53 protein-coding genes (2 of these 53 running past the window's edge) are annotated in these 57671 nt (G+C 37.9%); 2 read left to right on the top strand and 51 right to left on the bottom strand.

The window, feature by feature from the left end:
- The 4 genes in view from H8S17_RS16810 to H8S17_RS01145 are tightly spaced (at most 10 nt apart) and all read right to left on the bottom strand, a layout consistent with a single transcriptional unit that may run on beyond the window.
- Positions 1-1446, bottom strand: the 5' portion of a protein-coding gene (locus H8S17_RS16810; RefSeq protein WP_186865877.1) for a ComEC/Rec2 family competence protein. It extends 147 nt beyond the left edge of the window; 1446 of the gene's 1593 nt are visible here — the first part of the coding sequence; the start codon lies at positions 1444-1446; its stop codon lies off the left edge, out of view.
- 10 nt (positions 1447-1456) lie between these two features.
- Positions 1457-2491, bottom strand: a complete 1035-nt coding sequence (locus tag H8S17_RS01155; protein ID WP_186865876.1) for a DUF6077 domain-containing protein — start codon at positions 2489-2491, stop codon at positions 1457-1459.
- Between the two features lie 4 nt (positions 2492-2495).
- Complete coding sequence (locus H8S17_RS01150) at positions 2496-3020, bottom strand: GtrA family protein (RefSeq protein WP_186865875.1); 525 nt, start codon at positions 3018-3020, stop codon at positions 2496-2498.
- The gene (locus H8S17_RS01145; protein WP_330595585.1) at positions 2983-3966 is read right to left on the bottom strand and encodes a glycosyltransferase family 2 protein; all 984 of its coding nucleotides are present in this window, start codon (positions 3964-3966) and stop codon (positions 2983-2985) included. Before H8S17_RS01145 ends, H8S17_RS01150 begins: the two co-directional genes overlap by 38 nt.
- A 246-nt stretch (positions 3967-4212) precedes the next feature.
- Here H8S17_RS01145 and H8S17_RS01140 point away from each other — a divergent pair, with 246 nt between their 5' ends.
- Positions 4213-4386: a hypothetical protein gene (locus H8S17_RS01140; RefSeq protein WP_186865873.1), complete on the top strand. Its 174-nt coding sequence runs from the start codon at positions 4213-4215 to the stop codon at positions 4384-4386.
- Here the strand turns inward: H8S17_RS01140 and H8S17_RS01135 are convergent.
- Together H8S17_RS01135 and H8S17_RS01130 are read right to left on the bottom strand one after the other, a co-directional pair.
- On the bottom strand, positions 4359-5051 hold the full coding sequence (locus H8S17_RS01135; protein ID WP_334298752.1) for a response regulator: 693 nt from the start codon (positions 5049-5051) through the stop codon (positions 4359-4361). The genes H8S17_RS01140 and H8S17_RS01135 overlap by 28 nt on opposite strands.
- Positions 4991-5374 carry a hypothetical protein gene (locus H8S17_RS01130; protein WP_186865872.1) on the bottom strand — a complete coding sequence of 128 codons (384 nt, stop codon included), beginning with the start codon at positions 5372-5374 and terminating at the stop codon, positions 4991-4993. The genes H8S17_RS01135 and H8S17_RS01130 overlap by 61 nt, the downstream gene beginning before the upstream one ends.
- A gap of 357 nt (positions 5375-5731) precedes the next feature.
- Between H8S17_RS01130 and H8S17_RS01125 the strand changes: the two genes are divergently transcribed.
- Positions 5732-5878, top strand: a complete 147-nt coding sequence (locus H8S17_RS01125) for a hypothetical protein (RefSeq protein WP_178051141.1) — start codon at positions 5732-5734, stop codon at positions 5876-5878.
- Between the two features lie 113 nt (positions 5879-5991).
- On the opposite strand, the gene H8S17_RS01120 is transcribed toward H8S17_RS01125, so the two are convergent.
- From H8S17_RS01120 to rfbD, 45 genes are all read right to left on the bottom strand, one after another.
- Entirely contained in the window at positions 5992-8868 is a 2877-nt protein-coding gene (locus tag H8S17_RS01120) for a DUF5722 domain-containing protein (protein ID WP_186865871.1), read from the bottom strand.
- Between the two features lie 63 nt (positions 8869-8931).
- Positions 8932-9855 carry a nucleotidyltransferase family protein gene (locus H8S17_RS01115; protein WP_186865870.1) on the bottom strand — a complete coding sequence of 308 codons (924 nt, stop codon included), beginning with the start codon at positions 9853-9855 and terminating at the stop codon, positions 8932-8934.
- Positions 9856-10029: 174 nt separating this feature from the next.
- Positions 10030-10938 carry a hypothetical protein gene (locus tag H8S17_RS01110; protein WP_186865869.1) on the bottom strand — a complete coding sequence of 303 codons (909 nt, stop codon included), beginning with the start codon at positions 10936-10938 and terminating at the stop codon, positions 10030-10032.
- 174 nt (positions 10939-11112) lie between these two features.
- Positions 11113-11985, bottom strand: a complete 873-nt coding sequence (locus tag H8S17_RS01105) for a hypothetical protein (RefSeq protein ID WP_186865868.1) — start codon at positions 11983-11985, stop codon at positions 11113-11115.
- Between the two features lie 187 nt (positions 11986-12172).
- On the bottom strand, positions 12173-12481 hold the full coding sequence (locus H8S17_RS01100; RefSeq protein WP_186865867.1) for a hypothetical protein: 309 nt from the start codon (positions 12479-12481) through the stop codon (positions 12173-12175).
- Positions 12482-12492: 11 nt separating this feature from the next.
- Positions 12493-13467, bottom strand: coding sequence for an LTA synthase family protein (locus H8S17_RS01095; protein ID WP_186865866.1), 975 nt, complete (start codon positions 13465-13467; stop codon positions 12493-12495).
- Complete coding sequence (locus H8S17_RS01090) at positions 13445-14158, bottom strand: hypothetical protein (protein ID WP_186865865.1); 714 nt, start codon at positions 14156-14158, stop codon at positions 13445-13447. The genes H8S17_RS01095 and H8S17_RS01090 overlap by 23 nt, the downstream gene beginning before the upstream one ends.
- 228 nt (positions 14159-14386) lie before the next feature.
- Entirely contained in the window at positions 14387-15301 is a 915-nt protein-coding gene (locus H8S17_RS01085) for a GNAT family N-acetyltransferase (RefSeq protein WP_186865864.1), read from the bottom strand.
- Between the two features lie 8 nt (positions 15302-15309).
- Positions 15310-15726, bottom strand: a complete 417-nt coding sequence (locus H8S17_RS01080; protein ID WP_186865863.1) for a MaoC family dehydratase — start codon at positions 15724-15726, stop codon at positions 15310-15312.
- 3 nt (positions 15727-15729) lie between these two features.
- Positions 15730-16683 (bottom strand): glycosyltransferase family 2 protein, encoded by a 954-nt coding sequence (locus tag H8S17_RS01075; RefSeq protein ID WP_186865862.1) that lies wholly within the window; start codon positions 16681-16683, stop codon positions 15730-15732.
- 23 nt (positions 16684-16706) lie between these two features.
- Complete coding sequence (gene rffA, locus H8S17_RS01070; protein WP_186865861.1) at positions 16707-17837, bottom strand: dTDP-4-amino-4,6-dideoxygalactose transaminase; 1131 nt, start codon at positions 17835-17837, stop codon at positions 16707-16709.
- Between the two features lie 22 nt (positions 17838-17859).
- Positions 17860-19470 carry a hypothetical protein gene (locus H8S17_RS01065; RefSeq protein WP_186865860.1) on the bottom strand — a complete coding sequence of 537 codons (1611 nt, stop codon included), beginning with the start codon at positions 19468-19470 and terminating at the stop codon, positions 17860-17862.
- Positions 19470-20582, bottom strand: coding sequence for an acyltransferase family protein (locus H8S17_RS01060; protein WP_186865859.1), 1113 nt, complete (start codon positions 20580-20582; stop codon positions 19470-19472). The genes H8S17_RS01065 and H8S17_RS01060 overlap by 1 nt, the downstream gene beginning before the upstream one ends.
- A 7-nt stretch (positions 20583-20589) precedes the next feature.
- Positions 20590-21639 (bottom strand): glycosyltransferase family 2 protein, encoded by a 1050-nt coding sequence (locus H8S17_RS01055; RefSeq protein WP_186865858.1) that lies wholly within the window; start codon positions 21637-21639, stop codon positions 20590-20592.
- Positions 21629-22618, bottom strand: coding sequence for a glycosyltransferase family 2 protein (locus H8S17_RS01050; RefSeq protein WP_186865857.1), 990 nt, complete (start codon positions 22616-22618; stop codon positions 21629-21631). Before H8S17_RS01050 ends, H8S17_RS01055 begins: the two co-directional genes overlap by 11 nt.
- Before the next feature lie 12 nt (positions 22619-22630).
- Complete coding sequence (locus H8S17_RS01045; protein WP_186865856.1) at positions 22631-23941, bottom strand: class I SAM-dependent methyltransferase; 1311 nt, start codon at positions 23939-23941, stop codon at positions 22631-22633.
- Positions 23941-25209: an ABC transporter ATP-binding protein gene (locus H8S17_RS01040; RefSeq protein WP_243237927.1), complete on the bottom strand. Its 1269-nt coding sequence runs from the start codon at positions 25207-25209 to the stop codon at positions 23941-23943. The genes H8S17_RS01045 and H8S17_RS01040 overlap by 1 nt, the downstream gene beginning before the upstream one ends.
- Positions 25210-25214: 5 nt before the next feature.
- Complete coding sequence (locus tag H8S17_RS01035; protein WP_330595584.1) at positions 25215-26000, bottom strand: ABC transporter permease; 786 nt, start codon at positions 25998-26000, stop codon at positions 25215-25217.
- Positions 26001-26185: 185 nt separating this feature from the next.
- The gene (locus H8S17_RS01030; protein ID WP_186865855.1) at positions 26186-27118 is read right to left on the bottom strand and encodes a glycosyltransferase; all 933 of its coding nucleotides are present in this window, start codon (positions 27116-27118) and stop codon (positions 26186-26188) included.
- 1 nt (position 27119) lies between these two features.
- Positions 27120-27935, bottom strand: coding sequence for a glycosyltransferase family 2 protein (locus H8S17_RS01025; RefSeq protein WP_186865854.1), 816 nt, complete (start codon positions 27933-27935; stop codon positions 27120-27122).
- A 19-nt stretch (positions 27936-27954) separates the two neighbouring features.
- The gene (locus tag H8S17_RS01020) at positions 27955-29115 is read right to left on the bottom strand and encodes a glycosyltransferase family 4 protein (protein WP_186865853.1); all 1161 of its coding nucleotides are present in this window, start codon (positions 29113-29115) and stop codon (positions 27955-27957) included.
- A gap of 1 nt (position 29116) precedes the next feature.
- The gene (locus H8S17_RS01015) at positions 29117-30007 is read right to left on the bottom strand and encodes an NAD-dependent epimerase/dehydratase family protein (RefSeq protein WP_186865852.1); all 891 of its coding nucleotides are present in this window, start codon (positions 30005-30007) and stop codon (positions 29117-29119) included.
- A gap of 21 nt (positions 30008-30028) precedes the next feature.
- Entirely contained in the window at positions 30029-31732 is a 1704-nt protein-coding gene (locus H8S17_RS01010; RefSeq protein WP_330595583.1) for an AAA family ATPase, read from the bottom strand.
- A gap of 13 nt (positions 31733-31745) precedes the next feature.
- On the bottom strand, positions 31746-32366 hold the full coding sequence (locus H8S17_RS01005; RefSeq protein ID WP_178050391.1) for a sugar transferase: 621 nt from the start codon (positions 32364-32366) through the stop codon (positions 31746-31748).
- A gap of 256 nt (positions 32367-32622) precedes the next feature.
- Complete coding sequence (locus H8S17_RS01000) at positions 32623-34557, bottom strand: hypothetical protein (protein WP_186865851.1); 1935 nt, start codon at positions 34555-34557, stop codon at positions 32623-32625.
- Positions 34535-36517 carry a hypothetical protein gene (locus H8S17_RS00995; protein WP_186865850.1) on the bottom strand — a complete coding sequence of 661 codons (1983 nt, stop codon included), beginning with the start codon at positions 36515-36517 and terminating at the stop codon, positions 34535-34537. Before H8S17_RS00995 ends, H8S17_RS01000 begins: the two co-directional genes overlap by 23 nt.
- Positions 36518-36555: 38 nt before the next feature.
- Complete coding sequence (locus H8S17_RS00990) at positions 36556-38772, bottom strand: right-handed parallel beta-helix repeat-containing protein (protein ID WP_186865849.1); 2217 nt, start codon at positions 38770-38772, stop codon at positions 36556-36558.
- Positions 38773-38796: 24 nt separating this feature from the next.
- Positions 38797-40047 (bottom strand): polysaccharide pyruvyl transferase family protein, encoded by a 1251-nt coding sequence (locus tag H8S17_RS00985; RefSeq protein ID WP_178051498.1) that lies wholly within the window; start codon positions 40045-40047, stop codon positions 38797-38799.
- A gap of 2 nt (positions 40048-40049) precedes the next feature.
- Positions 40050-41117: an NAD-dependent epimerase/dehydratase family protein gene (locus H8S17_RS00980; protein WP_186865848.1), complete on the bottom strand. Its 1068-nt coding sequence runs from the start codon at positions 41115-41117 to the stop codon at positions 40050-40052.
- Positions 41118-41130: 13 nt separating this feature from the next.
- Complete coding sequence (locus tag H8S17_RS00975; protein ID WP_186865847.1) at positions 41131-41907, bottom strand: IspD/TarI family cytidylyltransferase; 777 nt, start codon at positions 41905-41907, stop codon at positions 41131-41133.
- A 2-nt stretch (positions 41908-41909) separates the two neighbouring features.
- Entirely contained in the window at positions 41910-43688 is a 1779-nt protein-coding gene (locus tag H8S17_RS00970; protein WP_207723340.1) for a CDP-glycerol glycerophosphotransferase family protein, read from the bottom strand.
- 12 nt (positions 43689-43700) lie between these two features.
- On the bottom strand, positions 43701-44453 hold the full coding sequence (locus H8S17_RS00965; RefSeq protein WP_178051501.1) for an ABC transporter ATP-binding protein: 753 nt from the start codon (positions 44451-44453) through the stop codon (positions 43701-43703).
- A 12-nt stretch (positions 44454-44465) separates the two neighbouring features.
- A complete protein-coding gene (locus H8S17_RS00960) occupies positions 44466-45239 on the bottom strand; it encodes an ABC transporter permease (protein WP_178051502.1) in 774 nt (257 codons plus the stop codon).
- 5 nt (positions 45240-45244) lie between these two features.
- A complete protein-coding gene (locus H8S17_RS00955; protein ID WP_186865846.1) occupies positions 45245-46522 on the bottom strand; it encodes a CDP-glycerol glycerophosphotransferase family protein in 1278 nt (425 codons plus the stop codon).
- A gap of 12 nt (positions 46523-46534) precedes the next feature.
- Complete coding sequence (locus H8S17_RS00950) at positions 46535-47320, bottom strand: LicD family protein (protein ID WP_186865845.1); 786 nt, start codon at positions 47318-47320, stop codon at positions 46535-46537.
- Positions 47321-47393: 73 nt separating this feature from the next.
- Positions 47394-48209, bottom strand: coding sequence for a glycosyltransferase (locus tag H8S17_RS00945; protein ID WP_186866182.1), 816 nt, complete (start codon positions 48207-48209; stop codon positions 47394-47396).
- Positions 48210-48220: 11 nt separating this feature from the next.
- The gene (locus H8S17_RS00940; RefSeq protein ID WP_243237926.1) at positions 48221-49597 is read right to left on the bottom strand and encodes an exopolysaccharide biosynthesis polyprenyl glycosylphosphotransferase; all 1377 of its coding nucleotides are present in this window, start codon (positions 49595-49597) and stop codon (positions 48221-48223) included.
- Positions 49598-49606: 9 nt separating this feature from the next.
- Positions 49607-51496 carry a hypothetical protein gene (locus H8S17_RS00935; protein ID WP_186865844.1) on the bottom strand — a complete coding sequence of 630 codons (1890 nt, stop codon included), beginning with the start codon at positions 51494-51496 and terminating at the stop codon, positions 49607-49609.
- 14 nt (positions 51497-51510) lie between these two features.
- On the bottom strand, positions 51511-52776 hold the full coding sequence (locus tag H8S17_RS00930) for an ABC transporter ATP-binding protein (protein WP_178051507.1): 1266 nt from the start codon (positions 52774-52776) through the stop codon (positions 51511-51513).
- A 34-nt stretch (positions 52777-52810) separates the two neighbouring features.
- Positions 52811-53647: an ABC transporter permease gene (locus tag H8S17_RS00925; protein WP_186865843.1), complete on the bottom strand. Its 837-nt coding sequence runs from the start codon at positions 53645-53647 to the stop codon at positions 52811-52813.
- Positions 53648-53658: 11 nt separating this feature from the next.
- Positions 53659-54237, bottom strand: a complete 579-nt coding sequence (rfbC, locus tag H8S17_RS00920) for a dTDP-4-dehydrorhamnose 3,5-epimerase (RefSeq protein WP_186865842.1) — start codon at positions 54235-54237, stop codon at positions 53659-53661.
- Positions 54238-54261: 24 nt separating this feature from the next.
- A complete protein-coding gene (gene rfbA, locus H8S17_RS00915; RefSeq protein ID WP_186865841.1) occupies positions 54262-55140 on the bottom strand; it encodes a glucose-1-phosphate thymidylyltransferase RfbA in 879 nt (292 codons plus the stop codon).
- A gap of 79 nt (positions 55141-55219) precedes the next feature.
- The gene (rfbB, locus tag H8S17_RS00910) at positions 55220-56302 is read right to left on the bottom strand and encodes a dTDP-glucose 4,6-dehydratase (RefSeq protein ID WP_178052238.1); all 1083 of its coding nucleotides are present in this window, start codon (positions 56300-56302) and stop codon (positions 55220-55222) included.
- Positions 56303-56408: 106 nt separating this feature from the next.
- On the bottom strand, positions 56409-57233 hold the full coding sequence (locus tag H8S17_RS00905; protein WP_186865840.1) for a glycosyltransferase: 825 nt from the start codon (positions 57231-57233) through the stop codon (positions 56409-56411).
- Positions 57234-57248: 15 nt separating this feature from the next.
- A protein-coding gene (gene rfbD, locus H8S17_RS00900) for a dTDP-4-dehydrorhamnose reductase (protein WP_186865839.1) crosses the window boundary here: on the bottom strand, positions 57249-57671 show its 3' portion. 444 nt of this gene lie beyond the right edge of the window; the window shows 423 of its 867 coding nt (coding positions 445-867); the start codon falls outside the window, past its right edge; the stop codon is at positions 57249-57251.

Raw genomic sequence — 57671 nt, 5'->3', positions numbered from 1 at the left:
TGCCCCGATCGACTGATAAAAATCATCCTTTAAGCCGCCATTTCCATGGTGTCCCATCTGGATATAATCTGCTTTTAGTTCATCTTTATATTTTTTCAGAAGATACTTGCTCATGGATTTTCCGACATCTGCACAAAAGAGCATGGATTCTTCTTTTGCTGTGATCTTAAACATCATAGAGCCATCATTTAAAAGATCGTTCGATAACTCATCTACATAATCATCATATGCATTAAAGATATCAAACGTAAGCCCTGCCACTTCAAAGGTATCTCCTGCATGTACATACGAAAGCTGTTTAATATCTAACTGCAGCCATTGTTCATACACTTCTGTTTCATCCCATGGTGCATTTTCAAGGCATAATTCCGGTGAAGCCATATCGACTGCATAGACTTTATCTATTTTTAATTTTTTCGGATCTTTATAGATTTCCGTAAAAGCTCCTGCATGATCTCTGTGCGGGTGTGTGATGATCCATGCATCTACATGATTGCCAAGTGCTTTTAATAATGCCCTGACATAATCAGCATCCGTCGTCCAGCCACCGTCTACAACGATCAGATGTCCTGCATTATCCTGCATCGTATAAAACATCAGCTGGTTGCCTTCCGGTGAACCATACTGGCTGATCAGCCATTCCCCGTCATAGGCCTGTTTTGTGAGATTCCTGCGGTATACATAATAAGCGGCATTTGCACCTATTTTTTCATAACCTAAAGTACCTAAGGTATCCACTAATGCATCATCTGCCGGATATGCCAGATAGTTGCAGTCTTCCATTGCCGCATACCACGAAATTGCTTCCCAGTTCTTCGTATCCCTGCTCATCAGTCTGAAAAGAGCTGCTGCATTTTCACTTTCTGCCTTATTTCCTTTGATAACCTCGTTGCCATAAGGCATTAAGATATCTGCATCATACTGCCGGATCGTTGTGATCAGATCATTGACAGTGACCAGCTTTTTGTGGCTGATCCCATTCTGTGTGGCATCTGCTTCTATGATGTCACAGATATCGATACTGTCCTGTGGCAGCTTATAATGATTCTGTTTTCTGTCAAAAATATTTCCGTTATAGACATTTGTTCCAGTCAGCACGACCACGACTAACATCATAAACAATAACAGATACCGTCTGCTTTTTTTCTCTGTCTGCATCAGGATCAGCACCGCCGTATAAGCAGTCACGATTGTTGTCGGGAGCAGCCAGAACATTCTCCAGTACACTTCCTGACCGATACACACATTCATAATGATCTTTGCCGTAACCGGGCAGAAACAGACAATAAAAAATAATAATGTATATCCCAAAAACAGATATTTTTTGTCTTTATCTTTTTTGTATACGATAAGATAGATCAGGCTGGCAAAAAACAAAGCCATCTGCATCCCTGTTCCATTATAGGAATCGTACATAGACATAACAATTTGTATGATCTCTTTCACTATATACCCCCTACCGAATCATCAGATATATTCCTGCACAAAGCAGATTAGGCACACAGCAGAGTCCTGTATATACCAGGATCCGAAAACTTCTGTTTTTAAAGGCAAATAAAATGCCAAGCAGTCCGAGCATGACCGCTCCTAACATGATCCCCATGGAAGATACCATACAGCAGGCGCACATCAAAAGAAATAAAAGTACCCAGTCTGCCCGTTTTCCTTCCATCAGAAAGAGCCTGACCGCAAGATACAAGATCAATGGCAGTAATATACCGGCTAAGACCGCTTTCCCCTGCCAGAGCCGGATCAAAAGAAACAAACCGCTTGTCCGTTCACTATATGCCGCAAAAACATGAAGTCCCGCTAACACTGTCAGAAAATATCCTGTTTTTTCTATATCATTTGCAAATAGCGCCCGTCCGATCAAGGCATAGACAGCATATGCCAATACTAAAAATACGATCATAAATACCATATGCGCCATAATTGCCGGATGCGTATCTGTGATACGGCTCAATACTGCATTCCACGCATGAAATGGGGATAGCAGATATCGCGGCGGCAGTTTGCTATACGCTGTTCCGGTATACGGATTGTAAGCAAATATCGTATTCGTTGCAACTGAAGTCGTTGCCGATGCCACAAAAAATGCATCGTCTGCATTCGAATACTGATAACGGATATATACGGCGATCTGTCCCATAAGTAACAGCAGTACCGCCCAGATACAAGGCGTAAACTTCCGTATCCCACCGATGGTATCATTTATCACAAGTACGATCCGTTTCCGGTTTAAGATCAGAGAAATAACCGCAGCCACACCTAAAATGCCCAGATACAGTCCGGTCAGAAGTGTCAGTGACTGGCGCATAAATATCAGCGGCAAGGCCATGATCTCAAATATTCCAAACATGATGATATATCCGGCTGCCATCTGTAATAACAGATTCTCTTTTTCTTCTTCGATAAATCTTGTATAAAGAAGTCCTAATAAAAACGGCAGCAGTCCTAAAAAGACTGCGATCAATATCAGACTTTTTACCATAATCTTACCTTTCGCTTTTAAATGCCCAGAATTTGTTGATCAGAAAGTTGAGCGGTACACTGACAAGCAGATTGATGATCGGTGCCACAAATTCTGAAATTCCTAACATTTTCACCCATAATACCATTAAAAAGCTGTTCAAAAACAATCCTGTAAAGGAGTATGACACATAAGTCTTTAACAGTGCCTTTAATACAGAACGGTTTTCTCCCTCTCCTACTGCAAATACAAATTTATTGTTCCAGAAAAACGACCACAGTACGCTTAACACAAATCCAATACCGGTAGCGATCAGATAATCGTACGCTTTCCACAGATGATTTTTTTGCAAAAAAAGCAATGCACCCGCATAGATCACATAATTGACTACAGTATTGCTGACACCGACCAGCCCGAATTTCACAAACTGCATAAATCCATCTATGACATCTTCTGTCAATTCTTTATGCAAAGCAGTATACAAAAGCCGTAAACATCCTACGACGATCTTCTCAATCAGTTTCCACAGACATGATCCTATTTTCTTCATCGATACCCTTTTTCCTCTTATGTGTATTACTCTCTTTTGTAATGTAGATCGGACGATCTTTTACTTCTAAATATGTCTTTGCGAGATATGAACCCAATATGCCGATGCACAAAAGCTGTATACCGCCTAAAAACATCGTGATACATACCATGGACGGCCAGCCAAAAGCCGAACCGCCATATAAAAGCTGGCGTACGATAATGAAAATGATCGCTACTGCGGCAACAAAACACATCAGCACGCCTAACAACGCTGCGATCGATAATGGCATCGTAGAAAATGCCACAATTCCATCGATCGAATATAAAAACAGTTTCCAGAATGACCATTTCGTTTCTCCTGCAACCCGTTCCACATTTTCAAATTCCAGCCACTTAGTCCGAAATCCTACCCAGCCGAACAATCCTTTCGAAAAACGGTTATATTCTTTCATTTCTAAGATCGCATCTACAAACTGCCGGTTCATCAAACGGAAATCTCTTGCTCCGTCCACAATATCTGCCTGTGAGATCTTCCGCATCAGCCGGTAAAACATTCTTGCAAAGAATGAGCGGATCGGCGGCTCTCCTTTTCGGTCTACCCTTCTGCTTGCCACGCAGTCATATCCTTCTTCTGTGATTGCCTGATACATCTTAGGCAGCAGGGAAGGTGGGTCTTGCAGATCTGCATCCATGATCGCAGTCAGTTCCCCGGTTGCATGTTCTAATCCTGCGTAAATAGCAGCTTCTTTTCCGAAGTTTCTTGAAAATGATACATATTTTATACGTTTATCTTGTTCTGCCAGTTTCTTTATGATTTTTAATGTACCGTCTTTTGAGCCGTCATTCACAAATAGTAATTCCAACTCTACCCCCGGCATAGATGGCATAACTTTACAGATCTCCTCATAGAAGAAATGCAATGCCGCTTCCTCATTATAGCACGGAACAATTACTGTCAGTTTCATCTGTATCTCCATTTCGTAGTAACATAGATTAACCCTTATAAATCATTTTATTATACCGTCAAATCTCCTATATGTCAAATAAGCACCCTTGCAACAGCAAGGATGCTTATGGCTCTGTTAAGAATCTGTATAGTTTTTATTTACTGGTGTAAGATTTATATGAAAATCTCTTTTGTCTTCTCCACCTATCCCCAAAAACCGTTATATTAGTAAACAACATTTTTAAAATAAAAGGGGGATTCCACTATGAATTTAAGCAGTACACTCGACTATGTCATTGCCATTTCAGGCTTTTTAATCATCATAACAAGTTTTGCATGGAACATCTATGATGTCTTTCTGCGTAAATCCATTCATCATCTTGCAGAGATCAGACACGAGGAGCATATTGCTCAGTCTTCCGATTCTGCCATCCGGTAACCAACTCCGGATTCCGTAAAAATGTATTTTGGTTCCGCCGGATCATCACCGATCTTCCGGCGGATATTTGTCATATTCACCCGGAGGATCTTATTATTTTCCGATACATACGGTCCCCAGATCTTTTCTAACAGCATCTGATATGTAACAACTTTACCGGAGTTCATTGTCAGATATTCCATGATACGGTATTCTACCGGTGTCAGGTGTATCTGTTTTCCATCTACTATGACTAATCTCCGTTCATAATCAACTTTCAGGCCATCATATTCATATACATTCTTAGAACCGTATTTCCTGCGGTAACGCAGTGCACAGCGAATCCTTGCCATCAGTTCTTCGGAACCAAATGGTTTGGTGATATAATCATCAGCACCTGCATCTAATGCACTTACCTTATCTTTTTCTTTTCCTTTTGATGATACTACGATCATCGGGCAGTCAGAAACCGACCGGACTTTCTTAATAATATCCATTCCATCCATATCCGGCAGGATCAGATCTAATAATACCAGATCCGGACAGCCGTTTGTGATCTGTGTGATCCCATCTTTTCCGCTTTGTGCCGCAAAAAATTTATATCCCTTTTGAATAAACATTCTCTTTAAATAATACTGTACCTCTTTTTCCTCATCGATTGATAAAATTCTGAATTTTGTTCCAATTTCCATTCTCTTAAACCTCCTGTTTTGTAATATTTTCCATTTGCAAAACGGGATTTCTTTTTACCATCGATCCAGTGGATAAAGACGACTACCCGAAAAAAAGAGATTCGTTTTTCACTAAAATAAAACAGGCACTCCCAAAATGCCATAAATAAAAACAGGACTATGATACTTATGGCAGATATAAGCGTTGCCGTACATACCGTTTCGGCTGCTTTCGGATTGACCCTGCGGACCACTGCATCTGCCTGAAAATCATCTATCTTCTGAAGACTGCAGACCGGCAGCAGCCAGTCATCCCCGGTATCTTCTGTCTGTGTCATACCTTCCTGCTGCATACTGTGCAGACAAGGTTTAAATGAAACCGTATCGATGTTCTTTATCGTCCCTAAAATGCCTATCAGAAAAAAGAATGCGATCATTGCACATATGATTTTTCTATAACGATTTCTTTGCACCTTACGTTTCACCACCTTTTCTGATTTTTCCTAGAGACATTATAACAGATAATTTCTATATCAACACTCTCTTTTTATATTTTTCATATTTTTTAGCACTTTCTTAACTATGCTGTGCAAAGAGATTTCCCTGAAAGCATAAATATTCCGCTAAAAAAACAGCACTTTTTCAATATTCTTTTTCTCAACTGCTATATTCTATGCAGAAGGGAGGCACATATTATGGAATTCATCGTAAAATTTTTGCTGATCATCTTTATTGCAGTTGTCGGCGGTCTTCCATGTCTGTATATGGCTATCAGTATGCCGGCTGTTCTCATTTGGAAAGTTTACCGTAAAGTGAAATATCATATTTCCATCTGGGACTGATCAAACAGACATCTCAGATTCCCGAGGTGTACCTTATATCTGTGTTATGGCATGGTTATAAGGATAAAGCGCAGAAGCATTTTGCTTCTGCGCCCTTTTTATTTTGTAACAATTCAGTTTTCTGTTCCGGCTTCGGTCGGCTGAATTTCTGTACCGATGCTCTCTGTCCCTGTTTCCGTCGGCTGAGTTTCTGTTCCGGTGCTCTCTGTCCCTGTTTCCGTCGGCTGAGTTTCTGTTCCAGTGCTCTCTGTTCCTGTTTCCGTCGGCTGAGTTTCTGTTCCGGTGCTCTCTGTTCCTGTTTCCGTCGGCTGAGTTTCTGTTCCGGTACTCTCTGTTCCTGTTTCCGTCGGCTGAGTTTCTGTTCCGGTACTCTCTGTTCCTGTTTCCGTCGGCTGACTCTCCGTTTGCTGTACTTCTGTCGTTGTTTCTGTAGATGCCGGTTCCGTTGATTCCGTTGTTTCAGAAGTTTCCGTAGTCGGAGTCACATCACTGGCCGTGGTAGTATTAGCAGTATCATTTGGCTGGAAAGTGATTGACAGCACATTCGAATAATCACTGCATCTTCCATCTGGATAAACTGCACGTACCCTGAACTGATAAGTTTCTCCTGTCGCAAATGGGTATTTCTTTTGGTCAGTATCTTTACATTTCTTCATTGTATAAGTAAGTGCTGCCAGCGTTTTCTGCCATACAAATGATCCATCCGATCCGCTCTTTGTATAGATACGGTAATCTGTCAGATTCTGCCACTGTGTCCAGTTCAGTAGAATCTTATCACCTACGATCGTCGCTGTCAGATTGATACGTGCTAATTTATTTGTCGGCTCTGAAAACTTACCATATCCATTTACGCCATTCGTTGTAACAAACGCCCTTACTTTATAATAGTAAGTAGTTCCTGATAATGTCTGTGCATCTTTGTAAGTTGTCTTGCTGCTTCCTGCTGTACCGATCAGACTGTATTCTCCATCAAGTGCTGTTGCACGGTAGATTTCATAACCGGCAACTCCGGTTAATTTTTTCCATGCAACTGTGATCTCATTACCATTCACGCTGCATTTATCTGTATTGACTGTCACCTGTCCACATGTAACCGTAACGGACACTGCATCTGAAAGTGATCCGTACAGGCGAGTCCTCTTATTCGCATCCGAAGAATCCGGTGCATCTTTATACATCCGGATCTGATACTGATACGTGCTGCCTGTCGTCAGATTCTTATCCGTATACGTTACTGTTGAATTACCGGCAATCGTATCTAACAGACTTCCATCACGATAGATCTCATATCCATCTCCTGCACTCTGTTTTTCCCAGCTGATCTTCACAGATGTTGTTGACATAGACTCCACATCTGTAATAACCGCTTTTGTCCGCTTTGACTCCATTCTGGTAAACTTACTGCGTTTCAATCCACTGATCTTCGTCCATTTTTTCAGATTTGTATATTTCACAAGCGGATCGGTAAATTTGAACGAATCCTTTGTATCAATATACTGGAATACATTCCAGATCAGACGTTTTACATGCCAATTGTCACATAAGCCCCAATAATAACCAACCTTTGTTTCTTCCGGATGATCAAATTCACGGCCATAGATAAATGCCTCGACCATACTGTTTGCTTCACAAAGATAATAAGCATATGCATAGGCTGCCGCCTGCACAGCTTCTCCTTTTGTCGTATTAAAGGACTGCTCGGAAAACATGACAGTACATTTTTTACCAAAATTTTTCTTTGCATACTTCGTCAGCACATTCAGATTTTTAAAGTTGATGATCTTCGCACTTGTAGAATTTGTTGCCCAGGAATCATCCCAGAATACCGGATCTGCCATTCCCTGCGGATATGCATGAAAAGCGATCTGGAAATCAATTTTTCCCTGCTCTTTTAATTTTGCATAGAACTTATCCACAACCGCCTTCGATGTAAAATAGCGGTTTCCGCTTCCATCCACATCCCTGTTCCAGTTGTTATCCAGACTGATATAGACTTTGGCATTTTTACTCACACTTCTGACTGCATTGTAACAGATCCGAAAAGCACGCGCATAATTTTTCATATAAATATTTAAGCTCTTATTACCACCAAAATTCCAAATGCACGCACTATTGACCTCATTTCCTAAGATCCATCCACAGACTAGATTATCCTTCGTTCCGTATCTGCCTGCCAAATAGGTCATGACTGCTTCAAATGTCCGGCAGCCTGCTTTTGAAGTTGTATTAAACGACGAAAACTTCGTATAGGAATATCCTCCATACTGCATGGACTTCGTTCCCGAAGATGCTGCATCCTTTGGCAGGAGCAGAATTACCGTCACACGGACTCCTGCTGCATTGTAAGCCTTGACCTGTTCATCGTTCCGCTGTAACTGGTCGGCATCCAGATAATAGGTCTTTCCTCTATACTTATATGCGACCTTGTTGACTGCATTGTCATTTAACAATGAATTTAATGTCCAGTTGACAACCGCATGTTTTGTTCCTACTTCTAAAGCATCCGATAACTCTTCTACCTGAAGTCCTTTTTTAGAAGTGGCTGTCGGTCCTTTCCCTTTATAACCGGCAAGCACTTCCGGATTCGTGATATATCTCGCATCACTGACTACCTGATATTTACTTCCAGACTTATATGCCACAACAAATTTCTGATATAACATGGAACTTTTATAGTTGATCTTAAATTTAATCGTTCCTTTTTTTGTTTTGGCAGATGCAAGCGGTGTTGCACTTTTCTTACCACTTTCTGAATTATATGCATTCAGCTTAAGAAGATATAACTTCTTCCCCATTGCACTTGTCTTTTTCTTTACCTTTGCTTTGACTGTCAGTTTTTTCCCACTGGAATTTAACTTACAGGAAGTCATGGTAACATTCTGTTCTGCTGCCTCTGCCTGTAATGGTACAGCAAATATCACAGCCATCGAAAGTATCATTCCGATCGCTGCAATTGCAAGTCTTATCCTATGCGCAATTCTTTTCTGCATGATTTATCCTCTCTTACTTTGTTACCGGATGATCATTTTAGCAGCATCCGTTTTACCTTTGTACTACTCAAATAACTTTTTCTGATAAATCCCCTGCTCAACAAGTCCATGAATGGCATCCATGACACTCTGCTTATCTTCCTGATATGTAACACCAAACCACTTGTCCTGTGTTTCTAATACTTTTACGGCTGCCTTCTTTTCCTGTAAAAGTTTATCAATGATCTTCGGCAACAGGTATTCTGCTTTCAGGTCCCCCGGCTTGATCCCTGCTAAAAACCGCTGAAATCCACTCTCTAATTCTTCGAAAAAGTCCGGATATAATCCCCACATATTCATCGATACATGTTTATCTTCCTGAATTTCGAAAATATCTCCGGATTCTGTCTGACCACACAATCTGCCATCCCGATACTGGATCTCATAAGTTTCCGTTACCTTTATCAGATTTTCTTCTGCATCGACTTCACAAAGACCTCTTGTTACTCCCCCATTTTCACTCAAGGTATTCTTTAAAATAAAGCCTGCCATACAGATATCATATCCGTCTGTCTTTTTTCCTGCATCCGCTACCAGATAATCGTGCAGCTTGACAAATGCTTCTTTGCCATAATAATCATCTGCATTGATAACGGCAAATGGATGCTCTACTAACTCTTTTGCAGCTAGTACAGCCTGTCCTGTGCCCCATGGCTTTGTACGCTCCGCTGGTCTTTCATAGCCTTCCGGCAGATCATCTAACTCCTGAAAAGCGTACTTAACCGGAATGACTTTCTCGATCCGGTTGCCGATGATCTCCTTAAAATCTTTCTCCAGATCATGGCGGATAATAAATACGACCTCATCAAATCCGGCTTCGATTGCATCATAGATGGAATAATCCATAATAATCTCACCGCTCGGTCCAACCGGTGTAAGCTGTTTGATACCACCGCCAAACCGGCTGCCAATGCCTGCCGCCATAATTACTAATGTTGTTTTCACCATAGAATCTCCTATTCCTTTGTAGATATTTTATAACCGTTTCGTACATACATGTACTATTATAATGATTTATTATAACAGATTTTCAGCAGGTTGGAAGGTATAAAATTATAACATTATTTTTAATTTTTAAATGCAAATGGGGTTTTTTTTATGCTGTTGTATGCAATTTGTATTTTATATTCTGACTGGTTCTTTGCTATATTTGTCAAAATACTCTTTTGCTGTTTGTTCGGATATATTTAATTTCGTCCGCAGACGGTGAAATATCTGCTCCTTAGAAAGACCACATTCTAAGCCCATACTGACAATTTCGGATGCGATCCCTTTTTCAATGCCTAACCGTGTTCCTTCCTCAATTCCCTCTGCCAACCAGATCTCACGTTCACTTTTCAAATGCTTTTCTTCATCATATTCAAAGATACTCATCTCTATCGCCTCCGCCCGGTTTTTTCTCAAAAAATCTGCTAAGATTCCCTGCCTGATACAGCTATCTACCGCTGATTCCACTGCTTCTGCCAGCGGCATTTCTTTTGCATATTCTCTGACTACCTCTACATATTGTGCGTATTCATTTAGTGTCTGACATGCTTCTAACAATTTTTGATTGTGACCATAGTTGATATTGTAGACAGTTACAGTCAGTTCTAATTCCACTTCCTCTAACTGTTTCTCATAAGCATCCGATAACCGCAGGGTCTGTTTCTCCGGCTGTTCATCTGTTCCGTTATAAAATACTACAAACTTCGGTGTCGGCAGTTTAATCTGTCTTGAACTGTATATATCCTGATCTTTCATCTGTCCCTGTAACACCTTACTTACATAGATCAGATCCCGAAGCGGCATATTCTGATTCACTGTTGACTGATGTTCATAAATACTTAATGTAAAGTCAAATACAAACGAAACATCATTCTTGTAATTCATATACACCGCATCCTGAAGTGTCGTGATCATAAGTCCATCCACATCCTCATATGCTGTTCCATTCACTGCATTATACAGGCTAAGCAGTTTTTCCCTGTCTTGAAACAGCATCCGGAATACGGTATCTTTGTAGTTACGATTCACCTTGTTCTCTGTCATCTGTTGTCCTCCTTATGTTGCAGGAGCATTCTTTAAACCCCTGCTTTTTTCTGTTATTGGATTAAAAGCATGAGTTTTCTGAATTTTTAGATATTAAGAGATTGTTGATATGATTTTAGAAAATATGCTTTGCCTAATTGTAGCATAAAGGATTGTTGTATGCAATTTATATTTTTATATTCTGACCGGCTCTTTGCTATATTTGTCAAAATATTCTTTTGCTGTTTGTTCGGATATATTTAATTTCGTCTGCAGACGGTGAAGTATCTGCTCCTTAGAAAGACCACATTCTAAACCCATACTGACAATTTCGGATGCGATTCCCTCTGCCAACCAGATCTCACGTTCACTTTTCAAATGCTTTTCTTCATCATATTCAAAGATACTCATCTCTATCGCCTCCGCCCGGTTTTTTCTCAAAAAATCTGCTAAAATCCCCTGCCTGATACAGCTATCTACCGCTGATTCCACTGCTTCTGCCAGTGGCATCTCTTTTACATATTCTCTGACTGCCGCTACATATTGTGCATACTCTTTTAGTGTCTGACATGCTTCTAACAATTTTTGATTATGACCATAGTTGATATTGTAGACAGTTACAGTCAGTTCTAATTCCACTTCCTCTAACTGTTTCTTGTAAGCATCCGATAACCGCAAGGTCTGTTTCTCCGGCTGTTCATCTGTTCCGTTATAAAATACTACAAACTTCGGTGTCGGCAGTTTAATCTGTCTTGAACTGTATATATCCTGATCTTTCATCTGTCCCTGTAACACCTTACTTACATAGATCAGATCCCGAAGCGGCATATTCTGATTCACCGTCGACTGATGTTCATAAATACTTAATGTAAAATCAAATACGAATGAAACATCATTCTTGTAATTCATATACACCGCATCCTGAAGTGTCGTGATCACAAGTCCATCCACATCCTCATATACAGTTCCATTCACCGCATTATACAGGCTAAGCAGATTTTCCCTGTCTTGAAACAGCATCCGGAATACGGTATCTTTGTAGTTACGATTCACCTTGTTCTCTGCCATCTGTTGTCCTCCTTATGTTGCAGGAGTATCCCTAAAACTCCTGCCTTTTTTCTGTTATTGGATTAAAAGCATGAGTTTTCTGAAGTTTTAGATATTAAGAGATTATTGATATGATTTTAGAAAATATGCTTTGCCTGATTGTAGCATAAAGGATTGTTGTATGCAATTTAATTTTATCCTAAATCTGTTACTCATATAATTCCGCTAGACGTTTTCCCTTATCAAACAGGTTATTATATTCAAAAATCTGATAGTCATCTAACAATTTCTGACATGGATTGTCCTCACCTATCAAATGCCGCTGATTTTCTTTATCCAGATATCCAAAATAATTAACTGCAGGAACTTCTTTTTCAAGTTCTAATAAATATCGATTATACACTGGCATATCCATTCCTATTGCCTCTAATAGATAACTGCCAAGATAATTTGTACTTGTATATGCTTTTTCTTCTATATCCAATGGATAATTAGACCAGAGCATATATGGAGTCATATATTTGTTCATTAAAAATCAGAGAAATTCTCATTCGTGATTTCAGTTCCGTATGCCATCTCATAAAATCCATCTTCTAATTTCGGCTGGTGATCTCCAAAAAGCAGGATCACTGTCTTTTCATCCACTTTGGAAAAGTAATCCAGTAAATATTTCAATGCCACATCAGATTCTTTCATAAGGCTTAAATACTGCTCCGTCTGTGGATATATACCGGGGCAGTCTGTTAATGACACGGTACTTTCGTATTTATCATAGTCATAGCCGCCATGATTCTGCATCGTCACATTGAAAATGAATAATTTTTCTCCTGGTTCTTTTTCTTCATACATTTTAATCAGACTTTTATAATCTGATTTGTCAGATGCATATTTTCTTATTTTTTTGATCTTCACATCATCTTTGCCATAATATGCATCAAATCCATATATATCATATACATTCACACGATTATAATTATCTTTACGATATGGGTGAAATGCTATTGTACGATACCCTTGCTGTTTAAACTGAGAAACAATCGAAGAATCACCTTTATTCACATACATTTGATATGCTACTGCACCAGAAGGAATACTGACAACGGAATTTCCTGTAAGAAACTCAAATTCAGAATTTGCTGTACCGCCTCCATATACAGATACATATACATACCCTCTTTTAATATTACCTGATTCATTATAAAAATTTTCTAACACATCATCGGATGTATTAAAATCCCCCAATACCGACAGATCTGAAAAAGATTCATTCATAACTACAATAACATTTTCCGGAAGTCCGACTGCCTTATCTTCTTTTTGAGGAACACTTTCTGCCATCTGCCTGACATACTCTAGCGAATATCCCTCCGGCTCTTTCACTTTTAAATAGCAGATACTCTGCATTGTACATGCCATATATCCATTCGTCTGATATGTCAGATTGAAACGGAAAAAATCAAGCCCTGCTGAACCTGCCTTTTCAAACAGATTTCCTGCAAACATCCCCCTGTATCGAACAATATATACAGACACATGTAAATACTCCATATGTTATACGGTATTTCCAATTTAAAAATCGAAATTCCATATTAAGTATCCACAGATTGCAAAGAAGCATTAACAGCCCCATTAAAACCATATTAACAGTCAATATATATTCATACTCGCCTGCTACGGATGCTGCTGTCTTAAATGATTTCAGATCCATGAGCATGATCGGCTGTTCACGAAACTGTACGACAAATGCATTCGCCACAGCAAACAGATATGTAAACGAATTTAAAAATATTACAGTAAATCGTACTCTGTTTGTCAATGCAAATACTACCGCATATAAGAGATACCAGATCATAAGATTCAGCAATACCAACCCAACCTTATTATGCAGGATTGTAAAAAAATTACCAGCAACCATCTCAAACATAAAAAAACTGATTACCGGCATAATACACAATGTCAAAACTGCTAAAATTTCTGAAGCTTTCTGATATTTGATCTTTCCTGACCACATAATTACCGTACAGATCAGACCAGCTAATAAAACATAGGCACATAATGGTGCTGCCTGATACACTGAAATAGTCCTACCTGTATAATCTTCCGTAACAAGCATCTGTGATTTTATTGCAATCAGTAACAGAAGAAGTCCCCCAGCGGTAACACAGGAGACTTCTGATTTTCTTTTGTGAAACATGAGCGTACCTCTTACTTTTCTACAAATTTCTCCATTATTGCATTTCATATACATTCTGATATTTGCATATTTTGGGGTAGAAAAGAATATTCCTACCTTTTCAGACTCAACGTCGCATACAGATGTAAATCTTTTGACCATAGACGGTGTAAAACCACTCTTTAGGGAAAATCATACTTTTATCCAGCTTAGTTCTTTCTTGCTCATTTCCAATATAACTTATGGTAGTTATTCACTTAATATATGAAAATTATAAATCGAATAAAACGGCTTTAAACCTATTGAATTCCAAACACCCTGTACGATAAAATTATCAAATTGCGTACTGGTGATAAAACTCTTTCCATTCTCATTTGCATAATTCACAATATACGAAATCATGGCACGGTATGCACCTAATTTTCGATGTTTATTTTCTACAGCAGATAATACTCCTTCTACAGCGTGCTCTTTTTCTGCTATTGTCACAAAACCAATAGGACTTCCTTCATATTCGGCAATAATCACATTTTTATCATTACATTCATTTAAACTGCTTTCAATCCAATTTTCATATATTTTACCAGCTTTCTCCTCTGTAACATAGGATAAATGATACTGTCCCTGATAAGATTCAAATGATTTATATGTCATATCCATTAAAGTATTTTTATGTTTTTCAATATAGCTTGAATTTCCAAAGAATACTTTTAATCCATCTTTGAGCTGATTACTTACACTTTTTCCAGAAATAATCTCCTCTACAGTACCACCACAGAAAATCCCACCTTGAAAAACTACATTATATGCCTTTATAATATCAACAATATGAGAAGGTATTCTAAAATTATAATACCCTTTATTTTTCTCTATTCTTTCCTTCAATTTTTTTAACAATTCAATAATACAGTTCATCTGTTTTTCATTATGCATTGTATCTACATTTGCACATAAAAAACGAACTACATAGAACTCACCCTTATACAAATTAGATAACGGAATATTTTTAGTTACCATGCATCCTACTAATAAATCATCTGTTTCTTCATAAATTGTAAGTTTTTCTTTCTCTTTTCTTATAAGATTTCCAATTTCCGCATAATCCCTTTTTAAAAACCCTTCTGCCAAAGTAAAATTGTCATCAATAAAAGATACCATCGCCATTTTCCTCCCTAACGCCTTACCATAACCAACGCAGTTCCTGTAATCACTTTTTCTTCATGCTGATTAAAACATTCTGTTTTTAAAGTAACTCTCGCTTTTTCCTCATTGATCGAATCAGCTTCAATACGCACCTTTATAGTATCACCATATCGTACAGGTTTTACAAACTGCAAATCCTGTTTCATATAAATTGTTCCTTCTCCCGGGAAATCATTTCCGATTACCCCTGAAATAAAACTAGCAACTAACATTCCATGTGCAATCTTTCCTTTAAACATGGTATTATTTGCATACTCTGCATCTAAATGAACAGGGTTAAAATCTCCTGAAAGCTCAGCGAACTTTCTCCCCATATCTTCATCAATATAAAATTCTTTTTCTACATAATCAGTAACTTTTATATCCCGAATACTATATGAACCCATACATTAACCTTCTCTTTCTTCTTCATTCAACGGATTGATACATTCTCTAATCACATACTGCGGTGCTTTATTCATACTTATATAGATTCTTCCTATATACTCACCAATCATACCTAATACCATCAATATTAGTCCACCCATCAAGAAAATAGCCGCTATTGTCGAACTCCATCCGACAGGAACATTTATATTTATAATTTTATTTATTATCGTATAAATAACAAACAAAAAACCTCCTATAGCCGATACAAAACCTAATAAAGTGGCTATTCTCAATGGTTTGATAGAAAATGCGGTAAATCCATTTAACCATAACCCTAGGAGTTTTTTCATAGTATAACCAGACGTTCCAATCTCTCTAGACCTATGTTGTACAGACACATTTCCAATATTTCCAGTTGTTCTTAATACCAGCCCCGGCAAATATGGATATGGATTTTCATATTCAAGAATTTTCTCAATAACGAATCTTCTTGCAACAAAATAACTAGAAAGATATAGATCTTTTGGCTTTCCTAACAAATGCTCTGCCATCATGCTATTTATCTTACTTCCAAAATTTCGAAATGAAGAATGTTCTTTTGTTTCATACTCTGCATAAACCACATCATAACCTTCTTCTAATTTTGATAACATTTTTTCAACTTCATCAGCCGGTGTCTGCCCATCATCATCAAGACAGCATACAACATCTGTATCATCACTCAAATAGGAAAATCCTGCCATAATTGCAGCATGTTGACCAAAATTTTTTGCCATATTCACCGCAGTCACCCCATGATGTGTTTCTGCAATGCTTTTTATCACCTGAAATGTATTATCTGGTGAATAATCATTTACCAATAGAATCTCATACTCAAGATGCATTTTTGATACTGCATCTTCGATTTCCTGCACAACACCATTAATTGTTTTTTCTGATCTGTAACACGGAATTACAAAACCAATTTTTTTCATTCTTCTACCTCATACTGAAATAATCAGACTCTGTAAAATGCTTTCACATGTTTTACAACTGTATGAATATCTTCTTCTGTTAAATTATAATACATTGGCAAACGCATAATCCTTTCGCTTTCCTTTGTTGTATAACAGTCTTCTCCATAAAACCGACCATATTTCTTTCCGGCTGGTGCATTATGTAACGGAATATAGTGAAATACTGCCATAACTCCATTCTCTTTTAAATAACTGATCAATGCACTTCTTTCACTCAGATCCTTTGTTTTTACATAAAACATATGTGCATTATGAACACAATCTTCAGGCACAACTGGTAAATCTATCAATCCACGTTCCTCTAATGGTTTCAACATTTCATAATATAAATCCCATGAATAGCGTCTATTTTCATTTATCATTTCTGCTTCTGATAATTGTGCCCATAAATACGCTGCATTCAATTCACTCGGTAAATATGAAGATCCTGCCTCTACCCATGTATATTTATCAATCTGACCTCTAAAAAATTTACTGCGGTTTGTTCCCTTTTCCCGAATGATCTCTGCATCTTCTGCATTTTTTTCATCTTTGATCAGCAATGCTCCGCCTTCTCCCATGGAATAATTCTTTGTTTCATGAAAGCTGTAGCAGCCATAATCACCAATCGTTCCTAATGCCTTTCCTTTATATGTACTCATAATTCCCTGTGCTGCATCCTCTATTACATAAAGATGATGACGTTTGGCAATATCCATTATCGTATCCATTTCACAAGATACTCCAGCATAATGTACCGGCACAATTGCTTTTGTCTTTTCTGTAATCGCACCTTCAATCAGCGATTCATCGATATTCATTGTATCAGGACGAATATCAACGAAAACAGCTGTTGCTCCTCTCAGCACAAATGCATCTGCGGTTGAAACAAATGTATAAGATGGCATGATCACCTCATCTCCCGGTTGTATATTACAAAGCAATGCTGCCATTTCTGTAGCATGTGTACAGGAAGTAGTAAGAAGCGCTTTGCTTGTTTTTGTCTTATTCTCTAACCACTCTGAGCACTTCTTTGTAAATACACCATCCCCGCATATCTTATGATTTGCAATCGCTTCTTCAATACATTCTTTTTCTTTACCAATACATGGTGGTACATTAAAATTAATCACTTTTTCTTCCTTCCTACTTAAATCAATTAAGATTTTGAAAATGGTAAATATTGAATCCATGATCCCTAATCGGATTCTTATATTGCTGAAAACTGCATTTTTCATCAGTTACTATAACTAAATCCTCTCCCATAACAGTATCATAAGTAAATACATATAATTCATTATTATACCAGACATACATCTTATTATCTCTATAATAAATTCGATTTTGCTTATCTGACACTTCCTTATTTGAAATAACAGCACCATTTCCACAATATGCTGAGAACTGTGTCCAATATGAATCATAAAATGCCATAGAATTTATGGTTTTAAACATATCCTCTGATACAAATTCTGTATTTCCAAACCATTTAAACATATCCGTTTTCAAACAATTTTCCATCTGTTCTAAACGATTAAAATTTCTATTTTGTTCCTGCGAAAAAACACCATTTGAAAATTGTATTCCAGTCAATATCACACAAATACATACCGCCGCCATAACTATCTTCCAATTATCTTTTAAAAGAAACCAAACTATATAACAGATTATCAAAACTGCAAAATAATAAGAAAAGTATGTTACCGGTAAAGCAACAAATCCATTTTCCCCAACTCCTCCTTGATACATTTCTGACACTGCTATAGGAAGCGAAGGAAGAATCATGCATATGATACTGCTAATAATAACTCCAATATGTTTTTTCCATATCATTTCAGTTTTGTTCAATTTTCTTTTTCCAAATAAATTAAACAAAACATATATAAATGAAATTACCAGAATACCAACTCTAAACATTTCTGCAACTGAAAAATTCCAGAATATTTTTAGTAAAAAACGATATTTATCGCTTCCCCAAATGAAAAATCCAGGAATAGCAGCTTTAAAAAGATGTCCAATAATTGCTATAGAGCCTTTTATATCAGATATACCTAATTGATTTCCAGCATAATTTGATACATATATTTTCGAGCACAATATATATGTCACCAAATATAAACAACTAGTAAAAAAAGGTATGCTTAAATAGACAACAATTTTTTTAAACTCTTGTTTTATGTTCATTCGATATAATAAAATAAACAAATAAAGAGGCGTTAACGCAATAAATGCTTCATAACACATCTCTGCTACAAATAATAATATCATTGAAATAAATATTTTAGAGATGTTTTTATTATCTATATAATCTAAAAAGAAGATATATGAAAGTAATAAAAATGCGAACGGGAAATTAAATAATGTACAAAAAGCATTAGGTGCTGTATTTTCAAATGATATCGGCAAAAATGCCACTAAAAAAACTCCCAAAAATATACTAAAATATTTGTCTTTCATTAATTTGTTAACAAGATAAGAAAATAAAAATACATCTAAAAAAATTGAAATAATTTGTACAACTCTAAAGCATTCATTGCCAGAAAACAAAAAACCTAAATAAGATGGAAGTGCTACTACAATAGCTAATGCTCTCCCCTTACTTAACTGCTCCTGCATAAAACTTTTTAGAAAGAATCCAAAACCATTCATAGCGTTAAATCTAGTAGTCAATTCATCCCCGCACATAATTCCCTGATTAAACAATGGTACCATTATCATACAACATAACAGAATACCTATCATCAATAGTTTTTTGTCCTTTATCATCAATTGATCTCCTTATCATAATTACCTATCAAGAAATATATTTTTCCTTTTACATTTGTTACTACCCTTTGTTCCATTTTTTTCATACATATAGGGATAACCATACCCACTATATAATAAACAGGCCATAATCCAACAAAGGTATGCGGAAATGCATTCATAGATTCTGTATTTCCTAAAACATGACAAACTATATAATCTACAAGTTTAAATGAAAGGAAATGCAATGCCATAATATCTAAACTCATTCTACCTGCCAGCGAAAAGATTTTTTCCAACAAAGAACTTTGACATAGAAGTTTTCCAAGACACAAACAAAACCAAATTCCACATAATGTGACTGGATAAAATAATACTTTATTTATTATCATAAAATTAATCAATTCAATAATTCCAATATTACTTTCAATTACAAACACTAATATAGCAAAGCTAATAACTAATCCAAAAACATTGACAATTTTCTTCAAAATTTCTTTATACAAAGCAAAATAATGTCCTAATGCAATAACCGGAACCATCAGATAAGATATTTGGAGATTATATAATAGTCCATATTTTTGATCTACTGTAAATAATCCTGCTATTCCAATTAGAAGATAGCACAAAACCCGTCCTCCATGTTTAAAATAAAGAGAAAAATTTCTAGTCAAATAATTTATTGCTGCATAAAAGCATATAGCAAAAAATAGGACTGGTAAAAACCAAAAAGCAGACAGGAATTCTGCTATGCTATTAAACGTCAATACATTTGTAAATGTGATAAGCCACATACCTCCTGTATACTTATCACCTTGCAATATTCCCATATCAATAAACAGATTACGACATAACATATAGAGAACTGAATAGATAATAAATGGTCTATATAATCCTCTCAATTTTTTTGCAACGAATTTCCAATAATCGTCTACAACATCTTTATACAAATATCCAGTACAAAAGAAAAAAATTGCCAAATGATATAAATATACAAATGCACCAATATGAATTGTATTAGAACCTAGCTGAATATCCCAGCTTGCATGTCCTATGACAATAGAAAATATACCTATTCCCTTTATAACATCTATATATGAATCTCTTTGCACTTTTTCGATATTTTCTGTCATATCATCTTCACTTTCTTTTTATCTGTTGATATAAATTCAATGCAATATTATAAAATGACCAAAATACACAGGTTGCATACAAATTGTGGTGTTTTAGCAGATGCACCGATACCCGTCTATAAAATCTGACAAACCAATTTTCCCATGTGATAAATTCTTTAATTTCAAAATTTTCCCATATATTGGGATACATTACATATACCTGCTCCATATATTTTTTTAGAAGTTCGTATCTTCTTTTGAATTTTTCCATTCGAATCGGATAAAAAGCTAATGATAAAATCTGATGCAGATATACAGATCCTTTTATCTGTTCCTGCTTCTCTTCATCTAATTCCTTTATCCTTTCTTCACACATTTTTGCTGTTTCTAAAATAACAAAACGTTTTTCATTAAATGCACTATTTTGTATTGATCCTGTACGCTGATAATAATTATAATATGGCTTCTCTACAATAGCTATTTTTTTTGCTCTTCCTAATATAATTGGCGTAACAGCAACATCTTCATTATTTTTTCCTACCGGAAATGTTAAACCTGAATACAAACTACGTCTAACTATTTTGTTCCATGAAGCCGGCATCATTGACATATCAATAACCTTTGCAAAATTCCCTGTTCGTGCTGGTACAGCACATGACCATACTCTATTTAATGAATCATCATCATATACTAATTTAATATCACAAACAGCTATATCTGCATCTTCTTTTTCAATTGCCAATAACATATCTTGATACATTGATGGTTCAATATAATCATCGGAATCTAAAAAAATAACAAAGTCTCCGTTTGCTCTTTCTAAACCATAATTTTTCACATCGGAAAGTCCACCATTAGCTTTGTCAAATTGTTTCAGAAATTGCGGATATTTCTTGCAATAATCCTGTATGATCTTAGGTGACTCATCTGTTGATCCATCATTGATAATCAAAACCTCAACCGGCTCTTCCACTTGTGAAACCGCTTCAACTACAGAATCTAAACATTTTCTTAAATATGCTGATGTATTATAAACCGGAATAATAACTGATAACTTTATACCATTATAACCCAAAACGTATTCTCTCCCTCTCTCTTCTTTCTAGTACTTTTTTCTTGATTTCATCCGAAATAGTGAAATTCTGCATTGCAAAATCCTGCAAACGTACAATTTCATTAAATTCCTGCTCATGTGATGTGGATAATGTTAAGCCCTGTGTCTGCATTCTATGATAATTTAATGACTGTTTAAAATACGCAATCTTACCCCTTTTCAGAATATTCATATATGTATACCAATCACCTGCTAATTTATATTGCTTCGCTCCCTCTAGAATATCATAATAGTCATCGTTTCGGATCACAGCACTTGAAACATTTGCAATAGTATTATTTATGCACATTGTTTCAGCCACTTCATCACATCCATCTTTCACATAATCATCATCCCACTTCCCTGTTTGAAACAGATCGATCCAAACTCTCAGATCTCCCATTAAAAGTATATTGTTTTCATCTATAGTAAGTGACTCACAATAAGAAATAACTACCTTATCATCCTCAAATCCCTTCATGACAGTTTCCAAAAATCTGCAATCGCAACTATCATCTGCCTCAGCAATCCACACAAACTTTCCTTTTGCATATTCAAATGCTTTCTGCCATTGTGAAAAAACACTTCCAGAATTTACTTCATTCTTAATTAAAGTTATTTTAATATCTGTCTTATTTTCTTTGATACGATGTTCAATCAAATCTATACTTCCGTCTGTAGAGCAATCATCTAATATGATCAATTCACTCACTGGATATGTCTGAAATAAAATTGAATCTATTCGTTCATCTAAAAATCTCTCATAATTATAATTTGGTATAACAGCTGTTACTTTTTTTATAGGATTTATAACTTTAGGATATTTATCTTTTGACATATAAATATCCACTCTTCCGTTAACAGCTTTTTGAACCTGTGGGCGAACTTTTTCACGTATTTTATTTTTTATTTTTTCAGGAATTGGTAATCTTCTAAAAAGACTCCTTGTAAAATTCAACATATCTTACTCCTTTTAAATTTCTTTTTTTCCTCTATTAATAAAAAATCCTCTTCTATTTGCTGAATACTGTTGCAGGCTTTTACGATGTTGCTGAAGTTCTTCCTCTTTCTGCTGAAGTTCGACCTCTTTCTGTCGGAGTTCTTCCTCTTTCTGCTGCACTACCTTTTCATAATCTTCGCAAACTTGCCGTATATGCCCCTGTTCATAAAGTAAGGTATTCATCAGTTCCACATATGATTCATCGTCAAAATCATACTTAATAACATTCATGCTTATATGCAGCCTTGTATCACAATCAGTATGATCGAATCTTATTTCCGGTATGTCTTTCACAAAATATAACTTATTTCCAACAGCCACTCCATTATGTGTATAACTGCACTCATTCCATTCACCTAATTCATTGCATACTTCTATTTTTATTATTTCAAGTACACAATTACAATTCAATGGATAAATCAGGGTTTTCTTACTGTTTTTCAAAATTTCAAAATCCACTTCTATACTTCTTCTGCTTGGATCTATTTGGCATGAAATACTTTTCTCATAAGTGAATACTCCATTTCTATCATATTGTACTTCCATCTGATAATACGAAGTAGAATCTAACGAAACAATTCTTTCAAAATTTCCCTGTAAGTACTCTGTGCTTAAGGATAAAGCAAACATATATTGATATACATTCCCATGGGGGCGGCAGATAAGTGCTTTAAATACTTCTTTCGGAACATCTTGATATGTGTTCTTAATCTCTGTTTCTCCTACGCGAATAATACTTGCACGTTCTTCCACAATCGCCCATCCATCCTTTTGTACCATATTCTTAAATGATTCCTCGGTAAAAAAACGAAGATGTGTATTGTCCAACAACCCTGTAGGATTATAGTTAAAGCGATCATTAAATAGATCAATAATAATTGAATTATGTGCCGCATTAGGCACTGAAGTTAATATTTTTCCATCTGGTTTTATTACTTTTTTACATCTTTTTAACACTTCCCATGGATTAAGCAAATGTTCTAACACATCAGCAAAAATAACAAAATCATATTTTTCGTTCAATTCTAACCAGTAATATTTTTCAATATCACCTTTTTCCTTCCCTAATAAAGCATTATTTGCGTATTCTGCCGCTTCCTCTCCTGACTCTTGATCGATCTCGACAATATCAACCAAACATTCTTTTTCTTCTTTCAGATAGCGCGTCAATCGTCCATTTGCCGGACCAAATTCTAATACTCTTGTTCCTTTTGTTACTCTTGAAGCAATCCAGTTTAATGGATTGGCATCATATAATTCTAAATCAAAATCATATTTTCCCATCATTTCCTCCATTCATGTGGAATAATGCACACACCTTCACCAATATAATCAGCTGTCACTGTAAATTCCTTGATCTTAGCCCTATACTGAATCGGTACTGTGGCTGTTTTATCAAATAGAGCAACATCAAAATAATATCGTCCACCTAGTGTTCTGATACCATGTGTATAACATAACTTATAACAATTCCGACCATATTTCCATGGAATTTTCTCATTGTCCAACATAGTATTTACTCCACAGATATACTCGTCATCAATTCTTTTTAATGCAACTCCTAATACAGGATGTGCTACTTTTTCATCAAATACATCATAATATACTTCAACAATCATTTTTTCAAAAAGATCAAATTCCTCACAAGGCTCTCCTTTTTCATTTACAATACGGATACCTGCAATTTCTCCCACAGCTTCCTCTGATCCTTTTCTAAACTCCGCAATCCCCTCTATGATATCCTCTGAATTATTTTCATCTTTATTTTCTGGCAGACATTCCTCATCCATATCACACATTTTAAGATAGTCCAAGTACTGATCGCAAACTCGATTTGTATCTCCGTAGGTCTGAACTTTTCCATCTAACAGCCATAATCCCTTTGTACATAATCTGCGAATCGCATTTATGTCATGCGATACAAATAACACTGTTACTCCACTATCCATCATTGATTTCATTTTATCCATACATTTCATCTGGAATCGTAGATCACCTACACTCAATGCTTCATCTACAATCAATATATCCGGTTCAACATTTATAGCAACTGCAAATGCCAGTCTGGCAAACATCCCAGATGAATATGTTTTTACAGGCTGATATATAAAATCTCCTATATCTGCAAAATCAATAATGCTCTGGATCTTTCCTTCCATTTCCTCATGTGAAAATCCCATCATAGTTCCGTTTAAATATATATTTTTAATTCCCGTAAATTCCGGATTAAAACCTGTTCCCAACTCTAAAAGTGCTGCAATTTTTCCTCGGATACTAATTGTTCCTGATGTAGGTGTCAACACACCTGTAACTAATTTTAGCAGTGTAGACTTTCCTGCTCCATTTGTTCCAACAATTCCAACTACGTCTCCTTGTTTTATTTCCAGACTAATGTGATCTAATACGCATTTTTCTTTACTATACTTGCTCCGGGAAAAACTAAAGGTCTCTTTTACTCTGTCAAATGGCTTTTCATATAATCTATAACATTTTGTTAAATTACTGATTGTTATTGCATTATTATCCATTGTTTTTCCTTTCAATTTTACCATCTATTTTATAAAACATCCGCAAAATGTGGACGCATCTTTTTAAACACAATATTTCCAATACATAACATTCCCAGTGTCACACACCAGAAATAAGCTGTTAACACCGGTTGTTCAAAAAACCACTGTTTATTAATAAAACTGTCACGATATCCTTCTATGATATAGAATACCGGATTCAATTTTACAATCCACTGATAATTGTCTGGTATGATAACATATGACCAAATAATAGGCGTTGCCCATAATCCAATCTGTAACACAATATTTACAATCTGACCCAAATCACGAAAAAATAATATAATAGATGATGTGATTTTTCCTAATGCATACACTAAGATAACCGCACAAATCAAATAATATAATACCTGCACTACATAAATCGTAATTTCTTCTCGATTTGCAATGGCAATCACAAATAATAATCCGATAAAAACTAGATGGATAAATAATGTTGATAATATTTTTACAATTGGCAGTAATTCAATATCAAACACTACTTTTTTGACAAGATAAGAATATTCTATGAGACAATTAGTAACTGCATTTAATGCATCTGAAAAAAAGAACCATGGCACCATTCCTGTAGCAAACCAAAAAATGTAACTTACATTCTGAATAGGAGGCGTTGATTTTAATCCAAACTGAAATACGCACCAATACATTACTATTGTAATGACAGGCTGCACAAAAGCCCAAAAAATTCCAAATGCCGATCCTGCATACTTTGTAGAAAAATCATTCACGGCAAGATCCCATATCATCTCTTTATTACGCTTAATTACCCTTATCACACTTGTACCTCTTTCAACTATAATAGAAAATTATAACATTCCTATCCTGCAATTACAAGACTATCTTCCCCTTAGCCAGCTTTGAAAGGTAAATTTATTTATAGCCTGCCAATTTGGGAAATTCACATTACTCCTCCGAATTTTGGATTGGTTCAGAAGCTATACTGCATATGTTACAGGTTTATTTATTTTTCTGCCTCTCCGATCGCTTTTTGGTAAGCATTCTTCGTCTGTCTGTCAAATTCATCCCAATATTCTTTTAACTTTTCATCTTTTCTGCTTCTGATCCGATACAAGGTTCTCCTGTAATGATAAAGCAGCCATAATTGCCACTTTTTAGCATGCAGATAGTGACTGCAATAATACAGTTCACTCTGGCAGATACATTGATACATAAACGGCTGTATTTGCATAATTGTTGCCCCATGTCTGTGTATGACTACACTGTCCGGATAGTAAAGCGTCTGAAACCCTTTCTCCTCCATATGAATTCCAAGAATCGGTTCTTCATCATAAAGAATTGTCCCTTCATCAAGTGGGGTTACTGCTTCTGCACATACCCTGCTCATCATAAAGCAACAACCAGATACATAATAGACCACTGAAGGCTTGTCTATCTTCTGATCCAGACAATAATATCTGCGATACTTCCTTCGGAAAACCTTTTTTGCAACAGTAAATACCTGAAAAATTTCCCTCATTTCTGTTTTCATTGCACAACGGCTCACTTGTATATTACCATCTGTATTTAACACCTTAGGTCCGACAATTCCGACTTTTCTGCTTTTAAACGCTACTAACATATTTGAAATGCTCTCTGATGTAAATACAATATCATTGTTTGTGAGCAATATAAACTCACAGTTATCTACTAATGCCTGCCGGATACCTATATTATTTCCTGCTGCATACCCTCTGTTTTCTGCTGCCTGTAGAAAAGAAACGGTTTCTCTATGTTTGGCAAGATAGTTCTGACATATTTCCGGCATCAGAATAGGGGACGCATTATCCACAAGATAAATATGATATGGTATTTCACCGATCGTATCTTTAATACTCTCCATACAACGGATACTGATCTCCCATGTCTGATAATTTAATATGATAATTCCTAACATGTTACAACTTCTTTCTGTAATACTTTTTCTGAAGGATGGCAGAAACTCTCCATGGGATCAGTCCTACGATCAATGGCTTTATCACATAGATCATTCCTTTTGGCATTAGTCCTAATGATGAAAATCCCTGATATTTCATTTTTGCCTCATTCCATCTGTAACGGTACTTGCGACGTTTATATTGATTATCATCTCTGCGGATATAATAAAGGATGTCTTCTACATTGCTCCCATAACAGCCATTTGCATAAAGCCTTAAAAGCATATCATAATCTTCCATCCGCACTCTCTTTTTTGTTGTATCATAGCCATGTACTTTTTGTAATGCCTCTTTACGAAACATACAGGAGGCATGTACAAATGGAACAGAAAAAAGAAAATCCTTCGCCTTAGGAGTTTTACAAAACCAATAAGTTTCCTGATCATCCCCTATATCCTGAATGAAGAATTGACCTCTGCCACCTACAAAATCACACTCCCCATGCTCATCTAAATATTCCTTTTCAATCTCTAATCTCCTCGGATCAGAAATATCATCTGCATCCATCACTGCTATATAGTTTCCGCTTGCCTGTCTGATACAGCAGTTTCTGGCATAGCCTGCTTTTCTGTTTTCTTTATTGTGGATCAGTTGTATTCTGCTGTCCGTTGCTGCGATCTTCTGTAGTTTTTCCCAGGTATCATCTGTCGATCCATCATCACAAATGATAAATTCAAAATCCAAAAATGTCTGACTGCAGATTGATTCTATTGCTGTTCTTAAAATTTCCTCGCTCTGTGCATTATACACTGACATGATCACGCTGACCTGTGGCATCTTTTTCTCCTCACATCTGCTAATTCTTTCCGATCGTTAAATAGATCTGTTTCATTTTCTCATGTACATATTCTATACTAAACTGCTGTATCTTCCTTTTGGAATTTACGATCAGTTTTTCTCTGACAGAAGACTCCCGTTCTAACTCCATGACTGCCTGTGCATAGCCTTTTATACCCATCGGTTCTACCAGCATTCCTTCTGTTCCATCTGATATCAGATCGACGTTACCGCGTATCCTGCTGCTGACACTTGGAAGTCCTGCTGCCATTGCCTCCATAAGCGCCACCGGAAGCCCTTCCTGCAGCGATGGAAAAACAAATGCATCTGCCGCATGGAGCAGTTCTTTGATATCCTCCCGATAACCGGCTAAAACCACTCTTGTTTTCAGATCGAGCTGATCGATCAGCTGTCTGTCACTATCTTCTTTTTCCCCTAGTCCAACAATGAGATATTTCACTTTTTTATCCGGTATCTCTGCCATTGCACGAATGACCGTTTCCTGATTTTTTCGTTTTGAAAGCTGTCCCACACTCATAATGACAAAATCATCTTCTGTAAATCCAAATGTATTTCTTACTGACTGCCGATCTGCCTCACTCGTTTCATACTTATGAATATCGATACCGATTCCCGGAACATAATAAACTTCTTTTGCATAAAACTTTTTCGCCCTCTGATAATCTTCCTGATTGATCGTGATCAACACATCCGTATACCTTGAAAGCATTTTCTCCACCGGATAAAACATCACCCAGTTTTTCTTCGGTGCACCGGCATAAAAGTGAAACCCATGTGCCACATAGATCACTTTTGTCCCGTGTTTACGCATTTTTTTAGCTGCAAGTCTTGCCACTACGCCACCGATCGGTGACTGCGTATGTATCAGGTCATATCGTTCCTGTTCACACAGTTTTTTCATCTTCTGATAGGAACTGCATATGTCCTTTATATGTGTGATGCTTCTTGGAATTTCGATATGAAATGTCCTGATACCTGCGGCTTCTAATTCGTTCCGGAACCGGCTGACTCTTTCTTTGCTCGTGATACTTCCAAACTCAAAATTGGCTGCTACATGTACTTCATAGCCGAGTTCCTGCAAAATATGGATATTATCCATATTAAACAGATCGATCATGGAGGCAACGGATGCTGTCATAAGGGCTTTCTTCTGTTTCATTCTATGCTCCTTCTGTTCTTTGTACTGATTCCTGCAGACTGTAGATCTGATAACGGTTATTTTCGTACCGGCTCAATTCTTTATCATATATACAGCTTCCAAATGCCTTATTGGCAAGCTGCCCGATCTTTCCGGGTATTTTTCCTGCTAAATATACAAACGGAGTCAATACGGCTGTCAGATGTATCTGCTTATCTGCCGCTTCTGCGATCTTTTTTACCATCTCTGAGGTGACTGTATATTCAGCATTCTGCGGATAGAATACTCCACCGGATCCATTTTCTATGATCTCCCGCAGAAATTCACACAGATTCCCGATATAGAGCATACTGCGTTCATTTTTTACCTTTGGAAATACCGGAAGTTTTTTTGCCATCTTCGCAAGGACCGGATAATTTCCTTTGCTGTTTTTTCCATAGACCATAGGAAGTCTTAGTACTGCTGTCTGGAATATTTCATCACTCATCTTCTGGATCGCAAGGTCTGCCTGCAGCTTACTGTCACCATAAAAATTAGCCGGAGCCGGTATCGTATCCTTTGTGATGACTTTATGCTTTCCAAGCGGGGCACTCTCTCCATATATGATCATACTGCTCGGGTAGATAAACAGTTTTACTCCGGCACTTTTTGCCATATCTGCCGCTTCTACTGCCATTTTATAATTGACATCGTAATACTCTTTTTTGACATCTTCTGTAACATTTCCTACATCTGCATGTGCTTTTCCTGCTACATGAAGTACTGCATCATAATCACTAAAATCCGTATTACGCCATGTTCCATCACTCGCCGATACACTTGTGACCTCTAATTCCGGTGCATAGGTTTTTGCATAAGAGGCAAAGGAAGTGCCGATATAACTGTGTTTTCCAATGATTAATGCTTTTTTCATATCCTGCTCCTTCCGGTCCTCTTAGTCTATCTTCATCATTTTGATCATACAGTTCTTTTTACAGAAACAGATCCCATAACCATATATGGTCTGGTATCCTTCTATTTTTAATTTCTCTCCATACTGCTGTCTTTTGATCTGTTCTATGGCATTCTTACATTTTTCTTCCATCTGTTCATATCTGTCTGTTTTTTTGATTTCTATGATATATGCTGCCTGATCTAATTCGAATGGAACGATCTGAATATCCGGTCTTCCATTACCAGCTTCCTTGTTTGAACGCACAATATAGTCTGGTATATTGCTTAACAGTCCAAGCAGGTAACCATGATAAAAACTTTCTAAATTATCATAATAACTGATACTCTCCATTAACTGACGGCGTAAAATTGCTGCCATCTTTTCACAATTTCCTGTCAGCAATGCCTGATAAAGCGGTTCTTTATCTGCATGTTCTATCTGTTCCCGAAACCATTCCTGAATGGTATTCCGGTAAATATAACGTATTTCTTCATTTGGAATTGACATTTTAAGGTATATCGTATCTATTTCAAACCGTTGTTCTTCTGCTTTTAAATAGCCGGTAAAAAAAAGAAAATTCCACAAATTGTCCTGATTTTTATAAATATCTTCATAGGTGATATCTTCATGGACCGGTCTTTCAATACTTCCACCCTTTATTAACTCTTCAATTTCCTGTTTCACTTCTGCAGTAGAGCGTTCCACAAGTTCTCTTACTATATGATTTGAAGAAGTATTAGACCAATATGGTTTTGGGAATGCTTCAGGATCTAAAACTGCTGTTTCTACATAGTTAATAACACTCCATGGATTATATACGTTTGTCTGTCCAAAAAGATATCCATTATACCACTTTTTTACTTCATGAAACTTCTCCTCTATGCCATATGCATATAATATTTCTTTCGTTTCTGTTTCTGTAAACCCAAAATATTCTGCATAATCTTTATTTAAAACAGAAACGATCTTCAGATTATTTAAGCCCGTAAATATACTTTCTTTGCTGATCCTAAGACAGCCAGTGATCACCGCAAATTCTAAATGATCGTTTGTCTTTAATGCGGATTCAAACAATGAACGGATAAAATCGATCATCTTCGTATAAAAACCGCAAAAATATGCATTTTCCAAAGGGACATCATATTCATCGATCAGAATGATCGTTCTTTCCCCATGATATACTGATAAACATTCTGACAAAAATTCAAGAGCCTTGGCATTATCCACCGCTTCTCCCTGCTGATCCATTAGTAACTGATACCGCTTCTTATTGGATTCTGACAATGCCTCTCCTGTCAGAACATAGCGATGTCTTTCATACTCCTTTGCAATTTCATCAAGCAGACTTCTATATGCCATTTCAAAATCCGGCTGTTTTGCTGATTTTAAAGATAAATGGATAACCGGATATTTCCCCTGATATTCCATATAAGATGCATCTGTTCTATCAATCGCCTTTCCTTTAAAATAGCGGCTGTTATCTATTCTATTTCCATTCCGGTCCCACTCACATTCAAAAAAAGTCTTTAACATATTTAAGGTGAGCGTCTTTCCGAAACGTCTTGGACGCATAAACAGTGTGACCTTTGTACCCGCATCTATCAATTCTTTGATCAAAAGAGTTTTGTCTGCATAATAATAATTTTTATCCAGCATTTCTTTATAATTTTCGATTCCTATCGGGATTCTCTTTTTTTCTGCCACTGCATACACCTCTTTATTTTTTCTTCATCTCCCCGGTTCCGCCTTCTACCACGCCATCTGCCTTTAATACTGACGTAAATGTACCCAAAATGCATCTGGTATCGAACCAGAATCCCATTTTTCTTACATATTCACCATCTAATGCCGCTTTTACCGGAATCTCAAGTTCATCCCTGCCATTGATCTGTGCCCAGCCGGTCAGTCCGGGGATCACGTCATTTGCTCCGTATTTATCCCGCTCTGCAACCAGATCATCCTGATTCCACAGTGCCGGTCTTGGACCGACAAAGCTCATGTCACCCTTTAAGATATTAAACAGCTGGGGCAGTTCATCTAATGATGATCTCCGCAGGAAACGTCCTACTTTTGTAATGTACTGATCCGGATCTTTTAACATATGTGTCGGCATATCCTTCGGGGTGTCGATCCGCATGGTACGGAATTTGTAGATTGAAAAATAAGTCTTATGGATCCCTACCCGCTTCTGTTTAAAAAGAACAGGTCCTCTGCTGTCAATCTTGATCGCAATGCATAGTACGATCAGGATCGGGGATAATATAATACAGGCGCACAGACTTAGGATAAAGTCTAATGCGCGCTTTACTTTTGTATAAATCAACTGATGTTTTGTCATGGAATCATTCTCCTTCCTTTGGATGATATGCCGGTATATCTCCACGGTACGAAAAAATTCTGTTCCTTCTGTTCTATTATATGAAGTCTGACAGAATTATTCAAGATACTGCTAGGAAACATTTTGCCATAAGCATATACACGTTACAGTTCACACAGCAGACAGACATTTACTGTCTGGCTGCGTAAGAAAGTGATTCAGGTGGTGATTTTTGCTTCGCAAAGCGAACTTTCATGCAAAAATCACACGTTACTGCTCACGGAGTGAACAGTAACATATACATAAGCAGCCATACCGGCTGGTAAAATGGATATTCTACATTTCCAAAGAACCCTGCCACGATAAAAAACAGGATTACACCTAATGTAAGCAGGTGTCCCGATGGAATATTCTTCTTATATTTCCTGCACTTTTCAACAGCTGTTTTTACTGCAGCCACAAACATCATCACATAGGCTGCTGCCGCAAAAATACCGTACCGGAACATGACTTGCAGGATCTGGTTTTCTGCCCCTCTCGGTTTGTTCCAGACAGAAAGATTGACAGCTTTATGTCCAAACAGATTCATTTCCCTGATATACGCCTTTATCGTCAGGAACCATTCATTCAGAGAATGATATCTGACGTTCTGGTATGCTTCGATACCTGACTGTGCAAGAATACCTATGACAGCAGGATCTTTCAGTGTTTCAAACTGCTCTTTTTCATAGGTAGTCATGGTTTTTAAGATCCATGGGATATGTTTTACGGCAAGATAATAGACTACCACAGCCACACCTGCATAAAGCAGGTAAAAAATCATATTCTTTTTATCTGATCTTGATAAACTTCTGATTGCCTTTCCCACATAAAAGAGCAGCAGGACGGTACAGCAGAAACTGACGAATACTGCAATCTCTTTTCCACTGAGTAATACCTGTAATCCTGCGATTCCCAGTCCACAGATATAGCCGGCTAATTTCTTTCCATATTCCCTGATGCGCAGGCACTCATAGATCTCTATACTAAAGATCAGGACTAAAAATGCTGAAAATATTCCAAAATCAGATGCACTTGTCATATAGCCATTGTATAAAAGTCCATCATACTTTAACCGGAAGATCATATTGTAAAGCATACCGATCACCGCAAATAGTTCGATCCCATGCAAAAAATCCCATATGATCTCATCAGGATCTTTCATCTGCCGCCAGACGTATACGAAAAATCCCATCACAAGCAGCATGATCCAGCCGGTAAATTTAAACCGCTTACTGACAACAAAGTCCGATACACAGGTAAGCAGCCAGAATACATACCACCAGTATACCTTTTCAGGCTGACCCTTAACGGCTTTTAATCTGCCCTCTCTTGACAGGAAGGTGATCAGCAATAGTACGATCACCGCCACGAATGTATGATAACGGTAATATGCCTTTCCCGAATACAGATTGCAGTTATACATGACTATCATATAAGCTGTCAGAAAGCAGAACAGACAGCTGCGTATCCTGCGAACTTCTTTTTTCTTCTTTGAAGTCAGGGCAAGCCCATTTCCGGTCAGTTCATAACCATACTGTAAAAATCCATCCAGCTTCTGACAGGCAGTTAAAACGTAACGTTTTTGTCCGCACTTTTTCTGCAACAGTATGCCTGCTGCAAATGCTGCTACAAAAATGAGCCCAAAGAGCAGTATGCCCTGCCGTTTCTGTGGGATATTCTCCATTAAGACCATTTTTTTGATCTGAAACTGCAAGCCTTCTCCACCTATGATCTGGATAGAAAACCGCCGGAACGGTACTTCCGGCTGCAGTGCGATCCAGTTTTCCCCGTTCTTTAGTGTGATGATCTGCTGTCCGCTAAACTGACCGTTTTCATCATATTCTTTCAATACCCAGTCCACCTGTGGTACATTCAATTTATCTAATTTCAGGTATATGCATTTCCAGTCTACGGCATTATTCCATTTTCCATATTTTTTGACTGCATCATTACTTATGATCGTATACTGTTCTGTTTCTTCATCATACCGCCACGTACTGCTCATTGATGTTAATGTCTTATTCCGTACTTCATACACCTGCCCTGCAGCCAGTATCCTGTTTTTATCCATGGTATCTGACAACAGGAGATTTGTTATGATATAACTAAATAATGCCGTAAACAGTATCAGTCTGATATATTTTATTTTAATTTTCTTTTTTCCCACCATCAAAATATACTCCCATGATCAGGTACATACCATACCAGCATATCCAGCCAAATGGCAGTTCCAGGTTCTCCATCACTAAAAGCCATATGCAGCATAACATATCTGCTAAAATGAAAAAGGCATATTTACGGTCATCGTACATATTTTCCCAGAAATATCTGACTGCATAGATCAGATTATACAGTATCATCATGACATATGGTACTAATGCAAAGATACCATAACGGTACATGATCGCAATATATCCATTATGGGGCTTATGTCCGCTTCCCCAGAACGTCGCATTGTAATAATGTCCAAACAGGTTCATATCACGTAAATAGGCTTTCCAGTACAGTGTTCTGCCTGATGTCAGCGTTTCTAAGGATACACTTGTCTTTAATTTGTATAGGATACGGTTATTATTTCCCGGCTCTGCTGCGCTTACATTTAACAGAAATGGATGATCTGTAGCAGTATCCATATAAAAATCATTTGAAAACTTGATCTCTGTATGAAGCATTCTCGGAATATGATAAATACTATAATTGTTTACCGTAAATCCAATGAAAAATACCAGTAATAACATCGGTATCCCAAAAAATCTTATCTTTTTCCGGTTGATCCATAGTTTTAACGAAAAAATAAGTGCTGCTAATGCTGCTGCCAAAAGGCTTGTGATACTCTGCGTTTTCCATAACATATTTGCACAGATCCCAAGCATACAGACAGAAAACAGATCATGTTTGATATTTGGTTTCTCTGTATAATCAAACTTCATTTCCGCTAAAAATGCGATCCATACAAACAGGATATATAAGCCAAAGATTCCGGGACTATACCAGGATCCCATGTAGCGGTAACCCGGCAGTACCGGACGGAAAAGCCAACAGAATAACAGATTAGGGAGGAAACTCCAGCGGATTCCCCTTATAAAATCTTTTAACAGCCATTCCCTATGCTCCATATTTCCCCACATGAAGAATAAGAAGCCCATCACAAATATCATCAGATATCCCATGTACGCAAATCGTTTTTCCACGATCAGATCAGAGAGCATACTGATGATCCATAATAGAAACCACGATGTCACAAATTTATTGTTCCAATTTAATATGTGCAGTTTTTTCTCCCAGCATAAAAGTGCGGTCAGGATCAACAGCACCACACAGATAAGGGCTAAATACCGATATCCCTTGTTGGTATAACGCTGAAAGATAAAACAGATCTGTGTGATCAGGAATATGCTGCAAAATAATCCACTCCTGATCTGTGCTTTTTGTTTTTGGGAATATCTCTGATGCAGGATCTCTCCATTCCCTCCTGCATACATAAATAGCTTCTGCAATCCCTCTACCGGTGCATACCATGGGATCTTGCGAAATCTTTTCTTAAAACAAATGTATAAAATCCCCGTAAGCAGCATAAATCCTGCCCAAAGTGGCAGCAGATATATGATAAACTTCGATTTTGAAAACAGGGATTCTTTTTCCCGAAACTGTAACTTATCGATACGAAAGGCTGCCCCCGCCTGCCCTTCAATCACAATATCCATTCTGTAAAACTGATCTGCCGGAGTTTTGATATAGTTATCGCCTTCCGCAAGTACCGTATCAATGGAACCTGTAACTACATCATTTACATCATAAAACTCTAATCTTGTTAAAAGCTCTCCACCATTCATCGCTGACAGCCTGATACACAGATCATGCCAGCCGCCTGTTTTATCAAGCAGATAAACATTCTTTACTGCTGTATCCGTATCCACCACGAGTGCCTGTGTTGTTTCATCATAGTGTATCGTGTCATTCCAGCAGGATTTCCTGCCGTTCTCCTCTACATCATACACTTTCCCTGCGTCATAAAAACGATCTGCACAGAAAGCTCCACTCAGGATCATAAGAGAACCGGCAATCCCAAACAATAAGCCTGTTAAGATCCAGATAATTTTCCAGTAAATTTTATCAATCAACAATCCCAATATGATATTTCCTCCAGTAGTATTCTGATCTCACCTCATCAGCAGCTTCCCTTTACGGCTTTGCTATAAGTCCCAAAAATCCGCATTTTACTCTTTTTATCACCGGATACTGCCCGAACCTTGTAATAATAAGTTCTGCCTGCTTTTACTTTTTTATCAGTATATTGATATTTCTTACCTGTTTCTGCTATCTTCTTGTATTTTCCATTGACAGAGGATGCCCGGTAGATTTCATACCCTGAAGCTCCCTTCACCTTTTTCCAGCTTAATTTTATACTTTTCGATGTTTTTGAAACCTTCAGCACCACTTTCTTTAAGCCGGCTGTTCTGATACTTTTCTTGCTTCCGCGGATATATGCAAGATTATTCACATTGCCTTTATAGCGATTGCTTCCAACCTCTCCTTTTACACCAATTTCAATAGAAACCGGCCAGTTTGCACCGGAAATGGCATTATCTTCTATTCTCACCTGTCCGGCAGTCACCTGGATACCATTTTGGTTCTTTACTGCTTTGATCTGATTATTCAATAATTTTACCTGATATTTTGTCGGTGTTTTAATATATATAACATGATTTTTGCACTTTGAAATATTATTATTGCTGATGCTTACCGCATTCTTCAAACTGCTGATATTAATCCCCTGTAGTTTGATCCCCTTGATCGTATTGTTATCTATTGCCTTTACAGTCGATTTATCATAGATATATATTCCGCGTCCATTCGCATTCGTAATTTTATTCCCACTGATCGCTTTCTTACATTTTGCATTTGTACTAAGCTGGATTCCGCAGGTTCCTGACTGATTCAGCACATTGTCTTTAATTGTTCCTACTGATGCAGAATTCACGCAGACTGCATTTGATCCGGCATTAGTTACACAGTTACCTGCAACCAGTCCGGCATCTGACTTTCCTGTTATGAGAATTCCATTCAATCCCGTTTTATCAATCGTATTTCCGGTAACCTGAATTCCTTTTGAAGCATTATCTACAGATATTCCATAATAACTTCCACTCCCTGTCGTTCCTGTAATTTTATTATTACCGACGGAAGAATTGTACACATCGTTCAGAACGATTCCATGCCCCGGTGTATTGATCTCATTATTTAATACAGAAACTCCACTGATGTAATAATTTCCTGCTGCGGTCTTCTCTCCGGTTCCCTGTGTAGCAGCCTTTAAATCCAGACCTTCAACCGAAATGCCTGTTGGTGGGTAGGTATCCGTATTTTTAACACTGATCACATTATTAGTGATCACCGTTTTTGCATTCAGTTCATTTCCTTTTGTGGCCGCTGCATTAAATGCACCATTTGCATTTGAGCGCATTGCATATACTGCAATTCCTCTTCCACATTCTGTCATTCTGTTATTGCTAATGGTACAATCCGTATAATTATAACATTCAATTGCAACGCTTTTAACGTTCTCAAAGGTATTTTCTTTGATCACTACATGATCTGTTGATCGTTTGCTGTATGCTGTATGTGATCCAACTCCACGAAGTACATGATTAAAGATATTATTCGATATTACAACATTTTTCATATCCAGAGCTTCATATTTGTATCCGCTAAAATGTCCCTGGACCAGAAGGTCTAGCTGAATAACTTCATTTGCTAAAAGAGCTTCTTTTTTTTCATTCGAGGCTGTCTGATCGGAAAATGTGCATCCACTGACTTCAAACCCATTGATAGCGGCAACTTCGACCACATGGCTGTCTTTCACATTCTTTAAAGATGCATTTTTGATCACTACGTTTTCCGCATGTGCAGCTTTCATGATCGGACTTGTGATCCCAAAACCATCCCATGTTCCTCCATCAACCGTGATATTTTTATAATGATATCCGGATACTGTATCTCCGTCCCCTCCAATATCTCCAATTTTAAACATATTTCCACTGTAATTCTTATGTTGGAAAGTCACTCCCTGCAAAGAAAGATACGTATTACTATATGCATGGATGCAGGTGCTTAATGCATATGTTCCAGGCTCTACGATCACTTTATATTTCAGATTTTCTGCAGCATACAGCTTTGCTTCATCTAATGCATTTTGAAGTGCCTTGCACATCGGATCATTTTCCATACTGCTTTTTGAGATTTTAACAACATGGTATCCTGCCTGTGTATTTCCCTCAACTGCATCCACGTAACTGATATCCGCATATGTGGTCTGTGGTTTTGTATAAACAATTCCCACGCTGCATACAACAAATAATATCACCATCCATATTTTTTTTCCCATTTTGCAGCCTCTCTTTCTATTCTTCTACTTCTCTTTTTTAATTATCTTTTTTGCCTTTTGGGCGATCTTTTTGACTGTTTCCTCCTGATGCGTTTTTTCTCCGATACTCAATGCTACTGCGTATACTTTTCTGCAGAAATGCATTGTTCTTCCTTCTTTTTTCATCCATTCGTTTTGCACATCATCCGGAATTCCTTTTTCTTTCAACAGCTTCTGATACTGTTCCACCTGCTTTTTATACTTATTCCGTTCATTGAGCATCCCCCTGTTCTGATGCAGCCATTTTTCTAATGTAAAATGCATCAGTTCATTCTGCCATATCCGTGCCTCTTCTTCTGTATATGACACTTTTTTCACCTGTTCGATCGGCAGATCACATTCTTTCATTTCATCAACAAATGCTTTAATATCTGCTGTAAGGTTCTCTCTTGTCTGCAGATAGGTCTTTTTATTTTCCGGTGGATTATTAAAATCATAATCGAAATTTCCGGCTTTAAAATCTTCATCTGCCACATAATGCAGCCATTCTGCATATGGTGCCCATCTGGTGGAATTACCCACATCATTCATATTTACAACAGATAATACCGGCACCTGCATAGCAAGGCATGGTAATGAAACATGTAAACGTCTGGTGATCACAAATTTCGCATTCTGATACTGGGTCAGAAGATCTTCGACTGTCTTCATTCTTTCTTCAAATGTTGCATCTGATTTTCTATAATCACAATGATGGGATAAAACACGGATTTCTAATCCTGTATCTTTCAAAAGTTCTCTTGCCTTACTCTCTAAAGCAGGATTCAGGTCTACGAGGCATACATATTGACCTGCATCCGGTGTTTTCTTTTGCTGCGGAAGGGTCAGTGTAATACAGCCGCTAAAATAACATTCAAATCCTCTTTCATTAAAAAAATCAAGGCTTGTCTTATCCCGGACTCCGATTGGTCCGTTTTCTCTAAAGAATTTTCCCCCTACACCTTGCAGCCATTCATCATAAATTGGTGATGCTTTTCTATAGATCGTATAGTTATTCATATGCATACTGACTAGTTTTGGCACAATACATTCTGCCGGCGGCCAATTCCACTTCTGCCACATCCACCATGCACTCATGATCACTGCAACAGGTTCATTGTTCTCAGAATGAAATGAATCCGTATTTTCTCTTTCAACTATATAATCTACAGATGGCAGATGCTGCATAGATGCATAGGTCTGGATGTCATCTCCTAAATTCATTGTTGTTTTATGCAAAATCACTCCAAATTTCATATTCATTCTCCTCTTTTTATAAAATTACTCTCTATCATTCTCCGATACATATCCGCAAGTCCCACTTCCGCTTTCCAGCCTAGTGTCTGTGTTTTCTCATTATTAAGTATGATACGCATTTCTGGATTGTATCCAAAGCCTGAAATATCTTCCGGTATCTCGATCCGGACTTTTATCCCGCTTTCCGGATAAATACTGCATACAAGTTCTGCCATTTCCCGGATCGATACTGCTGTTTCCATATTAGTGACATTGTACGCTTCACTCTTGATTCCGTTTGTAAGAATATAAAAGATCGCATTGACTGCATCTCTGGTATAACAATAGGTACGCACTGTATTCCCCTGTGTATGAAGGATAATATCCTTCTTTTCCGCTACGCACCTTGCAAATTCCGCAAACACTCTCCCATCATCATAACTTACTGCTGCTCCAAATGTCTGAGACAGTCTTGCTATCTTCACAGGAACATCATATTCCTTTGCATAAGATACGCATAAGCACTCTGCCATACGCTTTCCTTCTGAATAGCTGCTTCTGACGCTCAGCGGATCAATATATCCATAATCACTTTCAGAAATTGTCTTTTTCGTTCCATCCGGTGTTCCATAAACTTCTAATGATGAAAGATATACCATTCCCTCTACCTGTGCATATTTTGCATATTCTAAGATATTTCTCGTTCCCTTAATTGCTGTCAGGATTGTTTCTACCGGATGATCCACAAAATACTTAGAACTTGTAGCACTTGCTCCGTGAATGATATAATCCACTTTTTCTTTACAGGAAATCTGCTCATTAATATCACCGCAATATAATGATACCATGCCTTCCCTGATCTCATCTTCGAATACTTTTTTTGCTTTCTGCTCATTACGCACCATTGCTATTACATGTATATCACTTTTACAGATTTTGTTCATCATTGAAAGCGCATACACTGCCTGTGTGCCGATCAACCCGGTTGCTCCTGTCACAAATACTGTCTTTCCTGAGAATTTCTCTGCAAGTTTTCTGTCAGCTCCAAGGATTTCCATATCCTCTTTTAAGATCTGATCCTCCTGATTCATACATCTCCTCCTGCTATTTCCGATGTCGGGTGATCTGGTTCATCCTTGTTTCAATACGATTTGTCAGACCTAGCCCAAATGCCTGTTCATTTTCTTTATACTGCAGCAATGCCCGGAACATATATACATCTTCCGGTGTTGTCACTTTAATATTACCTCTGTTTCCCATTACCATGTGTGCTTCAATTCCCTGGTTTCTTATGATCGTACATGCATCTACCATATTCTCATATCCATTTGCACTTGCCCGAACTTTATCGTGCGCCGCAATGATATCCTTTAAGTAAAAACTCTGTGGTGCCTGTGCTGCAAAAGTTTCTTTCCTGTAAGGGACACTGTCTACTTTTTCCCCATTTTTACTGATCATGATCGTTTCAAAGCAGGGAGTACAGGTAATTCCATTTCCATACTTTTGTACACTTTCTATATTATTACTGATCACTTCATATGAAACAAATGGACGTACCCCATCATGTAACAATACGATTGAATCTTGTGGATTCTCCATTTCAGCTCTTTTTAAGGCATTATAAATGGAATCCTGTGCTGTTTCCCCACCTGAAATGATATCTGCTACTTTTTTCAAATGGTATTCGTCCACTAATTCCCTGACATATGGTATATAGTCTGAAAGAACTGAAACATAAATTTTATCTATCTGATCATGATATTGAAATAATTGTAATGTATGGATCAGGATTGGTTTTCCGTTTATCTCCAAAAACTGTTTTGGGATTCCGGCGCCCATACGAACTCCGCTTCCTCCGGCAAATATGATCGCAATATTCAATATTATTCAACCTCCTCTACAATTCCAAGTTCATGGTTTCTTCTATAACCTTCCGGAAGAAAATCTAATGTTTTTCTGTGTGCATTATCTTTTTCCCGTCTGGTGATGTCTTCCTGGATCTCTTTTGGGATATTTCCCAGTATCAGCCAGTCGATCACACGATCTGATGCATTAGAATCAATATGATCAAAATGATATCTGACATACTCTTCTACTTTCTCAAACTCATAATCTTCTTCTCTGAATGCTTTTAGCAATTCATCAAAAGTACTGCATACTTTTCCCGGTGCACTCTCCTCATATGGGCGGTGAAAACCTCTTGAAAATGCATATTGTATTTTATCAAAGGCAAAAAACATCATTGGTTTCTTCATAAGCGAATATTCAAAAATATTCGAAGAGTAATCCGTGATCAAAAGATCTGTAATATAGAACAGATCATTGATATTTGGATATTTACCTACGTCCTTAAATTTATCTTTATACTCTTCCGGAATAGGAACACTGTCTGCAACCCAGGGATGCATCTTAAACAAAACCACCCAGTCTTTTCCACAAGCCTCATATAAGCCTTTAAAATCGATCAGATCATATGGATACATGGCCGTCTTCTTGCCTCTGCCACGATAAGTAGGTGCAAACAGCATTACTTTTTTGCCTTTGCAAAATTCATATTTTTTATATAATTCCTCTGTCTTTTTTGCACGATATCCTGCATTTAAGTACTCATCCATTCTCGGCATCCCTGTCGGAAGAACTAATTCATCATTCATTCCCCATACCTCGGAAAAGAAATGGGCAATATTTTTGGATCCGGCGATTCCATAATCATACTGTCTGTGACATGATACTGCATCCGGACATCCCTGATGCCCCCATCTGCTGTATCCTGATGATTTAAAACCAGCTCCTGCATGCCATAACTGAAGCACTTTTGTATCTGATGTCAACTGAAGCCAGTCTAAGCATGGAGCATGATCATCTAATACCACTGTTCCACTCTTTGCCAGTTTTTCCATTAACTGTATCCAGCTTTTGATACTTTGCGATCCTGCTGCCGCTTCTCTGGCAGAAAACAGGATCTGATAATCATTATCTAATCCGCGTTCCTTCATTCGTTCTGATACAGCTTTCAGATTTGATGCGATCACTTTATTCTGCTCCGTCATAAATAAGATCGTATGATTGCGTTTTGCCCGATTCAGTCTTACAAATCCTGCATACATCTTACGAAGTACATTACGTTTCGCCAGCCATGTGGATTTAATATCCTGAATCGGATGTATTTTATCCCTGAAGTGGTTCGTCTTTGGAAACTGCATCACTGTCTGTACTGCTGCCAGGATCTGCATTCGCAATGGAAGTGTATCGCTTCCTTCCTCTACATAAAAATTAACTGCATAAACTTTCTTTCCATTATTATAAAAGAAATTTCGCGAACAATTTCCCATATCCCGGACGATTTTCGGATCAATTTCACAATCTGCCATCTTAACATCATTCTGACACACATAAATCCGATAATTTCCTGACGGGACACAAACATTTTCTCCACTATTTGTCATATTCAAACGTAAGTGATACCTGTTTCCCTCATGTCTAATCAACTGCATACGTGCCGGTGAATCATACATATCATCAACAATATAAAAATCTAATGGACTGTTCTTATCCGCATCAGCCGCATATGTAATCTCTACATCCATATGCAGAAAGATCCGTTCCCACTCTATCAACCGCACAACTGCCTGTATCTTCTTTTCTTCTATCAAACTCTTCATTACCATGGCTTCTTATTCCTTTTCCATATTTTCTAACATATTTTCATACATTGTAGAAACTTCATCAATATCTCCAAATGCCTTGATCCTCCCCTGATCTAAGATCATTGCCTTATTACAGATTCTCTGTACTTGTTGCAAAGAATGTGACACAAATAATACTGTCGTACCGCCTTCCATCATCTCCATGATCTTTTTTTCACTCTTTTTACGGAATTTTCCATCGCCAACCGATAGCACCTCATCTAAGATCAATATCTCCGGTTCCGAGATCGTTGCGATTGCAAATCCCAACTTTGCACGCATACCGGAAGAATAATTTTTGATCGGTACGTTGATAAATTTCTTTAAACCGGAAAATTTTACGATCTCGTCATATTTTTCCTCCAGATATTTCTTACTGTAACCTAACATTGCTCCATACAGGAAAATGTTTTCTTTTCCGGTATACTGCTTATCAAAACCTGCCCCCAGTTCCAAAAGCGGTACAACAGTTCCTTTTCTGGTCACTTTTCCCTCTGTCGGTTTAAATACACCTGCGATCACTTTTAACAGTGTACTTTTTCCTGCTCCATTTAATCCAAGAATCCCGAGTCGGTCACCTTTTTCTAATTTAAAGCTGACATCTTTTAAAGCCCAGAATTCATTATATTTCAAATTACGTTTTAACAGGCGAATGATATATTCCTTGAAATCATCTACTTTTTCTTCACTTAAATTAAATTTAATTCCAACATTTTCAACTATCAGTGTTTCTTTTCCCATAAATCTTCCTTTCTAAATTGCCAAAATAAATTTATCCTGCATCTTGTAGAAGAAATATGTGCCTATAATAGATAAACCGACTCCGTAGACGGTTGCTGTAATCAGATAGGACATATACATTGACTCTCCCATCATTGCATATCTGAAATTCATAATGATACAGTATAATGGATTGTATTTTAAGATCCAGTCATATCCACTCTTTATCAAACGTTCCGGATAATAGAAAATCGCACTTGTATACATAATGATCATTAAAAGCACTTCCCAGAGATATTCCATATCCCTGAAAAATACAGTTACAGTTGAAAGTATCATTCCACTTCCGTAAGTGAGTACGAATAACTGTATAAATGGAATAAGTGCACGCAGCATACGCACATCCGGGGATACCTTACAGTACATACAAAGTGGTATCAGTACCAGCAGCGAAATTCCTGTGATCGTATAATTGTACAATATACTTGATAACGGATATAAGTACTTTGGCACATAAACTTTTTTGATCATTGATGCATTATTCCGAATAGATTTTGCCGCTGACTTTGTAGACGCTGAATAAAAAGAATATAGCAACCGTCCACATAAGATATAGAGTGGAAAATTTTCTTTTTTATTCCCAAACAATGTTCCAAATACGATCGTCAATACGATTGTTGTCATAAGCGGCTCTAAAAAGGACCAGATAATACCAAGATATGACCTCCGGTATTTTAATTTGATCCCTTTTTTTACAAGTTCCCATAACAATCCTCTTCGTTTCCAGAATGTCTTCAAATGTTCCATATGTTTTACCCTTGCTTTCTTTTTTCTTTTATGCAGTCTGTGATCAATCCTGCTACTCTCTTTGCTGCATCTCCGTCTTCAACCGAACCTTTATGTTTTAGAAATGCAGCCGCTTTTTTTTGATAGTCTTCTTCATTAAAAGAAGCAATATCTGCCGCTAACTCTGCATTATCTGCAGCAATCGGAAAAGGTGTATCTTCTAACGGATAATACAGCCCGCGCATCTTCTCATATCTCTGATGATCAGGTGCGTAGATAAATGCCGGTTTTCCGGTCAGCAGAAAGTCAAATACTGCACTCGAATAATCTGTGACCACTGCATCTGCTGCTGCTAAAAGTTCCTGAATATCGGGATATTCCGTCACATCTACACAATATGGTTCCTGTGGTATCAGTTTTTTTGCATATGCTTTCATTCTCGGATGCATACGCACTAAGATGATCCATTCATCCGAAAACCTTTGCTCTAAACTTTGTTTTAATCTATTATAATCTATCTGATGTTCCCATTCCATGGCATCATCCCGAAATGTCGGAACATAGAGAAGTATTTTCTTATTCTTTTTACTAATATAAGTTTCTACTGCATTTCGTGCAGCTATCCACCTGTTATGAAAAAATATATCATTTCTCGGATGGCCGTACATGCAGATCTGTGTATCCTTTACATTCCAGAATGCCCGTTTGTAAATGTCTGCTTCGAATGTACTGTTTGCGATCCAGTAATCAGTATAATCTGAATTTTTTTCTGCAAGAACCATCCAGTTCCTATCCTGTGTCAGATTTCCACAATCATTTTCAATCTTCTTGATCCCAAAGGAACCGTGCCACATCTGGATATAAGTCTGTTCCGGTTTCTTTAACAATCCCTGATTCAGGTAATGTACCAGCTGGTAATTCTGTACCCAGATACCGGCAGTCGCATATTCTTTCATGGCATCTTTAGAACCATATTCTACTAACCGTACCCGATCCGGGAATTTAGTTTTCTGTGTACCGGCATTCTGTACGATCCAGACAATGTCTAAGTCATCTGTCTGTTTTAACAGTTCCTGCGTTACATACTTTCCATTGCAGCCGTAGCCTTTCCCCATATAATTGTCAAATACCACCTTCTGTGGCACAACCGGAAGTTCTTCTAACTCTTGATGGTACATACTTGTATATTTCTTTTTTACACAAAAAGGAGTTTTTTTCAGCCGGTAGACTTTTTCTTCTCCTTCAATCGTATATGCAATAAATCTTTTTGCAAATTTCCGTATTTTCCGAATATAAGGGTTCAACTCTTTCACTCCTTATTCCTGATACATCATATAAATATCATGTCTTGGATAACGTTCTTCTTCAGGCGGCAGTTTCTCATAGTCCCCATATAATCTTGCTAAATAATCATGGGTATCACCCGGAACCAGAAATGTTTTCCCCTCAAAAGGGCTTTCTTTTAACGGCATCAGATAACTGCGTGGCATAACTTCTGTTTTATAACCCGCAACTCCGAACAGGCTGCATATATGTTTACTGTCTTTATCACTCCATGAAGTAAAGATCTTCTTGGTCATCCGCATATAAAGATCAAACATAAAATCCGGTGTGACTGCAAGAATGACCTTTGAAATATTTCTGATCTTCTTTCCCTTATTCTTGACCGGATTGCGGTATTCTGACAGATAATAGATCAGCGCAGATATCATCTGCACCTTGCGTAAAAATCCATTTTCCGGTACGCCGTCGATCGGATGGATATCGATCTTTGCTGTATTTTCATAGCCATGTGCAATATGCTTCGTATCGTACAGATAGCCGATCGGTGCTTCCGGTATGATATGGTTTTCTACCGGAGAATATACAAATTCACCTAAACGGTTGTCCTGCTTTTGCATACAGGCTTCTAATTTTTCAAAATCAGACCGCATCATCGCAATATCCACATCGTCATCCCATGGGATAAATCCCTGATGCCGGTATGCGCCTAATGCACTTCCTCCTACTAAAAAAAATGTCAGTCCATGTTCATTTGTAAATGTTTGAAGTGCAGCTAACATTTCTATCAGACGATGCTGCAATCCCTCTAGTTCTTTCATCTGTTTATCCTCTTATGATACCGCATGAAATTATAGCATATGCCCTATTATGCGTCAATTTTAGAGCAGTTACCTACTTCCGCAGAAATTTTCCATAAAAATAGGTACGGATCTTAACCGGAATGATCGACATGACGACTTGTCCGCCTGCGGAGATTAAAAAATCTGCTGTACTGGAAAATCCGATCTTATGGATCTTATAACGTGCCGAAAAGCCGAGCAGTGCATAGGAAAAACTGCCGCGGCGTTCATACATTCCTGCATTTGTACGCATATAGACTAATGTTTTTTGTATATTATAACCTGTCATTCCCTGATGGAGCATCCTTGCCCACAGGTAATAATCTTCGAAATATCTACATTCTAAATAACCGCCCGCTGCTTCTACTGAGGACTTCCGAAACATAACTGTCGGATGGTTAAATGGATTTCTGCGTTTTGCAAATGCCTTGATCTGACGATCTGTCTGTGGCACCTGCCGCTTTGCCTTAGGATGTTCTATATCGGTTGTAAATTCTTCGATATTCCCTCCGACAATATCTGCTTTCTGTTCTTCAAAAGCCTGAAGCTGCCATTTGCAGCGGTCTTTCACACTGATATCGTCACTGTCCATCCTTGCGATCAGATCATGTTTACAATAGGAAAGTCCCTCTCTTAATGCATTTCCCAAACCTTGGTTTTCCGGCAGGCGGATGATCTGGAATAACGCCGGATATTGTGTTGTAATTTCATTAATCACCTGATCAAGTGCTTCATTTAACGGTCCATCGCAGACGATCACAAAATCATCTGTACAGACGCTCTGTGCAAGCATACTGTGAATGCTCTCCTTGAAATATGCTGCCTGCTCTTTTGCATATACAGACATCAATATTGAATAGGATTCCATACTATCCACACTTAACCTTCCTTTTTCAATGCCGTTTTCTGCTCATCATCCACGCCTTCTGACTTTTCTTTCTGGAATAAGATCTTCACTGTCAGAATGATCAGCTTGATATCGAGCCAGATTGAATAATTTGTAATATAGGTCAGGTCTAACTTTAGTTTGTCATATGGAACCGTATTGTACTGTCCATAAACCTGTGCATAACCGGTCAGTCCTGCTTTTACTTTTAAGCGGAATGGGAACTCCGGTATCTCTTTTGTATATTCTTCTGTGATCTCTTTCCGTTCCGGTCTTGGTCCTACAAATGCCATGTCACCTTTTAATATGTTAAATAGCTGTGGCAGTTCATCAAAATGCAGCCTGCGGATGACTTTTCCAACCGGAGTGATCCGGTCATCATGTTCTTTTGCAAGGCGTGCTCCATGCTGTTCGGAATCTACGATCATACTTCTGAATTTTAAAATATCAAACTCTCTGCCGCCCATAGTCTGGCGTTTCTGTTTATAAAATACCGGACCATGGTCATATAATTTAATCGCTAGTGCAATGATCAGCATAAACGGTGATGCAAGAATGATCCCAACGAAAGAGATCACGATATCCATTGCCCTCTTGACAAACATCTGCCGGTAAGTCAGCCCATTGTTGCGGAATAAAAGCAACGGCGAATCAAACAGATCGATGCTTTCTGAATTACGGATCATGATATCTGAGATTTTCGGGATTCCGTAACAGCGGATATCTTTTTCAAAGCAGTATTTAATGAATACATTTCTGTCCTGTACCGGAATATCACCTACTAAAACAGCATCATACTGTAAGATGCGTTCTAAGATATTATCCATGCCTGCACTAAGCGGCATTTTTTCTTTGACATGGTATTTATCTTTTCTGGACTCTAATTTGCTGATGATTGCATCCGGACTGATATTTCCATAGATCAGCAGCATCTCATGCGGCGGATAAATGATCGCATAGATCCATCTCATAAACAGTGCCCAGCATAAAACAATGATAAAATCGACTGCACATAATAAAAACATCGGTTCACTGTTTTCAAACAGTTTCCAGTCACCATTGATGAGTTCTAACTGTAAATAGGTCACGCCATTAACACAGATGATCGTAAGCATCTGGGAATACATGATATCCCATGTCTTTAAATAACCTACTTTCAGTGCCCCGAATGCCCGTGAAAATACAATGATAAATATTCCATATAATGCTATGATCGCCCAGTTTCCGCGTTCCCAGTATTTTACCGGCATCATATCCTTATAATGACCATACCATAGCCAGCCATATATCCCGGTCTGTAACAGCACGATAAACAGCTTCGACCAGAACATGATCATACGCTTTGTTTTTAAAGATGATGATATTTTCATAGAATCCCTCTATTTGTTCAACATTTTCTTAATTCTGTACTTTGTATCAATTTTCGGTGCTAAAATTTCTGCTGCCGCCAAACTGATCGCATCTACCCTGCATTCTAATTTTAAAATGCGTTCTCCCTCCGGAAATGCTGTGATCAGCATATATGGATCATCGGTATCATACAGATACATGTGCTCTTTAAACTTGTGAGCCGGTCCATAAAATTCCAGCGTCTTTTCTTTCGATGTTGTTTTATCCTTCCAGCAGAGTGTTTTTACTTCTACTGTACACGCCTGACTGCCCGGATCGATCCTGACAGCTGCCACATCCTGATCTACCGGAATCTCTAAACAATAATATCCGTCTAAGGATTTACTGTGATAGTTGATGCAGTCTGCCTCATTCGTACCACTGCCACGGTCAAAATATACCTGCAGCATCCGCTTCCGTTCCATATCGTCCACGACATTTAATACGCTGCTGACATGATATGCCGGCTTGCCGTATTCCCGATATAACTGCCGCATCGGCACATGTCCGTCTAATACATATCTCTGGAAAGCTTCTTCCATCTCTGCATAGAGCACTTTCTCTTCTTCTGTGATCCCTGCCCGTTCATAAAGTCCGAAAGATAAGAGTTCTTTCCGCTTTGCTGTCGTATCTGCGTAATAATGAATCGCCCGGTATACAATATAATTCACCGGTATCGGGAAATGGAACGACCATTCATAATCAATGACTGTCCATCTGCCTTCTTCATCCACTAAAATATTCGGCATGATCATATCGATATCACCGACCGGTACAGCAGAAAGTCCTTCGGGAAGTGTGATACTGCCAAAGACTTTTTCAAATTCTTCTGTCATCTGAAATGCCTGTATCTCTTTGCAGGAACGTATCTCCCCAATCACTTCAAACATCCGCTCTACAGCTGCCTGCGGTTCTCCCTTATCTAACAAGGTATCTAATTCTTCTTCTAAGGTATGTCCCATTAAAAACGCAAGTTCCATACCGTCACTCTGCTGCATACAGGTATTCATCGAAAAACGGCTGTCTGCATACAGACGGGTAAGTGCTTCTTCTGTCTTTTTCAGATTTAAGATCTGTCCATCGGCTTCTTTTGTATCCGGTACTTTCCACAGATGCATCCTGCCATCTTCGCTTCTTGTGATATAGGTTCTGATATTATGGATCGTGCCTCTGTCATTAGAAAACTTCACAAAGGCAATCCGCTCATTCTGTTGATTGACAACCGCTTCTGCTTCTTTTTTCCCGCAGACTGCTAAGTATGCATTCGAAAACTCCTTGAATTTTCCTCTTGCGATCGCTGCATCTGCCGCTTTTGCCTCATCAAATAATACTAACCTGTCACTGTCAAAATTGCCGATCTGATCGATCAGTTCTCCCTGTTTCGGCAGGTAGTCATCGGAATAGATGCTCATTGCAAATATGTGATCCGGAAATGGATAATATGTCTGCTGCCACGTAAATCCGGCTTCCTTTACCGCAGCTTCTAATTCCTCTTTTGTGCATCCTAAGGACTGGCTGGTATTTTCTATGCCTGCAAAATATTCATTGGAATGTACTTCCCTGACACCGGAAAGATATTTCAGCCCATATGCATTTTCTGCCGCAAAGATAAGTTTTCCATGCTCATTTAACTGTGCATAAAATACCGGGATTGCTGCAAGTGATGCAGTTCCTATACAGACTGCATAATCATAACTCCCCTCACACGCAGTATGCTCTGTCAGATCCTCTGCACAGTCTACATGATCTGACATTTCCATCAGTTTTTTTGCAGTCACATCTCCTGCATGTCCGATGTAAAGCACTTTATCTTCTGCATGGATCGGAAGCCATGCCACAATATTCGCCCTTAAATACGATGTATGATATATATCCGGCATAATCGGCACCTCACTTACTCTACAGTAATCTCACTATTCATGTCATAATATCCTACGGTATTCTTCGTGGATACAACGGTCAGATTACAAACATCATATAATCTGTGATATACCGTAAATTCTCCATGCGGATATCCGGTACATCCTAATGACAACAGATATTCTCCTCCCTGCAGATCCATCTTCTGTTTAAAAGAAATGATCTGGACATCGCCTGCCTTCTTCGGGGTGATCTCTATTTTCTCAAACATGGTATTCGTACCACATAATTCGATACCCAAAAGATTTTTAAAAGAAAATGCAAAAATAGGTTCTGCAATGTCTTCATGGAATAACACTTTCATCTTAACGGTCATTTCAGAACCTTTTTCAATGACATTACTGTACCGTCCTGTATTATCCACAAAGGCGAAATCAACAATCTCTGCCTTTTTACTTCCATATTCTAATACTTCCGGGTTGATCGGCAGCGTACTTCTCCAAAGTGTTTCTCCGCCATCATGTTCCCAGAGTGTCTTGCCATTTTCTTCGTCATCATCATCTAACTGGTTGACTAAGACTCTCTTATACATATCAACGGCTTCTTTTGGTGTTCCCTCAAAGAGTTTATGTCCTTTGTTTAAGAGGATCGCCCGGTCACAGTATTTCGTAATGCTGCTTAGATCATGGCTTACAAATAAAATGGTCTTTCCCATTTTCTTAAATTCTTCAAATTTATGATAACATTTCGACTGAAAGAACACATCTCCAACCGAAAGTGCTTCGTCCACAATTAAGATCTCCGGATCGATATTGATCGCAACAGCAAAAGCTAACCGCACAAACATACCCGAAGAATAGGTCTTGACCGGCTGGTTGACAAAATCCCCGATATCTGCAAAATCCAAGATATCCTGGAGACGTTCATCGATCTCTTCTTTTGTAAAGCCGATCATCGTACCATTCAGATATACATTTTCAATACCGGTATATTCCATATTAAATCCTGCACCTAACTCTAATAATGCAGAGATTCTTCCATCGACAGTCACTTCTCCATCTGTAGGATTTAATACACCGGTAATGATCTTTAATATTGTAGATTTACCGGAACCGTTTGTTCCGATAATTCCTACTGTTTCTCCTTTTTTTATCTCGAAATCGAGTTTATCTAAAGCAAAGTGTTCCCGATAGCATTGTTTTTTGGTTAGATTCAACGCATCTTTTAACCGGTCACGCTGACGGTCATACAGTCTGTAAACTTTGCTGACCTTATCCACTTTGATTGCAATATCACTCATAGGTTTAAACCTTTCTGTAAAGTTATCACTTTTTCTACAATACATCTGCGAAGTGCATCCGCAGTTTCTTAAATACATGGGTTCCAAGAACCACAAATACAATGGTTACTACCCAGAAATAAATGGTCAGTTCCCATCTCTCGAAAAATGCCACTTTTCCAATAAAGGCATCACGGTATCCCTGCACAATATAATACAGTGGATTTAGTTTTAACAGATTCTTAAGCACCGGACTAATGTCCATGGTGTCAATATTCCACATGATCGGTGTCACCCAGACACCTACCTGCAAAACAATATTGATGACCTGATTCAAGTCACGGAAAAATACGACAACCGCACTTGTCAGATAGGAAATACCCATGACTAATACAAACAGACAGATGGAATAGTAAAGTACCTGCAAGGTATAAACATCAGGATAATATCCATACAGTGTGTAAAGCAGTACTGCAAATGCTAAAAAGAACAGATGCACAAAGACTGCGGAAACGATCTTGACGATCGGTAATATGTCTATTTTAAATACGACTTTTTTTACCAGATAGGAATAATCTAAAAGTGCCCTTGTACCTCCGCTCAATGCGTCACTAAAGAAAAACCATGGCACCATGCCGGCGATCAGCCAGAGCACGTATGGCACTTCAGTTCCGGCAGCGTCACGGATCGCTGCCGGTTTCATTCCTTTTTCAAATACGAACCAGTATACTAAAATTGTGATCACAGGCTGCACAAATGCCCAGATGATACCCAAATAAGAGCCTGCGAATTTGGTTTTAAAATCATTGACAGAAAGGCGGGCAATCAGCTTTCTGCTTTCATATACTCCCGCCATTGACAATCCCTGATTCTTTTTCTTTGATGCTGTCATAAAACTTCCTCTTATTTCGCCTTTGCGGCAACATATTCCTTGATACCGCCCCAGACTTTATCCTTGTCAGATAATGTCAGATCTGCTTCTGTCATTCCTTCCGGCATCGGCCATTCCACAGCGATTTCCGGATCTTTCCAGAGTAAGCCGCCTTCATCATTTGGATGATAGAAATCGGTTACTTTATAACAGAACTCTGCGTAATCACTTAATACTACAAAACCATGTGCAAATCCCTTCGGGATAAAGAACTGTTTTTTATTCTCAGCTGAAAGTGTTACACCAAACCATTTTCCAAATGTTTCAGAACCTTCTCTTAAATCTACTGCTACGTCAAATACTTCACCGTTTACAACACGTACTAACTTATCCTGCGGATAGTTGATCTGGAAATGAAGTCCACGGAGCACACCTTTTTTGGATGCTGACTGGTTATCCTGTACAAATTCACAGTCAATGCCTGCTTCCTTGAAATCATTGTAATTATAGGTTTCCATAAAATATCCACGTTCATCGCCAAATACGGATGGTTCAATCACTTTTAACCCTGCAATACCGTTACAATCCTCTGTTACTTTAATCTTTCCCATGATCTGTCACTCTCTTTCTAATCCTTAAAGTCCTTCTGCTACATCGATCAGATACTGACCGTACTCTGTCTTAAGAAGCGGCTGTGCTAATTTGATCAGCTGCTCTTTATCGATAAATCCACGTTTGAATGCAATCTCCTCGATACAGGAAATGTATAATCCCTGACGTTTCTGGAATGCTGATACAAAGTCTGCTGCTGCAAGGAGCATATCGTGGTTACCTGTATCTAACCATGCAAATCCACGTCCTAATGTTTCTACGGATAATGTACCGCGGTTTAAGTATTCATTATTGACACTTGTAATCTCGATCTCTCCTCTGGCAGATGGTTTTACATTTTTTGCGATCTCTACTACATCGTTATCATAGAAATATAAGCCCGGTACAGCATAGTTTGACTTCGGCTCTGCTGGTTTTTCTTCGATGGATAATGCTTTTCCGTTCTGATCAAATTCTACAACGCCATATTCTCTAGGATCTTTTACATAATAACCAAAGATGGTTGCTCCTGCTTCGCTTTCGATTCTCTCGGCTGCACGTTTTAATACTTTTGAAAAACTCTGTCCATAGAAGATATTATCTCCTAATACCAGTGCAACGGCATCTTTGCCAATGAATTTTTCACCGATGATGAATGCATCTGCAAGTCCTCTCGGCTGGTCCTGTACTGCATATTCAAACTGCATTCCAAGCTGTTCACCGGAACCTAATAATTCTTTGAATACCGGAAGATCTCTTGGTGTAGAAATGATCAGCACCTCACGGATGCCTGCTAACATCAATGTTGAAAGTGGATAGTAGATCATCGGCTTATCATATACCGGCATGATCTGTTTACTGATTGCTTTTGTAAGTGGATAAAGACGTGTTCCTGAACCGCCTGCTAAAATAATTCCCTTCATCGTATAACTCCTCTCTTGCCGCAAGAAAGAAGGCTTACTGCATTTTTGTCAAATCCGTAACCCTTCTTTCTGCAAGTTTTTATTTATTTTTGTACATATCTTCGTAATATTTCTGGTAATCACCGCTGGTTACATTTTCCATCCATTCTTCATGTTCAAAGAACCATGCGATTGTCTTTCTGATTCCTTCTTTAAACATCGTTTCCGGTTCCCAGCCAATCTCAGCTTTAATCTTGTCCGGTGCGATCGCATATCTTCTGTCATGTCCCTTACGGTCTTCTACATATGTGATCAGATCTTTGCTGACTAATTTTCTTCTCTCATCATCTTCCGGAAGCATCTCTAAGAGTGTTTCGATGATGATATTGATGATCTCGATGTTCTGTTTCTCATTATGTCCACCGATATTATAAGTCTGTCCTAAACGTCCTTTTTCCTGAACCATATCGATTCCCTTTGCATGGTCATCTACATATAACCAGTCACGGACGTTTTTACCATCACCATAAACCGGAAGTTTCTTTCCATGAAGTGCATTGTTGATGATAAGCGGGATCAGTTTCTCCGGGAACTGGTAAGGTCCATAGTTATTAGAACAGTTCGTAATGTTTGCCGGGAAATGATAAGTATCAATATATGCTTTTACAAGGAAATCGGAAGATGCCTTGCTTGCAGAATACGGGCTGTGTGGATCGTATGGTGTTGTTTCATAGAAATAACCGCCATCTTCCTCTAAGGAACCGTATACTTCATCTGTAGATACATGAAGGAATTTCTTTCCGTCTTTGAATGTACCATCCGGTAATTCCCATGCTGCTTTTGCACAGTTTAACATGACTGCTGTACCAAGTACGTTTGTCTTAACAAAAACTTCCGGATTCTTGATACTTCTGTCTACATGGCTTTCTGCTGCGAAATGTACCACGCGGTCGATATCATTTTCTTCAAAGATCTTCATAATCGCTTCTTTATCTGTGATATCTGCTTTTATGAAGGTATAGTTATCACGGTCTTCAATATCCTTTAAGTTTTCGAGATTACCGGCATATGTCAATACATCAACATTGATGATACGGATCTCGTTGTCATATTTGCGGAACATATAATGGATATAGTTTGATCCGATAAAACCTGCTCCTCCGGTTACTAAGTAAGTTCTCATAAATGAGGCTCCTCCTTTGATTTTCTGTTTTAAGAGCATAGTCGTCCCTGCTCTCTTTTCAATAGTTATAATATTATAGCACCATACGGCAAAAAAGACAAGGTTGTTACTTCCGTACAAACAGTTTCAGGTAGACACCTGCTGCAAAATTACGGAATTTACGGATTGCAACACTTCTTTTGATATCTGCATCCGACAGGTTTAATTCGTCTTTAAATTTATTGAGCAGATGGATATGTTCTTTGACATATGCATCTGATTTATCACCTACCATGACTTCTCCGGTATTCGAATCATTGCGCACCCTGAAATAATTCAGCGGTTCATGGATGATATATACATTTCCCCTGCACGCAAGTTCTACCCAGAAATCATAATCTAAAATATAGGTATACCATGTATCGAAACCGCCCACTTCTTCTAATGCACTCCTGCGGAATGTATTTGCAACCGGTGAGCCGAAGTAATTCTTTACAAAAAAGCCTTTCCTTGCGATCATTTTTCCATCGGTTAAGCCTGAGGTCTTATATCGTTTATAAAATCCCTTTGGCTTTCCGTTTAAATCAAATAACTGTGTATCACTTTCTGCAAGGACTGCTTTTGGATGTTCGATCAATGCCCTGACTTCTTTTTCGATTGCATCTTTCCTTAACATATCATCTGCACAGATCAGTTTGATAAATTCTCCCTTACATTCATGCAGGCATTTATTCCAGTTGCCGGACATTCCAAGGTTCTTTTCATTTTTGCAAAGCCTGATCCTGTCATCTTTGATACTTTCGATCACTTCTATGGTATTATCCTTTGACTTATCATCACAGATGACAAGTTCTAGGTTTTTCCATGTCTGCTTTAAGATCGAATCAATAGTTTCTTTGATATATGCGGCATTGTTATATGCCGGTATACACACACTTACAAGTGGTTCCATAGATACTCCTTTTATTTATCTGACATCCTTCATATATACATCTAACGCATCATGCCAGTCTGCCATCTGAAATGCATCTCCTGCTACAAGTCTTAGCATATAATTATCTAATACAGAAAATGCCGGACGTTTTGTCGGGGAATTGTATTCTTCTGTTGTTACATATTTCACAGTGGTTGATTTTCCTGCCTTTTTAAAGATCTCTACCGCAAAATCTGCCCAGCTGCACTGTCCTTCACAGGTTGCATGATAGGTTCCATAGTTTTCTGTCGGTTCTAAGAAGTGGATCATCTTTGCTAATTCCACCGCACTTGTCGGAGAACCATACTGGTCAGATACTACTGTGATCGTATCATGTGTTTCTGCAAGTTTTAACATGGTCTTTACAAAATTCTTTCCATCTCCATATAACCATGCGGTACGGAAGATAAAATGCTT

Origin of the sequence: Roseburia zhanii (assembly GCF_014287635.1) — a bacterium.
Classification (GTDB): Bacteria; Bacillota; Clostridia; order Lachnospirales; family Lachnospiraceae; genus Roseburia_B; species Roseburia_B zhanii.
The sequence above is the reverse complement of the archived record's forward strand: the minus strand, read 5'-3'. Positions and strand labels throughout refer to the sequence as shown.

Excerpts from the sequence above, each read along its gene's own strand:
- H8S17_RS00990 (WP_186865849.1), bottom strand. The coding sequence starts at position 38,772 with ATGGGAAAAAAAATATGGATGGTGATATTATTTGTTGTATGCAGCGTG.
- H8S17_RS01105 (WP_186865868.1), bottom strand. The coding sequence starts at position 11,985 with ATGGCAGAGAACAAGGTGAATCGTAACTACAAAGATACCGTATTCCGG.
- H8S17_RS01065 (WP_186865860.1), bottom strand. The coding sequence starts at position 19,470 with ATGATAAAGGACAAAAAACTATTGATGATAGGTATTCTGTTATGTTGT.
- rfbA (WP_186865841.1), bottom strand. The coding sequence starts at position 55,140 with ATGAAGGGAATTATTTTAGCAGGCGGTTCAGGAACACGTCTTTATCCA.
- H8S17_RS01140 (WP_186865873.1), top strand. The coding sequence starts at position 4,213 with ATGAATTTAAGCAGTACACTCGACTATGTCATTGCCATTTCAGGCTTT.
- H8S17_RS00960 (WP_178051502.1), bottom strand. The coding sequence starts at position 45,239 with ATGGAACATTTGAAGACATTCTGGAAACGAAGAGGATTGTTATGGGAA.
- H8S17_RS01000 (WP_186865851.1), bottom strand. The coding sequence starts at position 34,557 with ATGGTGGGAAAAAAGAAAATTAAAATAAAATATATCAGACTGATACTG.
- H8S17_RS01110 (WP_186865869.1), bottom strand. The coding sequence starts at position 10,938 with ATGACAGAGAACAAGGTGAATCGTAACTACAAAGATACCGTATTCCGG.
- H8S17_RS01085 (WP_186865864.1), bottom strand. The coding sequence starts at position 15,301 with ATGGCGATGGTATCTTTTATTGATGACAATTTTACTTTGGCAGAAGGG.
- H8S17_RS01080 (WP_186865863.1), bottom strand. The coding sequence starts at position 15,726 with ATGGGTTCATATAGTATTCGGGATATAAAAGTTACTGATTATGTAGAA.
- H8S17_RS01130 (WP_186865872.1), bottom strand. The coding sequence starts at position 5,374 with ATGACACAGACAGAAGATACCGGGGATGACTGGCTGCTGCCGGTCTGC.
- H8S17_RS00935 (WP_186865844.1), bottom strand. The coding sequence starts at position 51,496 with ATGCCGGATATATATCATACATCGTATTTAAGGGCGAATATTGTGGCA.
- H8S17_RS00985 (WP_178051498.1), bottom strand. The coding sequence starts at position 40,047 with ATGAAATTTGGAGTGATTTTGCATAAAACAACAATGAATTTAGGAGAT.
- H8S17_RS01015 (WP_186865852.1), bottom strand. The coding sequence starts at position 30,007 with ATGAAAAAAGCATTAATCATTGGAAAACACAGTTATATCGGCACTTCC.
- H8S17_RS01005 (WP_178050391.1), bottom strand. The coding sequence starts at position 32,366 with ATGACAAAACATCAGTTGATTTATACAAAAGTAAAGCGCGCATTAGAC.
- H8S17_RS01095 (WP_186865866.1), bottom strand. The coding sequence starts at position 13,467 with ATGTTTGCAGGAAATCTGTTTGAAAAGGCAGGTTCAGCAGGGCTTGAT.
- H8S17_RS01020 (WP_186865853.1), bottom strand. The coding sequence starts at position 29,115 with ATGAAACAGAAGAAAGCCCTTATGACAGCATCCGTTGCCTCCATGATC.
- H8S17_RS01075 (WP_186865862.1), bottom strand. The coding sequence starts at position 16,683 with ATGAAAAAAATTGGTTTTGTAATTCCGTGTTACAGATCAGAAAAAACA.
- H8S17_RS00905 (WP_186865840.1), bottom strand. The coding sequence starts at position 57,233 with ATGGAACCACTTGTAAGTGTGTGTATACCGGCATATAACAATGCCGCA.
- H8S17_RS01155 (WP_186865876.1), bottom strand. The coding sequence starts at position 2,491 with ATGGTAAAAAGTCTGATATTGATCGCAGTCTTTTTAGGACTGCTGCCG.
- H8S17_RS01100 (WP_186865867.1), bottom strand. The coding sequence starts at position 12,481 with ATGACTCCATATATGCTCTGGTCTAATTATCCATTGGATATAGAAGAA.
- H8S17_RS01150 (WP_186865875.1), bottom strand. The coding sequence starts at position 3,020 with ATGAAGAAAATAGGATCATGTCTGTGGAAACTGATTGAGAAGATCGTC.
- H8S17_RS00965 (WP_178051501.1), bottom strand. The coding sequence starts at position 44,453 with ATGGGAAAAGAAACACTGATAGTTGAAAATGTTGGAATTAAATTTAAT.
- H8S17_RS00980 (WP_186865848.1), bottom strand. The coding sequence starts at position 41,117 with ATGAATCAGGAGGATCAGATCTTAAAAGAGGATATGGAAATCCTTGGA.
- H8S17_RS01045 (WP_186865856.1), bottom strand. The coding sequence starts at position 23,941 with ATGGGAAAATATGATTTTGATTTAGAATTATATGATGCCAATCCATTA.
- H8S17_RS00940 (WP_243237926.1), bottom strand. The coding sequence starts at position 49,597 with ATGAAAATATCATCATCTTTAAAAACAAAGCGTATGATCATGTTCTGG.
- H8S17_RS01025 (WP_186865854.1), bottom strand. The coding sequence starts at position 27,935 with ATGCCACAGGTCAGCGTGATCATGTCAGTGTATAATGCACAGAGCGAG.
- H8S17_RS00950 (WP_186865845.1), bottom strand. The coding sequence starts at position 47,320 with ATGAAAGAACTAGAGGGATTGCAGCATCGTCTGATAGAAATGTTAGCT.
- H8S17_RS01050 (WP_186865857.1), bottom strand. The coding sequence starts at position 22,618 with ATGTTGAATTTTACAAGGAGTCTTTTTAGAAGATTACCAATTCCTGAA.
- rfbB (WP_178052238.1), bottom strand. The coding sequence starts at position 56,302 with ATGAGAACTTACTTAGTAACCGGAGGAGCAGGTTTTATCGGATCAAAC.
- H8S17_RS01040 (WP_243237927.1), bottom strand. The coding sequence starts at position 25,209 with ATGGTAAAATTGAAAGGAAAAACAATGGATAATAATGCAATAACAATC.
- H8S17_RS01090 (WP_186865865.1), bottom strand. The coding sequence starts at position 14,158 with ATGTTTCACAAAAGAAAATCAGAAGTCTCCTGTGTTACCGCTGGGGGA.
- H8S17_RS00925 (WP_186865843.1), bottom strand. The coding sequence starts at position 53,647 with ATGACAGCATCAAAGAAAAAGAATCAGGGATTGTCAATGGCGGGAGTA.
- H8S17_RS01060 (WP_186865859.1), bottom strand. The coding sequence starts at position 20,582 with ATGACAGAAAATATCGAAAAAGTGCAAAGAGATTCATATATAGATGTT.
- H8S17_RS01030 (WP_186865855.1), bottom strand. The coding sequence starts at position 27,118 with ATGTTAGGAATTATCATATTAAATTATCAGACATGGGAGATCAGTATC.
- H8S17_RS00930 (WP_178051507.1), bottom strand. The coding sequence starts at position 52,776 with ATGAGTGATATTGCAATCAAAGTGGATAAGGTCAGCAAAGTTTACAGA.
- H8S17_RS01125 (WP_178051141.1), top strand. The coding sequence starts at position 5,732 with ATGGAATTCATCGTAAAATTTTTGCTGATCATCTTTATTGCAGTTGTC.
- H8S17_RS01145 (WP_330595585.1), bottom strand. The coding sequence starts at position 3,966 with ATGAAACTGACAGTAATTGTTCCGTGCTATAATGAGGAAGCGGCATTG.
- H8S17_RS00945 (WP_186866182.1), bottom strand. The coding sequence starts at position 48,209 with ATGGAATCCTATTCAATATTGATGTCTGTATATGCAAAAGAGCAGGCA.
- rfbC (WP_186865842.1), bottom strand. The coding sequence starts at position 54,237 with ATGGGAAAGATTAAAGTAACAGAGGATTGTAACGGTATTGCAGGGTTA.
- H8S17_RS01115 (WP_186865870.1), bottom strand. The coding sequence starts at position 9,855 with ATGGTGAAAACAACATTAGTAATTATGGCGGCAGGCATTGGCAGCCGG.
- H8S17_RS01120 (WP_186865871.1), bottom strand. The coding sequence starts at position 8,868 with ATGCAGAAAAGAATTGCGCATAGGATAAGACTTGCAATTGCAGCGATC.
- H8S17_RS00970 (WP_207723340.1), bottom strand. The coding sequence starts at position 43,688 with ATGAAGAGTTTGATAGAAGAAAAGAAGATACAGGCAGTTGTGCGGTTG.